The sequence below is a fragment of the Microcoleus sp. PH2017_35_SFW_U_B genome, assembly GCF_020737865.1.
GTDB lineage: Bacteria > Cyanobacteriota > Cyanobacteriia > Cyanobacteriales > Microcoleaceae > Microcoleus.
In genome coordinates, this window is the sequence record NZ_JAEQDE010000121.1 from 1 (window position 1) to 46,294 (window position 46,294).

Annotated in this window: 41 protein-coding genes, 1 tRNA gene and 2 pseudogenes; 29 read left to right on the forward strand and 15 right to left on the reverse strand. The window is 44.9% G+C overall.

The window, feature by feature from the left end; all coding sequences use genetic code 11:
- Positions 1 to 236: 236 nt before the first annotated feature.
- The 3 genes from JGK36_RS28805 to JGK36_RS28815 all read left to right on the forward strand — a co-directional run bounded on the left by JGK36_RS28805 (position 237) and on the right by JGK36_RS28815 (position 2,652).
- Entirely contained in the window at positions 237 to 881 is a 645-nt protein-coding gene (locus JGK36_RS28805) for a cell division protein SepF (protein ID WP_293187004.1), read from the forward strand.
- A 326-nt stretch (positions 882 to 1,207) separates the two neighbouring features.
- Positions 1,208 to 2,053 (forward strand): pyrroline-5-carboxylate reductase, encoded by an 846-nt coding sequence (gene proC / locus JGK36_RS28810; RefSeq protein ID WP_293187006.1) that lies wholly within the window; start codon positions 1,208 to 1,210, stop codon positions 2,051 to 2,053.
- 11 nt (positions 2,054 to 2,064) lie between these two features.
- The gene (locus JGK36_RS28815; RefSeq protein ID WP_293187003.1) at positions 2,065 to 2,652 is read left to right on the forward strand and encodes a Uma2 family endonuclease; all 588 of its coding nucleotides are present in this window, start codon (positions 2,065 to 2,067) and stop codon (positions 2,650 to 2,652) included.
- A gap of 281 nt (positions 2,653 to 2,933) precedes the next feature.
- On the opposite strand, the gene plsY is transcribed toward JGK36_RS28815, so the two are convergent.
- From plsY to JGK36_RS28835, 4 genes are all read right to left on the reverse strand, one after another.
- Positions 2,934 to 3,614 (reverse strand): glycerol-3-phosphate 1-O-acyltransferase PlsY, encoded by a 681-nt coding sequence (gene plsY / locus JGK36_RS28820; protein ID WP_293187002.1) that lies wholly within the window; start codon positions 3,612 to 3,614, stop codon positions 2,934 to 2,936.
- Positions 3,615 to 3,804: 190 nt separating this feature from the next.
- Complete coding sequence (locus JGK36_RS28825; protein WP_293198803.1) at positions 3,805 to 5,124, reverse strand: DUF3086 domain-containing protein; 1,320 nt, start codon at positions 5,122 to 5,124, stop codon at positions 3,805 to 3,807.
- Between the two features lie 59 nt (positions 5,125 to 5,183).
- Positions 5,184 to 5,576, reverse strand: coding sequence for a DUF3119 family protein (locus JGK36_RS28830; RefSeq protein ID WP_293198805.1), 393 nt, complete (start codon positions 5,574 to 5,576; stop codon positions 5,184 to 5,186).
- 64 nt (positions 5,577 to 5,640) lie between these two features.
- Positions 5,641 to 6,435 carry an MlaE family lipid ABC transporter permease subunit gene (locus tag JGK36_RS28835; protein ID WP_293186999.1) on the reverse strand — a complete coding sequence of 265 codons (795 nt, stop codon included), beginning with the start codon at positions 6,433 to 6,435 and terminating at the stop codon, positions 5,641 to 5,643.
- A 184-nt stretch (positions 6,436 to 6,619) separates the two neighbouring features.
- On the opposite strand from JGK36_RS28835, the gene JGK36_RS28840 reads away from it, so the two are divergent.
- From JGK36_RS28840 to JGK36_RS28875, 8 genes and pseudogenes are all read left to right on the forward strand, one after another.
- On the forward strand, positions 6,620 to 6,907 hold the full coding sequence (locus JGK36_RS28840) for a hypothetical protein (protein WP_293186998.1): 288 nt from the start codon (positions 6,620 to 6,622) through the stop codon (positions 6,905 to 6,907).
- A gap of 477 nt (positions 6,908 to 7,384) precedes the next feature.
- Positions 7,385 to 7,525 (forward strand): annotated as a pseudogene (locus JGK36_RS28845) (Hsp20/alpha crystallin family protein); the annotation flags it as partial.
- Between the two features lie 155 nt (positions 7,526 to 7,680).
- A pseudogene (locus JGK36_RS28850) lies at positions 7,681 to 7,824 on the forward strand (Hsp20/alpha crystallin family protein); the annotation flags it as partial.
- Positions 7,825 to 7,870: 46 nt separating this feature from the next.
- The gene (locus JGK36_RS28855; RefSeq protein ID WP_293186997.1) at positions 7,871 to 8,152 is read left to right on the forward strand and encodes a hypothetical protein; all 282 of its coding nucleotides are present in this window, start codon (positions 7,871 to 7,873) and stop codon (positions 8,150 to 8,152) included.
- Positions 8,145 to 8,540 (forward strand): hypothetical protein, encoded by a 396-nt coding sequence (locus tag JGK36_RS28860; RefSeq protein ID WP_293186996.1) that lies wholly within the window; start codon positions 8,145 to 8,147, stop codon positions 8,538 to 8,540. Before JGK36_RS28855 ends, JGK36_RS28860 begins: the two co-directional genes overlap by 8 nt.
- 226 nt (positions 8,541 to 8,766) lie before the next feature.
- The gene (locus JGK36_RS28865; protein ID WP_194011615.1) at positions 8,767 to 9,168 is read left to right on the forward strand and encodes a fasciclin domain-containing protein; all 402 of its coding nucleotides are present in this window, start codon (positions 8,767 to 8,769) and stop codon (positions 9,166 to 9,168) included.
- Between the two features lie 204 nt (positions 9,169 to 9,372).
- Complete coding sequence (locus JGK36_RS28870; protein WP_293187005.1) at positions 9,373 to 14,490, forward strand: PAS domain S-box protein; 5,118 nt, start codon at positions 9,373 to 9,375, stop codon at positions 14,488 to 14,490.
- A gap of 520 nt (positions 14,491 to 15,010) precedes the next feature.
- The gene (locus tag JGK36_RS28875; protein ID WP_293148799.1) at positions 15,011 to 15,238 is read left to right on the forward strand and encodes a hypothetical protein; all 228 of its coding nucleotides are present in this window, start codon (positions 15,011 to 15,013) and stop codon (positions 15,236 to 15,238) included.
- A gap of 119 nt (positions 15,239 to 15,357) precedes the next feature.
- On the opposite strand, the gene JGK36_RS28880 is transcribed toward JGK36_RS28875, so the two are convergent.
- Entirely contained in the window at positions 15,358 to 15,504 is a 147-nt protein-coding gene (locus JGK36_RS28880; RefSeq protein WP_293201250.1) for a hypothetical protein, read from the reverse strand.
- Between JGK36_RS28880 and JGK36_RS28885 the strand changes: the two genes are divergently transcribed.
- The 9 genes from JGK36_RS28885 to JGK36_RS28925 all read left to right on the forward strand — a co-directional run bounded on the left by JGK36_RS28885 (position 15,456) and on the right by JGK36_RS28925 (position 25,371).
- The gene (locus JGK36_RS28885) at positions 15,456 to 16,538 is read left to right on the forward strand and encodes an amino acid ABC transporter substrate-binding protein (RefSeq protein ID WP_293186995.1); all 1,083 of its coding nucleotides are present in this window, start codon (positions 15,456 to 15,458) and stop codon (positions 16,536 to 16,538) included. The genes JGK36_RS28880 and JGK36_RS28885 overlap by 49 nt on opposite strands.
- A 363-nt stretch (positions 16,539 to 16,901) precedes the next feature.
- Positions 16,902 to 18,116 carry an ABC transporter permease subunit gene (locus tag JGK36_RS28890; protein ID WP_293198807.1) on the forward strand — a complete coding sequence of 405 codons (1,215 nt, stop codon included), beginning with the start codon at positions 16,902 to 16,904 and terminating at the stop codon, positions 18,114 to 18,116.
- Between the two features lie 87 nt (positions 18,117 to 18,203).
- A complete protein-coding gene (locus tag JGK36_RS28895) occupies positions 18,204 to 18,812 on the forward strand; it encodes a hypothetical protein (RefSeq protein WP_293186316.1) in 609 nt (202 codons plus the stop codon).
- Positions 18,813 to 18,831: 19 nt separating this feature from the next.
- The gene (locus tag JGK36_RS28900) at positions 18,832 to 20,064 is read left to right on the forward strand and encodes an amino acid ABC transporter permease (RefSeq protein ID WP_293186315.1); all 1,233 of its coding nucleotides are present in this window, start codon (positions 18,832 to 18,834) and stop codon (positions 20,062 to 20,064) included.
- A 161-nt stretch (positions 20,065 to 20,225) separates the two neighbouring features.
- Entirely contained in the window at positions 20,226 to 20,978 is a 753-nt protein-coding gene (locus JGK36_RS28905; protein ID WP_293186314.1) for an amino acid ABC transporter ATP-binding protein, read from the forward strand.
- 365 nt (positions 20,979 to 21,343) lie between these two features.
- A complete protein-coding gene (gene uvrC, locus JGK36_RS28910) occupies positions 21,344 to 23,362 on the forward strand; it encodes an excinuclease ABC subunit UvrC (protein WP_293198809.1) in 2,019 nt (672 codons plus the stop codon).
- Positions 23,363 to 23,500: 138 nt separating this feature from the next.
- Positions 23,501 to 23,571: transfer RNA gene (locus tag JGK36_RS28915), tRNA-Gly, on the forward strand.
- Positions 23,572 to 23,956: 385 nt separating this feature from the next.
- Positions 23,957 to 24,634, forward strand: a complete 678-nt coding sequence (locus JGK36_RS28920; RefSeq protein WP_293198811.1) for an actin-binding WH2 domain-containing protein — start codon at positions 23,957 to 23,959, stop codon at positions 24,632 to 24,634.
- A gap of 29 nt (positions 24,635 to 24,663) precedes the next feature.
- Entirely contained in the window at positions 24,664 to 25,371 is a 708-nt protein-coding gene (locus tag JGK36_RS28925) for a hypothetical protein (protein WP_293198813.1), read from the forward strand.
- Positions 25,372 to 25,489: 118 nt separating this feature from the next.
- Here JGK36_RS28925 and mutS read toward each other — a convergent pair whose 3' ends face one another.
- Complete coding sequence (gene mutS / locus JGK36_RS28930; protein ID WP_293198835.1) at positions 25,490 to 28,117, reverse strand: DNA mismatch repair protein MutS; 2,628 nt, start codon at positions 28,115 to 28,117, stop codon at positions 25,490 to 25,492.
- Positions 28,118 to 28,831: 714 nt separating this feature from the next.
- Between mutS and JGK36_RS28935 the strand changes: the two genes are divergently transcribed.
- Together JGK36_RS28935 and JGK36_RS28940 are read left to right on the forward strand one after the other, a co-directional pair.
- Positions 28,832 to 29,020, forward strand: a complete 189-nt coding sequence (locus JGK36_RS28935) for a hypothetical protein (RefSeq protein WP_363319140.1) — start codon at positions 28,832 to 28,834, stop codon at positions 29,018 to 29,020.
- Positions 29,021 to 29,047: 27 nt separating this feature from the next.
- Complete coding sequence (locus JGK36_RS28940) at positions 29,048 to 29,263, forward strand: acetyltransferase (RefSeq protein WP_293186305.1); 216 nt, start codon at positions 29,048 to 29,050, stop codon at positions 29,261 to 29,263.
- Positions 29,264 to 29,793: 530 nt separating this feature from the next.
- Here the strand turns inward: JGK36_RS28940 and JGK36_RS28945 are convergent.
- The gene (locus tag JGK36_RS28945; protein WP_293198815.1) at positions 29,794 to 30,963 is read right to left on the reverse strand and encodes an AAA family ATPase; all 1,170 of its coding nucleotides are present in this window, start codon (positions 30,961 to 30,963) and stop codon (positions 29,794 to 29,796) included.
- 82 nt (positions 30,964 to 31,045) lie between these two features.
- A complete protein-coding gene (locus tag JGK36_RS28950) occupies positions 31,046 to 31,834 on the reverse strand; it encodes an RNA ligase family protein (RefSeq protein ID WP_293198817.1) in 789 nt (262 codons plus the stop codon).
- Between the two features lie 144 nt (positions 31,835 to 31,978).
- Between JGK36_RS28950 and JGK36_RS28955 the strand changes: the two genes are divergently transcribed.
- Both JGK36_RS28955 and JGK36_RS28960 read left to right on the forward strand, forming a co-directional pair.
- Positions 31,979 to 32,848, forward strand: coding sequence for a prohibitin family protein (locus JGK36_RS28955; RefSeq protein ID WP_293198819.1), 870 nt, complete (start codon positions 31,979 to 31,981; stop codon positions 32,846 to 32,848).
- Positions 32,849 to 33,084: 236 nt separating this feature from the next.
- Positions 33,085 to 33,504 carry a peptidylprolyl isomerase gene (locus JGK36_RS28960; RefSeq protein WP_293198821.1) on the forward strand — a complete coding sequence of 140 codons (420 nt, stop codon included), beginning with the start codon at positions 33,085 to 33,087 and terminating at the stop codon, positions 33,502 to 33,504.
- A 71-nt stretch (positions 33,505 to 33,575) separates the two neighbouring features.
- Here JGK36_RS28960 and JGK36_RS28965 read toward each other — a convergent pair whose 3' ends face one another.
- The 3 genes from JGK36_RS28965 to JGK36_RS28975 all read right to left on the reverse strand — a co-directional run bounded on the left by JGK36_RS28965 (position 33,576) and on the right by JGK36_RS28975 (position 36,767).
- Positions 33,576 to 34,721, reverse strand: a complete 1,146-nt coding sequence (locus JGK36_RS28965; protein ID WP_293198823.1) for a restriction endonuclease — start codon at positions 34,719 to 34,721, stop codon at positions 33,576 to 33,578.
- Between the two features lie 4 nt (positions 34,722 to 34,725).
- Entirely contained in the window at positions 34,726 to 35,577 is an 852-nt protein-coding gene (yhdJ, locus tag JGK36_RS28970) for an adenine-specific DNA-methyltransferase (protein ID WP_293186295.1), read from the reverse strand.
- Positions 35,578 to 35,642: 65 nt separating this feature from the next.
- Positions 35,643 to 36,767, reverse strand: coding sequence for a THUMP domain-containing protein (locus tag JGK36_RS28975; protein WP_293186293.1), 1,125 nt, complete (start codon positions 36,765 to 36,767; stop codon positions 35,643 to 35,645).
- 649 nt (positions 36,768 to 37,416) lie between these two features.
- Here JGK36_RS28975 and JGK36_RS28980 point away from each other — a divergent pair.
- The 3 genes from JGK36_RS28980 (at position 37,417) to JGK36_RS28990 (ending at position 40,012) form a co-directional block, all read left to right on the forward strand.
- A complete protein-coding gene (locus JGK36_RS28980; protein WP_293186292.1) occupies positions 37,417 to 37,569 on the forward strand; it encodes a hypothetical protein in 153 nt (50 codons plus the stop codon).
- Between the two features lie 159 nt (positions 37,570 to 37,728).
- Positions 37,729 to 38,877, forward strand: coding sequence for a cupin domain-containing protein (locus JGK36_RS28985; protein ID WP_293198825.1), 1,149 nt, complete (start codon positions 37,729 to 37,731; stop codon positions 38,875 to 38,877).
- Between the two features lie 73 nt (positions 38,878 to 38,950).
- Positions 38,951 to 40,012, forward strand: a complete 1,062-nt coding sequence (locus JGK36_RS28990; protein WP_293198827.1) for a sucrase ferredoxin — start codon at positions 38,951 to 38,953, stop codon at positions 40,010 to 40,012.
- 29 nt (positions 40,013 to 40,041) lie between these two features.
- On the opposite strand, the gene JGK36_RS28995 is transcribed toward JGK36_RS28990, so the two are convergent.
- Positions 40,042 to 40,521: a GNAT family N-acetyltransferase gene (locus tag JGK36_RS28995; RefSeq protein WP_293186288.1), complete on the reverse strand. Its 480-nt coding sequence runs from the start codon at positions 40,519 to 40,521 to the stop codon at positions 40,042 to 40,044.
- 124 nt (positions 40,522 to 40,645) lie between these two features.
- The gene (locus JGK36_RS29000; RefSeq protein WP_293198829.1) at positions 40,646 to 41,992 is read right to left on the reverse strand and encodes a TldD/PmbA family protein; all 1,347 of its coding nucleotides are present in this window, start codon (positions 41,990 to 41,992) and stop codon (positions 40,646 to 40,648) included.
- Between the two features lie 48 nt (positions 41,993 to 42,040).
- On the opposite strand from JGK36_RS29000, the gene JGK36_RS29005 reads away from it, so the two are divergent.
- Positions 42,041 to 42,169, forward strand: a complete 129-nt coding sequence (locus JGK36_RS29005; protein ID WP_293192581.1) for a hypothetical protein — start codon at positions 42,041 to 42,043, stop codon at positions 42,167 to 42,169.
- On the opposite strand, the gene JGK36_RS29010 is transcribed toward JGK36_RS29005, so the two are convergent.
- Both JGK36_RS29010 and JGK36_RS29015 read right to left on the reverse strand, forming a co-directional pair.
- On the reverse strand, positions 42,147 to 43,625 hold the full coding sequence (locus tag JGK36_RS29010; RefSeq protein ID WP_293198831.1) for a TldD/PmbA family protein: 1,479 nt from the start codon (positions 43,623 to 43,625) through the stop codon (positions 42,147 to 42,149). The two genes, JGK36_RS29005 and JGK36_RS29010, sit on opposite strands and share 23 nt — an antisense overlap.
- Before the next feature lie 44 nt (positions 43,626 to 43,669).
- Positions 43,670 to 45,148, reverse strand: a complete 1,479-nt coding sequence (locus tag JGK36_RS29015) for a hypothetical protein (RefSeq protein ID WP_293198833.1) — start codon at positions 45,146 to 45,148, stop codon at positions 43,670 to 43,672.
- A 461-nt stretch (positions 45,149 to 45,609) separates the two neighbouring features.
- Here JGK36_RS29015 and tnpA point away from each other — a divergent pair, with 461 nt between their 5' ends.
- Positions 45,610 to 46,053 (forward strand): IS200/IS605 family transposase, encoded by a 444-nt coding sequence (tnpA, locus tag JGK36_RS29020; protein ID WP_293186278.1) that lies wholly within the window; start codon positions 45,610 to 45,612, stop codon positions 46,051 to 46,053.
- Positions 46,054 to 46,294: the final 241 nt, after the last annotated feature.

Genomic DNA, 46,294 nt, shown 5'->3' on the forward strand with positions numbered 1-46,294 from the left:
GCGACCGCTAGAATTGTTTTTTGGATTAGGATGGGCTACATCCGAATTTACGCCTGTGGACAAGTTGCGAGCCGACTCCCTTGGGTGAAGCAGGAAGCAAACCCTTCAAGAGCAATCTTGATTGAATAGTGAGACTTGAGAAAGTTTAGCTAAGTTTTGTGTAGCAGTAGTTAACGACCCGCGGCTAACCCGCAACGCGAGTATAGTCGGGGCAGCACAGTCGTGAAGGAGCTTAAATGGTGAACATTTTTTCTAAGCTACGAGATTTTGTAGGCTTCAACAATGAGCCTGAATACGATTACGAGTACGACGAAACCGAAAGCGAGCGCTTTGCGAACGCCTACCAACAGCCTGAACCAAACTCCGCCACTTCCACTTCTGCTGCTGCTGTCGCCGCAGCAGAAGAAGAACGCCGCCAAAATCGCAGAATGCGGGAGCGGTCAGTAGTAGGATCGACAGGTACAGATGTTGTTGCACCAACCGGGGGAGTAGGATCAGTAATGAATAACGTGATTGGAATGCCTGGATCTATGAACGGGATTTCGGAAGTAGTAGTAATGGAGCCGCGCACTTTTGAAGAGATGCCGGCAGCAATTCGAGCTCTTAAAGAACGCAAATCTGTTGTTTTGAACCTAACGGTGATGGATCCAGACCAAGCGCAAAGAGCTGTGGACTTTGTGGCGGGCGGTACTTATGCCCTTGACGGTCATCAAGAGCGTATTGGCGAAAGCATTTTCTTGTTTACGCCTAGCTGCGTGCAAGTAAGAACTCAGTCTGGTGTGGTTCACGAAGTGCCCCCAGCTCAAGGCCGCCCGCGCCCTGCTGCGGCTGCTCCCGCACCGACAGTCTGGCCGGCTGAACAAGCTCAAATGGCTCAGTAGTCAGTTGACAGTTGACAGTTGACAGTTGATTCCGAAAGCTGTTGGCTGTTGACAGTTGACTCCAAAAGTTGTTGACAGAAATTCATTCAAAAAACCAGTATAGTAAGGTGCGTCGCTACCAGATGAGAAATGGAAGTTTTAGATAGTCGAAAGTGACGCATCCTACAAACAACGCACTGTTAACTAATAACTAATAACTAATAACTAATAACTAATAACTAATAACTAATAACCAATAACCAATAACTAATAACTAATAACTAATAACTAATAACCAATAACCAATAACCAATAACCAATAACCAATAACCAATAACTAATAACCAATAACTATGATAAAATTTGGTACGATCGGCGGCGGAGTAATGGGAGAAGCTCTCTTATCCCGCTTAATAGCACAAAAAGTTTATTTACCATCAGAAATATTGGTGAGCGATCCGCAACCGCAACGGCGCGAATTTTTGACGGCAACCTACGGAATTGGAACAACAGCCAGCAATCTAGAAGTTGCTACCGCTACAGAAGTGCTGTTTTTGGCGATTAAACCGCAAATTTTTGAGAAAGTAGCTTTGGAATTGGCCGTGGGGATCGATCGCCAACAAGCAAATAATGGAGAAACAGCTAATTCTCAGCCAGAAGCTGCGATCGTGTCGATTTTGGCAGGAGTTCCCCTGAGCAAGCTCGAAGCAGCGTTTCCGGGGCGAGTAGTGCTGCGGGTGATGCCAAATACTCCGGCAACGGTAGGCGCGGGAATGAGTGCGATCGCCCCAGGAAAACTTGTGCAACCAGCCGATTTAGAATTGGTAAAGCGGATCTTTGAGGCTGTGGGAGAAGTGGTCGAAGTGCCCGAAAGTATGCTGGATGCGGTGACAGGGCTTTCGGGTTCCGGCCCTGGTTATGTGGCGATTTTTATCGAAGCCTTGACAGATGGCGGAGTTTGTGCTGGACTGCCGCGGGCGATCGCCTCCCAATTAGCCATCCAAACAGTATTCGGTACAGCGAAGCTATTGCAAGAAACGGGGATGCACCCAGCAGAATTGAAAGATCGGGTGACAAGTCCCGGCGGCACAACTATTGCCGGAATTGCTAAATTAGAGAGCAGTGGCTTTCGTTCTGCCGCGATCGAAGCAGTGAAAGCAGCTTGTTTGCGCTCTCAAGAATTAGGGAAATAGGTGTTAATGCCATGATGACTTTAAAATTAGATTTAAGTCCGTGGATCGAGTTAACAGACGATCAGTTTTACGAACTGTGCCAACATCACCGCGATTATAAATTTGAACGAAATGCCAAAGGAGAACTGCTGATGGTTCCACCGACGGGAGGAGAAACGGGAAATCGCAATATGGATTTATCCTATCAACTGCAATCCTGGAGTCGCCGAAATCCAAATTTAGGAATTGCTTTTGATTCTTCTACTTGCTTTAAACTGCCAAATGGTGGTAATCGCTCTCCCGATGCTTCTTGGGTAAAACGCGAAAGGTGGGAAGCTTTAACTGCTGAGGAAAGAAGAAAATTTCCCCCACTGTGTCCTGATTTTGTTGTGGAATTGCGCTCTCCTACTGATTCTATCAAAGAAACGCGAGAAAAAATGCAGGAATATCGGGAAAATGGCGCTTGTTTGGGGTGGTTGATTGACCCGCAAACCCGGAGTGTGGAGATTTATAGGAGCGATCGAGAAATAGAAATATTGCAGTCTCCTGTTACGCTCTCAGGGGAAGATATTTTGCCCGGATTTGTGCTGGAATTGCGGTCTGTTATGGGGACTAATTGATATCTAATCCGCTAACTAGGGAATTATACCACAGTGCGATTCTCCTCGCTCGCGAGGATGACAGCCGCGAGATATAGCCTTTCTAAGTAACAGTGCGGTGCTCATAGGGTATGGGCATTGACCAAATAGGGCGAAGCGGAGGGATTGGGCGAAGCGAAGCGGAGGGATTGGGCATACCTCATTTATTTGAGAAAGGCTATATTAAGCTCACACTGCATTCGGAATGATATTATTCCTATGACAGCAGAAACGATATAAAAAGCGATCGCACTCTGGTCTAATTACTCGCTAGCTGCTGTTTCCAATTTCTGTCCAATTTTCGGTTCAGTACCGTTCAACAGACGCTGAATATTGCTGCGGTGCCGCACGATTACAAATACGCCGCCCGCCAGTCCAAACAATACATAAGCTAGCGGCTGATTTAACACAAACATCAATCCAGCTACGCTAATTGATCCGACAATCGAACTCAAAGAAACAATTCGCGACACCGCAAAAACTATTCCAAAAATTCCGAAAGTTCCCAACCCAACTGGCCAGTACAAACCGAGCAAAACTCCCAAACTTGTAGCGACAGATTTGCCGCCGGTAAACCCCAGCCAGATTGATTTGCTGTGGCCCAAAACTGCAAATAAACCCGCTAAAGTTGCCATCCAAGGAATGACTGTTGCTGTATTTTCTAAATGGGCGCCGATCGCGAGCTGACTGGTAAACTCTAGAGAGTAGATGTAGCGGATCAGAGCGATCGCACTTACGCCCTTCAACACATCAACCAGCAACACCGCCAACCCCGGCCCCTTCCCCAAAGTCCTGAGTACATTAGTCGCCCCCGTCGAACCAGAACCTACTTCCCGAATATCAATCCCCAGCATCCATTTACCCAAAGCGTACCCAGTTGGAATCGAACCCAGCAAGTAAGCTGCGATTAACAATGCTGCATTTAAACTCAACCACACACCCATAATAAATTCCCTCTTTCATTACTTTTGAGGACTAAAGTCCTCACTACAAACTTAACGATTATTCTTTAATCTCCCGCCCTCTGACATCTCCCTAAATTAATTTTTAGTTATTGGATAGCAAGAAATTAAAACTAATTTCTGAAGATGTCTTTTCTTCCTTCTTCCTTCTTCCTTCTTCCTTCTTCCTTCTTTAAAAATCCTTAGAAGTCGTTAAAGTTTGCGGATCGGAAGCAAAGGCCAACCACAGCGGAAATTGCAGCATCGACAAACTGATTAAATCTTCTGTTTCGTCTATCACAATTAAAGGCAACTTACCATCTCTCACGAGTCGATCGGCTTTTTGGGCCAAAGCCTCCGCAGACTCAAACATAATAATGCCACCTTCCGGGCCAAAATCGGTGCGAGTAATCCCCAAACAATCCTGCAAACCCCGGCGCCACTCACCCAAACGTTCGGGACTGTTCGCGAGCACCAATGTCCGCACCCGTGGGCCGTAGACGCTTCTGAGTACAGAAATAATCGTCGAACTAATCAAGATATTTTGCAACCGCGAACCCATAGTTCGCAATGCACCTCTTCCTCCTTGGGTGAAAAACCAGTTAGAAACTCGTTCGGCGTGGATGGGTTCAAAAGTGCGCCGGAGTTGCCAAGGCGGGCCGTAATAGTCGGGGAGAGTGCGATATTGGTCTAGGGTGCGGCGAATTTGTTTGGCTTGTTCTTGAAATCCTTGTTCAGCAAATCTGGGATTTACCGGGGAAGAGGATTGAGACTCCTCAACAGAGATTTGCTTGGAAGTTTCTTGCACCGGCGGCGTCATATCTAAGAGTTCGGCGGTAGCTGCTAAATCCTGCAAACTGCCGACTAGATAGTCTTTGAAACCTTGAACTCTGATTGCTAAATCTTGGGAAACTCCGGCGAAAGTAGTTCGCATTTCCTTTTGAATTCGATCGCGCCTGCGTTCGAGTTTTTCTACTTCAATTTGCAGCGCTTGTTTGCGATGATCTAGCTGTATCAAGCCGTCTTGTACCAAACGCCCGATCGATGCTTGAGCCTCGCCCAATGCTTCTAACGCCTTAGCTTTGTCAGCTTCCAAGCTGGCAATTCTGGCGGTCAAATCTTCTTCTTGCTGTTGCAATGCTTTGACTCTATTTGCCAAACTTTCGGTAACATTTTCTGGTACGGGCGTTACCGTTTCTGCGGTTGCTGTTGGCTGGGAGTCTGTTTCGGGTTCGATTCGATCGATCGCACTTTCAGATTCGCTATCCTCAGTTTCTGGCGAACTTTGGGCGATCGCGCCCGCTGCGTCCACCACAGGGGTGATTTGGGGGTTTTCCTCGTCCCAGGGGTCTATTTCGGGAGGAATTTGCGATGTGAGATCGTTTTGGGCGATCGACAATTTCCGTATTTGAGATGGCAATTGGTTTTCCGTCTCATTCACGGGCAAATTTGGTTCGCCATCAGCGGCTGGTTGCGATTGCGGTTTTTGGGTGGGAGATTCGTCTGAATTCATAGGAAATTTGTTCGGCGTGGGGCACAGAAGAAGTTAAAAATTTAAAATTAACAACTTGTTTAGTCTTGACGGGGACAGCGCTGTTCTAAGCAGGTCTGTAGCATTTTACGATCGAACAGAACCGGCAGAAAGTGAATGCTGTTAATTTCTTTGAAATAGAACAAAATCGGCACAGCAGGCCAAAATATCCGCCAATTTTGCCATTGTCGGTAAGGAAATTGGCGGATTAAGTTTTGCGATCGATAAATGTCCAAATCAGTTAGGGTAAACTGTAGCCGGATAGTGGCGGCTTGGTACATCAGAAACAAGCCGAACAGCGCCAGGGGCAAACTTACCCACTTCTGCACAAACAGCAGCGGTACAGAGGCCAGTACCAGGACTAGGGGAATCGCATAACTCGGTGCAAGTTCGATCGTATCTGTGGGCGCAGTCCCAGAGGTAGTTGTAGTCACGGGTTTAAATCAGGGGGTAGTAAAGTAATGTTGCCAATTATTTATATTTTATCCATTTCCTAGCTTACAAGCCTTTGAGTACGCTAGAGCCAGTACCCTGAAACATCAGCCAAGTCAGGAAAAAGTTAACAATAAAAATAGCCAGCAAAGCCGTCACCACCGCTGTGGTAGTCGATTGGCCGACGCCTTTGGCGCCGCCGGTGGTGGTCAAACCCCAGCTAGTGCCGATGACAGCAATCAAACCACCGAACACAAAAGCCTTAATACCAGCGCTGCAAATGTCCCACAGACTCAGGAAATGGCGGACTGATTCTAAAAACACATTTTGAGAGATGCCGTACATTGTCGTCGCAATCAGCATCCCGCCGGCGATGCCCGTGACGAGGGACAATATTGTCAGAATTGGCAGCATCAAGCAGCAAGCTAAAACGCGGGGAATTACTAAATAGTCGATCGGGTCTGTTCTGAGCATCAGCATGGCATCTATCTGCTCTGTGACTTGCATCGTGCCAATTTCCGCAGCAAAAGCCGAACCAACCCGTCCCGTAACGATTACGGCTGTTAACACCGGGCCGAGTTCGCGAGTCAAAGACAAAGCCAAAACGCCACCGACGACATTACCGGCACCGAGGTTAATAAACTCCCTGGCTACCTGAACCGTAAATACCATGCCGACAAAACCCGCAGTCAGCAAAGAAATCAGCAGCGATTCCGGGCCAACTGCTGCCATTTGGTCAAGGGTGTTGCGACGGTTAATTTTGCGAGTTAGCAAGTGCAGCATGACTTGGCCGCCCAATAAAATGGCTGCCAGTAACCGCTGACTCCACAAACTGAGGCTTGATGGTGTAGTTGTGCTCAAGGGACTTTGACTGTAGAACAACTGCAAAAATGAAATCTATCTACAAATCTTAAACAAGTTTCTTCTCTAAGATTTAAGATTTCTGACAGAATTGGCCACTGAGGGCGATCGCTGCCTATCGTAGAAAAGGACAAGTTTATTTTACTTGCACCTTTCGGCAGTTTAGCTGAATTTACTGACTCTTATGAGCATATTTCCTAATTTTCTTCGCTCTTTACTGCTGACGGGCCTCTTGAGCTTTGTCGCTCCCTTATTGTTAATCGGCGCGGGATTGACTAGCTTTTCGTTGATCGGTCTTGTGCCTGCTTTGCAAGCAGTCGGTCGTTCTGGAGAAGACCAGATTTTGCAGTTTTTAGCCACTTTCGGCAGCGGCTGTCCCCTCCAGGGATTTTTGGTGATTGGTCTAGCTTTTAGTTTAGTGGGTGCTTTGTTTGATACCTACGCTTCTTATCAGCATTCACGGTGGGGTTAATGGTGTTTCTATTTGAAATCTGGGATTTGAGATTTTAGGTGGGGAATTCTCGATCGCGCATCTAAAATCTCAAATTGTTGGGTTGCGCTGCGCTTGAATCGCGCCGCCTGCTGCGAAACATTCTCGATCGAAGTTCCTCGTCCTTTGATTCAGCAGTGGAGTCAAATCTTAAATCGACTGACTTCGCCTAAAAACGGATACTTGCTTTCCCACAGGAGTCGTGGAGAGCCAAAATGAGAGAGTTCAGTTCCAGCTACCAGATTCATCAGTCGAGTCACTGCTAAAATCTAAAATCTAAAATCTAAAATCTAAAATTGTTGGGCTGGCTCAGCATTAACCATCGCAAATGTTCGGAAATGCGATCGGCAAATTCCAGAAAACCGCATCCCACAGTTTCTGGATCTTAAATATATTAGATACAGGTTGAATCAAGTGTTTCTCAACCTTTAGAAACTTAAGAGATTTGAGGTATCAATTATGGCACTTATTCGTTGGGAACCTTTGCGGGAAATGGACTCCTTGCAGCGAGAAATGAATCGGTTGTTTGATAGCTTAACTCCGGCAACCGATCGCGCATCTAACGGTGTGGCTTTTGTACCGGCCGCCGAACTCGATGACCAAGAATTTCACAGGTGGTATCCGCCACGTGATTTATCCGTGGAATCAATCCCAAATCGAAAATCTAAAATCCTCTCTTCCCCCGAATTTATCCGTGGGGTCGCCTCTAAAATCTAAAATTCCACCTTAAGTTAGAAATTCCGGGCATGGAAGCTTACGGTTCCTTCCGCCGGGTGATTCCCCTACCTGCACGAGTTCAAAATGACAGCGTACAAGCTGAGTACAAAAATGGGGTTTTAAACCTGACTTTGCCTAAAGCGGAAGCGGAAAAGAACCGCGTAGTCAAAGTTGAACTAGGGAGTTGGATGAAATGGAACTGCATCGGAATTTGGAGACTTAACCGGAATGACTCGCCAAGAAGTCGATGACTTTTTGCGTGGACTGGGTGCAGAAATCAGAACTACTAGAGATGGCTATGTTGCATATAAATTTCTGGATAAGTCAACACTCGCGATCCGTCCTAACGGTGAAGTGATTAGAACGCCAGCACCGAAATATGCCTCAGACGGCAGAAATATCAACAAAGGTTTCCGTCTCGATCGAGATGGTCATTTATTGCGAACGCGAGACGAATTTGGCAATTTCATTCCAGGTACTCACAATACGGGAGAAAAATTAAATGAATGATTGGAAGGATGACTATAACTTACTTGGTTTGGGTGGTTTTACATCTTTAATTACCAATGTCAAGGTCTCTTCGTGGGGAAACGAGGTATCGATCGAATGCGTCTACAATCCAGAAGAAAGATTGCCTTATGTTCTGGCATTTAAGGACTGTCGCGATATCGGGTGGACTGTACACGATGAAGAGGAAGTTGGCGAACTTGAAGCAGAATTTTTAGGAATTTCTTTGGGCGAACCGGAACACCGCAAGCCTGCTGTAATTACTACAGACATTTTTGAAATTTCAATTTTGTACGGCAGTTTCAGCATTTACAAGGAAGAAAACCTAAATTCTGAAATAGCAGATTTAGCAACAGAGATCTTGGTATCCCAACCGCAAGCAGTCTTGTAGCAATTTCAAAGTATCGCGCCGTTAAAGTGCAAATTGGTTAGTAATTTTATGTGTAAAATAACCATTATTAGGTTCGTAGTGAGGACTTCAGTCCGCAAAAAAAGAGAGGACTGAAGTCCGAACGATCAAACGAATTACAAAATTTTCAACAAATACAGTAGGTATTGTTGCACGCATCAGTTTACGATACTTAATAGAACTTTTTTGCCAAACGAGGTAGAACCAAATGCCTGATATTGTTGATATTGCCGTAGGTGCGGGTTCGTTCCAAACCCTGGTAACGGCGGTGCAAGTAGCTAATTTAGTAGATGCGCTCAAAAGTCCGGGCCCTTTCACTGTCTTTGCACCTACTGACGATGCTTTTGCGAAATTGCCACCGGGAACTATCACAACCCTAGTGCAGAATGTCCCCCAACTGAGCAGGATTTTGATGTTTCACGTCGTCTCCGGCAAGTTTATGAAGGCAGATTTGGCAAAACTCGGTTTTGTTACTTCCTTAGAAGGTTCGCCGATTAAAATTGATTGTTCAGACGGTTTTGAGGTGAAGAATGCTACTGTTGTCGCGGCCGATATCGAAGCTGACAACGGTGTCATTCACGTGATCGATAACGTGATTTTAATGGGATAATTTCGCCTTTAAACCTCGCTGCTGGAGCGAAGCAGGTGCCTTGCGGTGTCGCTTCGCTCCCGATCGCGCTTTTGGTTTTTTAGCAATTAAAAGTTATATAAATATAAAAAAGTTGTCTTTTTGCCGGATGTATTTTAAGATGATTGTTTAAAAAACTTTGAAGATGAATAATTATAATATAAGGAAACCAGTGTGGTGAGCACTATGCAAATCCTAGCCGCCAGCCTCAAGGCCAAAGTCCGCCAGCGTACCTTGGAACTGCAAGTTCTCAACGAACTTACGGAGAATGTACAACTTGCTGCGGTTGCTGATGAAATTTGGTCTGCTTGTCTGGCACATCTCGGGCGCCTGATTCCTGCTGAGACGATCACACTTTTAACTCTACCGGACGATCGCATCTACCTGCAACACTTACACCCGTTAACTGAATCGGTCAAATCTGAAATAGCAGCCTGCTTGCAAGCTACTCGCACCCAATGGCTGGCCGGAAGTCGAGACTGGGCGTACAACATCGCTGGCGGGCCAATTGCTCAGTTTAAGTCGGTGTTGATGGCACCGGCTAACCCGGAGGACAGTGAAGAATTGTTGGGAGTATTTTTCATCGGTGCAGAGCAGGGAACTGCTTTTAATTTTGAACACCTTTGTTTGCTCCACACTGTCGCTCAAATTTGTGTTAAATCGTTAACTAATTTAGCAGCTAAACAGACGGATGTCAAGGGAACTGTTCAAAATAATTTTGCTCTAGATGGGTCAAGCCAAGAGCTATTGTTGCGGGCTTTAATGGACGGTGCGCCGGATAGAGTTTTTGCGAAAGATCGAAATTTTAGATACATTTTTGTCAATCAAAGTTTTGCTGCATATTTGGGGAAAAAGGTTGAAGAAATTATTGGCAAAGATGATATCGAATTAGGTTTTTCAGAACCAGCAGTATTTGGCGATCGCCACGGCTCAATTAGAGGCATTCGCGAGGACGATCGAGCTGTGCTGGGGGGGGAGACGGTTCGCAATCCCTACCAGGCGATCGCCTGTGCAGGTGGCAAACAGCAGGTCTTTGACACGCAAAAACTGCCCCTGCGCGATGCGGATGGCAGTATATTTGGGATTTTGGGTATTTCTCGGGAGATTGCTCAATTGCAGGCGACAGATGAAGCCCGGAATCAAAGCCAAGCCAAACTGCAAAAAATTACTGCTAGCGTACCCGGTACGGTATATCAAGTTGACTTGCATCTAGATGGCTCGATAGCCTTCTCGTTTGTGAGCGCGGGCTGCCGAGAATTGTATGAAATAGAACCGGAGGTGGCTCAGCAGGATATTCGTGCAATTGTTGACATGATTCATCCCGAAGATAGAGATGATTTTCGGAACTCGGTAAGGCTGGCTGCGGAAAATTTGCAGCCTTGGCGGTGGGAAGGCAGAATTATCACTCCCTCTGGAAAACTTAAATGGATTCAAGGGGCTGCACAACCGGAAATGCAAGGATCGGGAGAGATAGTTTATTATGGCTTGTTCACGGATATTAGCGATCGCAAACAAGCTGAGTTAAAACTGCAACTTTATCAAGAAATATTTTTAAAGTCTAACGATGCGATCGCCATTTTAGACCCGCAAGGCTATTATTTGGAAACAAATCAAGCTCACACGGCTTTGCTGGGTTACAGTGAATCAAAATTGTGGGGTAAAACTCCTGCAATTCATACGGGAGAAGAGACATTTGCATCGGTGCTGCAAATCTTGGTCGCAACAGGGAGTTACCGAGGCGAAATGACCTGTGTTAAGGATTTGCAAGGGGGAATAGTTGAGGTGGAACTTTCGGCTTTTGCGGTTCTCAATGATGCTGGGGAAGTAGTTTGTTATGTCAGCGTCAAAAGGGACATCACCGAACGCAAGCTAGCTGAGGAAAAACTCAAACTTTACCGAGAAATATTTTTAAACTCCAACGATGCGATGGTGATTATCGATGCTGATGGGTTTTTCCTGGAACAAAATCGCGCTCACCAATCGCTATTAGAATATACAGACGCCGAATTAGAAATAGAAACGCCGCCGCTGGTGGCGGGGGAACGCTTTTCTGCGATTTCCAAAAGTTTAGCGAAAACTGGAACTTTTCGGGGCGAAATTACTAACTTTACTAAAAAAGGTCGCACGCTGGCGATCGAGGTGGCGGCATACTCTGTGATTAACAACAGCGGCGATATAATTTGTCACGTCTGCGTTAAGCGCGATATTACTGAACGCAAAAAAGGTGAAGAAGAACGACAAAAATTTGTGTCGCTGATTGAAAATAGCAGCGATTTTATTGGTATGGCTACTCTCGAAGGGCAAACGCTGTTTGTTAATGAAGCCGGACGAAAACTGGTGGGAATAGAGAATATTTCGGAATTGCTTTATACGGAAATATGGGATTATATCGGCGAAACTTTTAAACAGGAATTTAGTCAAGAGATTTTGCCAAAAATTATCAGTCAGGGCCAGTGGCAAGGAGAAGGTAAAATGCAGCACTTGCGTACTGGAAAACACATTGATGTTGTGATGAATGCTTTTCTGGTCAAGCACCCTCAAACCAGCGAACCGCTGTGCTTTGCTGCGGTAATTCGCGATGTCACAGAACGCAAGCAAGCTGAAAGAATGCTGCTGGAACAGGCAGAACAGGAACGGCTAGTTTCGGCGATCGCCCAGCGAGTGCGACAGTCTCTCAACCTCACTCAAACTCTGAGCACGGCTGTACAAGAGGTACGGCAATTACTGGCAACCGATCGCACGGTAATTTATCGTTTTGATTCCGATGACACAGGGATTGTGGTTGTCGAATCTGTAGGATCTGATTGGATGCCTATGCTGGGCAGAAAACTTCAGGAAAAATCTTTTGGGGAAAGTTACAAAGCGATGTACCGGGCTGGCAAGATTCAAGCAGTTGAAGATATTTATAATGCTAATTTGAGCCAGATTCACCGAGATTTACTGGTGAAATTGCAGGTAAGGGCTAATTTAGTTGTACCAATTTTTATCGGCGACGAAAGTCAGGAATTAGCAATAGAATATTCGCCAGAAACTCCTAGAATTAAGTCGCAGATCGAGAGTTTGGACAAGCGTCAAAATCGGTTGTGGGGGTTGCTGGTTGCCCACCAGTGCAGTGCCCCGCGCGCTTGGACTGATTCTGAGGTGGATTTGCTGGGAAGGTTGAGCGTGCAGTTGGCGATCGCCATTCAGCAATCTACTCTGTTTGAGCAAGCGCAGCAAGCCCGAGAAGCCGCTTTGGAAGCGTCTCGAATGAAGTCACTATTTTTAGCAAATATGAGTCACGAAATCCGCACTCCGATGAATGGAGTGATGGGGATGACAGATTTGCTGCTGAAAACAAATCTTACTCCCGAACAGCTAGACTTTGTGCAGACGCTGAAACTCAGCGGTCAAAATTTGCTGTCCATCATTAACGATATTCTTGACCTTTCCAAACTGGAAGCTGGAGAAATGCGCTTAGAAACCATCGAATTTGACCTCAGTATCTGTCTGGATGAAGTGCTGGATTTGTTGGCAACTCCCGCACAAACTAAAGGTATAGAATTGGTGGCGCTGATTGATACCGACGTGCCGCTGCAAATTAAAGGGGATGCAGCACGATTGCGGCAAATCCTCACTAATTTAATTAACAATGCGATTAAGTTCACGGAAGCAGGAGAAATAGTAATTGAGGTTTCAACTGGCAGGATTCCTGGGATATTGGCAGCCAGCGACGACCAGAAAAAATTAGAGAATATCCAACCATTAAAACTAGGAATCAATCGCTCGCTATTCCTACTGTTCAAGGTCACAGATACAGGGATTGGGATTGCTGCCGAAGACCAAAAAAAGCTGTTTCAATCTTTTACTCAAGTTGATGCTTCTACTACGAGAAAGTACGGTGGAACAGGTTTGGGTCTGGCTATTTCTAAGCAGTTGGTGGAGCTGCTAGGGGGTAAAATTGGTGTGGAAAGTACCCCCGGTAAAGGCTCGACTTTTTGGTTTACTGTGCCGGCACTTAAGGAAAATTTAACTGGGGCTGGGACAGCGTGCTCAGTGAATTTGCAAACGGTGCTGGCGGGGCAGAAAATGTTAGTTGCTAGCGACAAGCCCACAGTGCGAAAAGTGCTGCTGAGAATGGCTGTTTTGTGGGGGATGGAAGTTGATGAGGTTGAGAATGGTTGGATGGCGATCGCATCTCTGTACAAAGCTGTCAGCATAAAATCCCCTTACGATATCATTTTGGTTGATATTCAGTTGCCGGAAATGGTGGCGGGAAGTCTGGAACGTTTGATGATTGCTGAGCCGGCAATGCAGCAGACGCATTGGGTGGTGCTGACTTCAATTACTCAGACATCGGAGGCTAAACGTTTGGTAGATATTGGTTTTAGCGGTTATTTAACTAAACCTGTGAAAGCTCACCGGCTGTTTGAGTGTTTGGTAAATGCGATCGCCCCGGGTGCAGTGGTTGACTCACGGCTGGCAAATCCAACGACAAATCCAGACTCCTCTATTGACAACCGGGAGTTAGCTAGCTTAAAGATTTTGTTAGTTGAAGATACTCCGATCAATCAAAAAGTTGGTCTGAATCAACTCAAGGTTTTGGGATGTGCGACGGATGTGGCAAATAACGGCGCTGAGGCGCTATCGATGCTGGCTATCAAAAAGTATGACATTGTGCTGATGGACTGTCAGATGCCGATTTTGGACGGTTACGAAGCTACGCTGGAATTGCGCCGCATGGAAGCGACAGGCACTGCTGCTGGTTCGAGGGAGCCCGATCGCAAGACGGTGGTGATTGCGATGACGGCAAATGCTTTGAAGGGCGATCGGGAAAAGTGTCTGGCGGCGGGTATGGATGATTATATTAGCAAACCTATTTCCATCGAAAAGTTAAAATCTGTACTAGAAAATTGGTCGGTACAGTTAAAAGTTGAAATTCCTCAGTTTAAGGGTGAGGAAGTCCAAAACTCTGCTTCGGATCTAGAATGCGTAGTTGATATGGCACGCTTGCACGAAATTGCCGGCACTGATTTAGATTTTGAGCGGGAAATACTGCAAGCTTTTGTGGTGGATACTGGCAGTTATTTAGAATCTGCTAAAAGTGCGATCGCCTCGGGAGACTTGGAGACACTGGCCCGCCGCGCGCATCAAATTAAAGGTGTCAGCGCTACGGCGGCGGTGCGGTTAATGCCCCAGATGGCTGCTCAGCTTCAAACTCTGGCCGAATCCAACGATTTGGAGGGCGCTACGAAAATCATCGCTGAATTAGAAATAATTCTAGCGGGGGTTAAAAAGTTGGCCGCTGCTGAATTATCTGCTTAATCGCTCAATTTTCTCAGGACGGCGGTTGGAAACCGCATCTACACAAACGATGTCCGCCTCCGCGGACGCCGCTGCTGAATTATCTGCTTAATCGCTCAATTTTCTCAGGACGGCGGTTGGAAACCGCATCTACACAAACGATGTCCGCCTCCGCGGACTAAGAAATATGGAATTTGAGAGAATGTGCGTGCGATGGATGGATCCCCGCTACGCTACGACTCTTCAACCCGCGTCGGCGGGTTTTGTTTGTGTAGACGCGGTTTCAACCGCCCGGTCTTTATGTAAAGATTCTTAAAAATTTATCAAGATATTTATCTCTATGTGACGAGATTGGAAATTCTTATAACATCTTGTGTGTTGTAGCTTTTGACACTACTATATTAAGTTATTGTGGTCAAATATAAAATAATCATTAAGCCGATGACAAGACGGCTACTTTTCGTCTATCGGCTTGAAACACTAAGACCAACCCATCGCCCAGCCAGCCCACTAAGTGCGTATTTACGCTCAACGAGGTTTTATGACTCCAGTCATGTTACGCCAACTCTGGTCTTTAATTGAAACTACCCAAGCGACTCTGTTAGTCAATTTGGACGATGCAACCCTGGTACAGTGGCTGCTGAAGCAATTGAAGATGAACTCTGCGCTCAATGGCAACGAAACAGATTTGTTGAACGAGTACATCGAGTCTCGGCTGTCGCTAATCCGCGATTTAGCCGAGCAGCGCCTAGCACCAGAGCGGTTCTGAGCGCATTAAATCAAAATTGGATAAATATTACAGGAAAGGTCGATCGCCCGCAGCGGGCAAAAAAATAATAGGCGGTTAGCCGGTGCGCTTTTCAGGGTGCGACACCGGGTTGAGAATGGTTAATTTGAAATGGTGAGGTTTTCTAGATTGCCGATCGCAACAGTTCTCGACACCGACAAGTTAGGATCGTCGAGAAAGTGTTCTACTGGTAAAATGTATGCGTAAATTGGGATTTCTGTTGCTGGCAAGTGTGTTGTTTGTGGCACCGCTGGCATCTTGTAGGGATCGATCGGCACAAGTAGGTCAAACACCAGCCACCACTGCTGAAGGCAAATCGCAACAAGGCCCGAGTCGCATAGATACAATTGTCAGCCGCGGCAAATTGATTTGCGGCGTTAGTGGCGAACTGCCGGGTTTTAGCTTTGTAGACGAAAAAGGCAAATACTCCGGCTTGGATGTAGATGTTTGCAGGGCGATCGCTGCGGCTATATTTGACGATCCCGAAAAAGTCGAATACCGAAAGCTCAACGCCAAAGATAGGTTTACAGTTTTGCAGGCTGGAGAAATCGATATTCTCAGCCGAAATACCACCTACACGGCGAGTCGCGACAGCACTACCGGCTTGGAATTTGCCCCGATAATCTTTTATGACTCTCAAAGCATCATGGTCAAAAAAGATAGCGGCATTAAAAGTTTAAAAGATTTTGCGGGCAAATCTATCTGCGTGCAGACAGGTACGAGTACCGAACAAAATTTGTCCGACCAAATGCGAAAATTAGGAGTTAAATACACTCCTGTGGTGTTTGAAGATGCGAATACTACCTTTGGCACTTATCAAGAAGGTCGCTGTCAAGGTGTTACAGCCGATCGATCGCAACTCGTGTCGAAGCGCACAACTCTACCGAATCCTGAGAATAATGTTGTTTTGCCGATCGTAATGTCAAAAGAACCGTTAGCCCCAGCGGTGAAAAGCGGCGATCCGAAATGGTCGGATGCGGTGAGATGGATTATTTTTGCGGCGATTGAAGCTGAAGATTTAGGAATTAATTCAGGAAATGTAGACCAAACTGTCGCCAGCACTACAGACCCAAACGTCAAACGTTTGCTAGGAAAAGAAGGAGATTTAGGTAAAGGTTTCGGACTCCCCAACGACTACGCTGTCCGCGTTGTGAAGAAAGTGGGGAATTACGGGGAAATGTACGATCGCAACCTCGGCCCGAAAAGTACACTTAAGTTAGACCGGGGTCAAAACAAACTCTGGAAAGATGGCGGTTTACTGTACTCGCCACCCTTCCGCTAATCAACAGGTTTGTAGTTGCGCTTGAGCCCTGTTGTCTGCGCCACTACAAACAGAAAAATCCACTTAAACAAAGGTACGTAGTTGCGCTTCAGCGCTCTTAGGTACGTAGTTGCGCTTCAGCGCTCTTAGGTAAGTAGTTGCGCTTCAGCGCTCTTAGGTAAGTAGTTGCGCTTCAGCGCTCTTAGGTACGTAGTTGCGCTTCAGCGCTCTTAGGTACGTAGTTGCGCTTCAGCGCTCTTAGGTACGTAGTTGCGCTTCAGTAGGTACGTAGTTGCGCTTCAGCGCTCTTAGGTACGTAGTTGCGCTTCAGCGCTCTTAGGTACACAACATACGCAGCAGATTGAATGAAATATAATTTAAGTTATGAACACAGAACCTCAACCGGGCAAATCCGAGAAATCATTCAAAATTAAAGATATATCAACACTGCTGCGGGACGATCGCTTCTGGAAAATAACCGGACAGGCGATCGCCCTAATTTTAGTAATAACAGTCATCGCTATTCTTTGGGACAACCTCACCGCCAATTACGCGCAACTAGGAATTGCATTTGGATTTGACTTTCTCAATTCCCAAGCATCCTTCGACATCGGCGAAAGCGTAATTCCCTACAGTCCCGAAAACAGTTACAGACAAGCTTATTTGGTCGGATTAATCAACACGCTGCGGGTAATGGGCCTGGGGATTGTTTTCGCAACAATTGCGGGTTTGACTGTAGGAATTGCCCGCCTTTCCGACAATTGGATCTTGCGTAATTTAGCAGCTTTGTACGTGGAGATTTTGAGGAATACACCGTTATTGCTGCAATTATTTTTCTGGTATTTTGCAGTATTCATTTCCATGCCAAAACTGGAAGACAATCAACAGATGCGCGGCCCGATTTACTTGACAAATCGCGGGATTGCTGTACCTTGGCCTGCGCCTTTGCCAGGTTTTGAGATTTGGTTGATTTTGTTAACTGTGGGAGTTTTGGCTGCGGCGGGGCTGTGGATGTGGCGGGCGCGGGTGATGGTGGAAGAAGCGAAGCCGGGAAGACAGTTGTTTTGGGCTGCTGGTGCGATCGGCATAAGTGCAATCTTAGCTTTGATTATCACCCAAAATCTGCCTTTCCGACTAGATTTTCCCCGCCTGACACCAGCATTGCAACTCGAAGGAGGATTAAAATTAACTCCAGAATTTGCAGCCCTAGTGACAGGACTCAGCTTGTATACTGGCAGTTACATTGCAGAAATTGTCCGCGGCGGAATTCAGTCAGTCTCGCGAGGCCAATGGGAAGCGGGAAAGTCTTTGGGACTTAAATCTGGAACCCTGATGCGGATGGTAATTGTGCCGCAAGCTTTGCGGGTAATTGTGCCGCCGTTAACCAGTCAGTATCTGAATTTAGCGAAGAATTCGAGTTTAGCCGTGGCGGTGGCTTATCCCGACGTTTACTTTGTGGTGGGTTCTCCGACGTTGAATCAGACCGGAAGGGCGATCGAAACAATGCTAATTATCATGGTAACATACCTAACAATTAGTTTGATAGTTTCTCTGTTTATGAATTGGTACAATCACACGGTACAAATTAAGGAAAGGTAAATAACAGTTGACAGTTGACAGTTGACAGTTGACAGTGGATAGCGAAGTCAAAAGTTAAGTTTATTATAATCTGGAACTAAAGTTGAAATGACTTACAGAGATTTTAACTTAAAAACAGTAACAAAAAAATTCGGTTTGACGATTAGCGATCGCATCAATATGTTCTCTCCTGTGCCAGAATTAGAACCAAGTCCCTTACTTGTAGAAATTCTCAAAGAGAACGCAGGCATTGCCTTAAGCAGCAATACTGACAAGTCTCGCTCGTCCATGATAACCGCACCGATTTTAATCGAACTTAGAAAACTGTTTAACCATCAAATTGGTCTTTTTTGTGGAATAGATTTTACAGTTGATGCCGAAAAAGGATTAGCTGGAAATTGCGATTTTTTGATTAGTCGTTCTTCATACTTATTAATGCTTACCGAACCAGTAATTGCGATCGTAGAAGCACAAAACGAAGATATTAATGCAAGCTTGGGGCCATGTGTAGCCCAAATGTTAGCAGCTAGAATATTTAACGAATGCGAAGGCAACACAAATGCAACAATAAATTATGGGGCTGTTACTAGCGGCCAAACCTGGAGATTCTTAAGACTCAAAGAACAAGTAATTGAAATTGACTTGACAGAATATTACGTAACAGATGTCAAGAAAATATTAGGAATATTAGCAAGTGCAATTCAGCAAGCAATCTAAAATCTAACATCTAAAATACATGGAAACAACCCCCGTACTGCCGCCTCCCGCCACCGAATCGCCCACCCCTTGGAATTGGGCGCGCAAAAACCTATTTAGTACCTGGTACAACAGCATTCTGACAATAGTTTGCTTAATTGTCGCCTTCCAAACAGTTAAAGGAATTATCGTTTGGGCCACAACAAAAGCTAAATGGCGCGTGTTAGAAGCAAACTTGCCACTATTTTTTGTGGGCAGATTTCCCAGCGAATCCTACTGGCGGCTGTGGATAGTAGCCGGAATAATTGCCTTATTGGGAGGTTTAACTTGGGGAAATATTCAGCGAGATGAACGTCTTTGGAATCCGCCTACACTGATTTTACTCGGTGCTGCCGTTGTTGGTGCGGTCATTACGCCGATCGACCTTACCTCTCGCTTCTACCTCTTAGGAATTATTATCGCAACCGCCGCCAGCTATGTCGCCGCGAGACAAATTAATCCCAACCCCCCCCAACCCCCCCTTGGTAAGGGGGGGCGAGGGGGGGTTAGCTGGATACCCGGAATTTGGGCTCTTTCCTTCCCGCTGATTCTGTGGCTAATTAAAGGCGGATTAGGTTTGACAGAAGTCTCGACAAATGACTGGGGCGGTTTAGTGCTGACGCTGTTTTTAGCAATTATTAGCATTGTGCTTTCATTTCCCCTGGGAGTATTGCTTGCCCTCGGGAGACAAAGTTCTTTGCCAGTCGTCAAACTGCTGTCAACATTGTACATTGAAATAGTGCGCGGCTTGCCTTTAATTGGCATTTTGTTTTTAGGTCAAGTCATGCTGCAATTATTCTTACCGCCGGAATATCCCAAATTGGATAGAGTGATTCGAGCGATCGCCGGATTAACATTATTCAGTGCGGCATACTTGGCTGAAAACGTGCGCGGCGGTTTGCAGGCTGTGCCCAGAGGACAAATAGAAGCAGCAAGGTCGATCGGGCTAAACACACCACTATTGACCATTCTGATTGTACTACCTCAAGCACTGCGAACAGTCATTCCGGCGATCGGCGGTCAATTCATCGGATTATTCATGGATACATCCCTGCTATCGCTATTTGGAATGTTAGAATTAATCGGCATATCCCGCGCCGTTTTAGCAAATCCATCCTACATCGGCAGGTACGCCGAAGTTTACATATTCGTCGGCATCATCTATTGGGTATTTTGCTACTCAATGTCACTGGCCAGCCGCAAAATAGAGAAAAGTTTAGAAAAAAGTCATTAGTCCACAGTCTGTAGGGGCGGGTTCACCAACAAAATAGAACTCCCAACCCAAATATATATAAACCCGCCCTCCCAACCCAAATATATATAAACCCCCCCTCCACTGAAGTAGTCAACAGTCATCAGGCAATAATTATTCGTCATTATTTAAAGGAGAAAATTATGCAAGATACACTAACAGTTCCCGAAACAGTAATCGTCGCAGAAAACGTCCACAAATGGTACGGACAATTTCACGTACTGCGCGGCGTCAGCATGAACGTGAACCGAGGCGAAGTCGTCGTCGTGATGGGCCCTTCAGGTTCCGGCAAATCCACGTTTATCCGCACTTTTAACGCTTTAGAAGCCTATCAGCAAGGCAAAATTACGATCGACGGAATCGAACTTTCCCACGACTTGCGAAACATCGAAAAAATTCGCCAGGAAGTAGGAATGGTGTTTCAGCAATTCAACCTATTTCCCCACCTATCAGTCCTGCAAAACGTCATGCTAGCGCCCGTATGGGTGCGCCGCTGGCCGAAGAAAAAAGCAGAAGAAGTAGCAATGCAACTGTTAGAAAGAGTCGGGATTTTGTCCCAAGCCCAAAAATATCCCGGACAATTATCTGGCGGACAGCAGCAGCGGGTTGCTATTGCACGTTCCCTAGCAATGCAGCCGAAAATCATGCTATTTGACGAACCGACATCAGCATTAGACCCGGAAATGGTGCGGGAAGTTTTAGATGTCATGCGAAATTTAGCGCAAACAGGAATTACAATGGTAGTGGTGACTCACGAAGTCGGATTTGCGCGCGAAGTTGCCGATCGCATTGTGTTGATGGACGGCGGCGTTTTAGTGGAAGAAGCGAAGCCAGAAGAGTTTTTTCAGAACCCGAAGGAAGAACGCACACGCAAGTTTCTATCTCAGATATTGTAAACAGAACTTACGTCATTATAGGTTAGTAGTGAGGACTTTAGTCCGCATCCCATCAGAAAACTAAACTCATCATTAAAAACCAGAGAGTGAGGTTCGTAGTGAGGACTTTAGTCCGCATCCAATCAGAAGACTAAACTCATCATTAAAAACATTAATAGGTTCGTAGTGAGGACTTTAGTCCGCATAAGATCAGAGGACTAAACTCATAATTAAAAACCAGAGAGTGAGGTTCGTAGTGAGGACTTCAGTCCGCATAAGATCAGAGGACTAAAGTCCTCACTACGAACCGTTATTTGTGATTCATTCCCTTGACTTGGATAACAGCGTTAGAATAGTAGATATAAGTCATAAAATCTCAAATTTATATGCCGTCCACAAAAACGCTGCCACTAATTAAAGATGCAGAACGCCTAGAAAGCCGCCTCAAAGAAATTCCGGCAGTTCCTGGTGTATACTTAATGCGCGACGAGAGCGATCGCATCCTGTACATCGGCAAATCCAAAAAACTCCGAAACCGAGTCCGTTCCTACTTCCGCGAAAGCCAAAACCTCAGTCCCCGCATCGCGATGATGGTACAGCAAGTGCGCGAAATCGAATTCATCGCCACCGACACAGAAGCCGAAGCTTTGGCCTTAGAAGCAAACCTCGTAAAACAGCACCAACCTCACTTTAATGTCCTCCTCAAAGATGATAAAAAATATCCTTATTTGTGCATAACTTGGTCGGAAAAATACCCGCGCATTTTCATCACCCGCAAACGCCGCGCGGGTAGTGCGAAAGACCGCTACTACGGCCCCTACGTCGATACAGGGGCGCTGCGGAGTACGCTGCATTTGATTAAGCGGATTTTCCCCTTGCGACAGCGCCCTCAACCGCTATTTAAAGACCGTCCCTGTCTGAACTACGATATCGGCCGCTGCGTCGGTGTTTGTCAAGGGTTAATGTCTGCGGAAGATTACCAAAAAATCATCCAAAAGGTAGCCATGATTTTCCAGGGAAGGACTCAGGAATTGCTGGATATTCTGGAACCACAAATGGAACAAGCAGCCGAAGATTTGAACTTTGAAACTGCGGCCAGGATTCGCGACCAAATTAAGGGTTTGCAATCTTTGAGCGCGGGTCAAAAAGTGTCTTTACCAGATGATACCGTTTCCAGGGATGCGATCGCCCTGGCAGCAGACACGCAGCACGCCTGCATTCAATTATTCCAGATTCGTGCAGGTCAATTAGTCGGCAGACTGGGCTTTATGGCGGAGATACCCAGGGCGGGCACGGGGGCACCGCCCCTACATTCCTGGGAAGAAGAATTATCTCAACCTTCTCTTACCTCCCCCCCAAGGCTTGGGGGAGTAGAGGCCGGGGCGATTTTGCAGCGAGTTTTGGAGGAACATTATCAAAATGTCGAAGCCGTAGAAATTCCCAGCGAAATTTCTGTGCAGTACGACTTACCAGAAGGCGAAATATTAGCAGATTGGTTGAGCAACCGCAAGGGGCGAAAAGTGACGATTTTGACTCCGCAGCGCCAAACTAAGGCGGAGTTAATTGAGATGGTGGAACGCAATGCTGAGTATGAATTGGCGAGAATGCAACGATTGAGCGATCGCAATTCTCAAGCAATGCAAGATTTAGCCGAAATTCTCGATTTACCAGAAATGCCGCACCGCATAGAAGGTTACGATATTTCTCACATTCAAGGTTCGGATACGGTAGCTTCCCGTGTCGTATTTATCGACGGTTTACCAGCCAATCAACACTACCGCCACTACAAAATTAAAAATCCTGAAATAAAATCCGGTCATTCTGACGACTTTGCTAGTTTAGCAGAAGTTATCGGCAGACGATTTAGGATCAAAGAAGCAGAAGGAAACAGCAAGAAGCAAGATGAATTTAGCGAGTTAGCAGAAGCGGAAGCAGTCAGTAATTTGTCTTCAGTTTCTCCTAATATTGCTGACAAACCGGATTTGATTATGATAGACGGCGGCAAAGGTCAACTGTCAGCAGTTGTGGCTGTTTTGCGGGAGATGAATTTGCTAGATGAGTTGCGAGTTGTGAGTTTGGCGAAGCAGCGAGAAGAGATTTTTTTGCCGGGGGAATCTTTGCCGCTGCCAACTAATTCTGAGCAACCGGGTGTACAATTACTGCGGCGGGTGCGGGATGAGGCGCACAGGTTTGCTGTGAGTTTTCACCGAGATCAAAGAAGTCAGAGAATGAAGCGATCGCGCTTAGATGAGATTCCGGGGTTGGGACACCACCGACAAAAACTATTGTTAGCGCATTTTCGGTCGATCGACTACCTGCGTTTAGCAACTCCCGAACAGTTGGCGGAAGTTTCTGGGATTGGCCCGCGTCTGGCGCAGCAAATCTACGCTTATTTCCATCCGTAAAGCCTTTAGTAGCGTGGAAGAGGGGATTTGGGAGGCTACGAGTCCCTATTCAACCACTTTCAAGGAGAACTTGAGAAATTTTGCACGGGCCTATTGCAATTCTCAGAAGCTTGTGGTATGTTTAGGTTCTGTGTGAATGCGGGTGTAGTTTAGTGGTAAAACTTTAGCCTTCCAAGCTAACTATGCGGGTTCGATTCCCGCCACCCGCTTATTAAACAAAAAGCCTCAAACCAACGAGAAATCAACGGTTTGGGGTTTTTTATTGCCGATTTTTTGGCTGGGTGGGGCGTCAAAAAGACTAGAAATTGGATACAAATTGACGACAAAACGACCAAACTGAGTATCAAGTGACTGCCCGATCGCCCTTTTTGAACACAATTTGACTAGAATTTGAATACAATTTGACTAGAAATATCCAGCCGAGAGTCAATAGCGGTGTGGCGTGCATGGAACCCTAGATAATGGGAGTTGTCTGAGTCCCGTATCTGGAAGAATAATCGGTTAACATAGAGTGCCTCCAGTTGGCAAGATTGTCGATCGCACTCAGCTTGAGTTATGACTGATTCGGAGTCGCATCAGTCACAAGGAGAACCCGTGAAATATTTTTCAGTAGTAATGTATTTGCTGCGGGAACGGCAACAATTTCTCGAAGAAATTCGCGACGGTGTTAAGCTCAAATCTAAAATTTTTGGTTTGTTAATTTCCAGTACCATATTTTTTGGGATTTACGGAGCGATATTAGGCGCATCTAGTACGTGGATGCAATGTCTGGTTTCAGCAATCAAGCTGCCAGCGCTTTACTTACTGACGCTGATTATCTGCTTTCCTACACTGTACTTTTTTAATGTCATGTTTGGTTCAAAACGAACTTTTGAACAGTATTTGACATTGTTGATGACAGCAATGGCGATGATTAGCGTTTTGCTGTTTGGATTTGCACCTGTCAGCCTATTTTTTCTGATCAGCAGTACCAATTACAATTTTTATCTGCTGCTAAATGTTGCTATCATGGCAATCACAGGATTTTTGGGGGTCAGCTTCATTTATCAAGGAATGCACTTTCTGTCCGAACAAGATGCGGAAGGAAAAGACATCAGGCTAAATATTTTGCGGTTTTGGTTGGGACTGTATGCGTTTGTGGGCAGTCAGTTGGGATGGACGCTGAGACCGTTTTTTGGCGCACCGGGACAAGCTTTTCAACTGTTCCGAAGCCGAGACAGCAATTTTTATATGAGTCTGTGGGATTCAATTAGGTCTCTGGGAGGATTTTAATTAATGCTAATTTAAGGAGATTTGCCCTAGTGATACAAGCGGATTTGGATGAGTTGATAATTCCTGAAAAGGAGTTGGAAGATTTGAGCGGAATAGCTTTGAGCGACGGTTTTTCAGGGAATTTTTATCGCCCTGCTACACTCCGGGACGGCAAAAATCTGTTTGCTCTTTTGTTGCACGAGTTGCTGATATTTTGCGTGACGCTTGTTGTCTCGCTCCCGGTTGCTTTGCTGGCCAATAGAAATCAAGTTGGTTTTAGCGATGCTGAGATATTTGTCCGGGTTTTACAAATAACTTTGGGTTTGTCCCTGGCGATTACTGTTGTTTGGAATGTCTATAAATGGGTAAAAGCAAAGCCTTTAGCAACCCTGGCGGGTCTCTTGGATGAAGTTGAGAAGTATCATGAGGTGATTAAGGCTTTAGATATTATCGATCGCCTAACGGCTGCTGGCAATTTACAAGCCAATTTAATTAATCGACAAGATGCAATTGAGGCCTTAAAAATTACTAGAGAAAGTTTAGTCTGTGCTTTGAAAACAGAGAGAATTATCAGGGAAAATCAGAAATTTATTGGTCGCCGTTACGAGTTATTTGCTAATATTGAAAGTAATTTAGCTGCTTTGATGGCGCTGGATGTGAGCGATCGCGCGAGCGAATACGGCCGGTTGCTAAATGAGGCTCTGGAAATTGGGATGAGCGTGCACAAAGAGGTAAGAAAGTTGCAAAATGGCAAATAATTTGAAGTATGTTGTTGCGCTTTAGCGCTCTTTCATGTATATACAGAAAGAGCGCTGAAGCGCAACAACGTACCTTTATTGAATCTGTAGGAACTACGAACCTTTTTTGGGGACAATTTTAATCGTCAAATATATCCAACTGTTGTCCCTCCGACTCTTTTTTACCATCTTTCTTAACACCCTTCCGCAGCCCGATCGCAATTTTGCTATGTTTCTCAATCTGCTTCATCACCTGTCTCGCCCTGTCAATCACCGACGGCGGTAAACCAGCCAATCTCCCCGCTTCAATGCCGTAGGACTTATCAGCACCGCCGGGGTGAACTTCGTGCAAAAATACGATTTGATCCGGCAATTCCTTTACAGTCACCTGATAATTGGCCACATTATCCAAAATAGAAGCTAACTCATTTAACTCGTGATAGTGAGTCGCAAAAATCGTCCGCGCGCGAATCTCGCTGGCTAAATATTCTGCCACAGACCAAGCAATCGAAAGCCCGTCAAACGTTGCCGTTCCCCTACCAATTTCATCCAACAAAACCAATGATTTCGGCGTCGCGTGATTGAGAATATTGGCAGTTTCGTTCATTTCTACCATAAACGTAGACTGACCGGTTGCTAAATCGTCCACGGCGCCGACACGGGTAAAAATGCGATCGCAAATTCCCAAAGTCGCAGCCTTCGCCGGGACAAAACTGCCCATCTGCGCCATTAACTGGATCAAACCAACCTGGCGCAAATAACAACTCTTGCCGCTAGCATTCGGCCCAGTTAAAATAATTAAATCTGGGCGACTTAGCGCTGCTTCCCGACCCAAAAAAGCCGAATTCGGGACAAAAAATCCCGGCGGTAAAGACTTTTCCACCACCGGATGACAACCTTCAATAATTTTAATTTCCCGACTTTCTGTCATCATCGGGCGACAGTAATCTTGATAAACCGCTACTTCCGCCAAACCGCACAAAATATCCGCCGCCGCCACCGCGCGGGAAACGTTGCGAATAATTTCGGCGTGTTCTCCTACCTCCGATCGCAATTTCGCAAAAATATCGTACTCCAAGTGATTTAAATCTTCCCGCGCCGTCAGAATTCGCACTTCCCTTTCTTTTAATTCTTCTGTGCTGTAGCGTTCTTCATTGGTGAGAGTTTGCTTGCGGGTGTAGTCGTTCGGTACTTGGTCAACTTTCGATTTGGTAATGCTGATGTAATAGCCGAAAGCTTTATTGTAGCCGACTTTTAAATTAGAAATTCCGGTGCGTTGCCGTTCGTTAGCCTCTAAACGGGCAATCCATTCTTGATCGGCTGATGCAGTGTGGCGCATCTTATCAAGCATGGGATTAATGCCCGATCGAATCAAACCTCCTTCTTTTAAATGAATCGGCGGTTCCTCAACTAAATAAGCGTGAATTTGAGTTGCTAACTCTTCTAAAATGGGCGGGACATTTTGCAGCGCTTTTAAATAGGGCGAGATTCCTTCAGTTGCGATCGCCGCCAGTTGGGGTAATTTTGAGAGAGAATCGGCTAAAGCGACCAAATCCCGAGCGCTAGCGGTTCCAGAACCCGCGCGCCCCGTGAGTCTTTCGATGTCGTAAATTTGGCGCAGCAACTGCTGCAAATCTTGGCGCAGCGGATTGTTTTCTACTAATTCTTGAATCGTATCGTGGCGGGCGCAAATACCTTTAATGCTGAGCAAAGGTTGCAGCACCCAGCGGCGCAAAGCGCGGCCTCCCATGGCGGTGCTGGTTTTGTCTATAGCCCACAGCAGCGAACCGTGAAACACGCCATCTCTGACTGTTTGAGTAATTTCGAGATTGCGGCGGGTTTGATAGTCCAGTGTCAGAAAATCGGTGAGTGTGTAAGTGTGCAATCTTTGCAAAGCAACTGCTTTTTCTTTTTGAGTTTCTTCGAGATATTGCAGCAAACCGCCGGCGGCGCGCACTGCGAGGGAAAGGTGCGCGCATCCGAGGCCTTCGAGCGATCGCACTTTGAACTTTTGCAGGATTCGCTGTTTTGCTTCGGACAAAGTAAACGGGATTTGCGATCGCAAAGAATAGCAAAACGAATTCGGCAAACAATCGGGTAAATGCTCGGATTTCTCTCCGGGTCTCAACATCGTCACCAAATCCGGCGCATTAGTCGGAACCAGGACTTCCGAAGGCTGCAAACGGAGCAATTCTAATGTTAATTGTTCTAAACTGTCGGCTTGGGTAGTGACGAATTCTCCCGTAGAAATATCAGTATAAGCCAATCCCCAATGTTCCCCAGCGATGACGACTGCTGCTAAAAAGTTATTTTGTCGGGGTTTGAGCATTCCATCATCCGTCAAAGTTCCTGGAGTGAGAATGCGGGTGATTTCGCGCTTGACTTGGCGGCCTTCGCGGGCGGCGATCGAGGCATCTTCAACTTGGTCGCAAACTACTACAGCATAGCCTTTTTCTACTAACACAGAAGTATAGCGATCGAGGGCGTGATGCGGCACTCCTGTCATCGGCACTCGACCGATTTCTTTGCCGCTTTCTTTGCTAGTGCAAACAAGTTCTAATTCCCGCGAAATCGTCACTGCATCTTGAAAAAAACACTCAAAAAAATCTCCGACTCGAAACAATAAAAGTGCGTGGGGATACTGTTCTTTCACTTCCACATACCGCTGCATCATCGGCGTCAGCTTAGTGAATTCTAATAGGCGGTGGTCGGCATTGGGGATGTTGGCTTGACTGGGGTCTGTTGGGGTAGATGCAGTGTAAGGCATAAAAGGCGATCGATAAATTTTGATCTTTAACAACTTTAGCGCAAGCTCGGCTTTTAGCTATAGCTAATGATACAATTTTTGACGATTAATCCTCCTCCAGCAGGGTGCGCGATTCTCAAGATGCGAGCCCAGTTATATGGTTCGTAGTGCCGTTCGTAGTGCCGTTCGTAGTGCGGACTTCAGTCCGCTCTTATCCTGCGGACTGAAGTCCGCACTACAAACCGCGCGTGCGGTTAATCGAGCGGACACGATATGAGAGAGCAGCGACTGGCGATCGCCAAAAACAACCTCAGCCATCCCTGTTAGCTGTTAAAACAATAATGCTAAATTTATTGCAATTTACTCTGGGATAAACTCTACCTTTTTTACAACTTAAAACAGCCGAAAGATAGATTTATAAATTATACCTCGGATAGAGAGATGCCACATCTTATATGCTTAAAATTAAAGCATCCAGCCAAGTGATTTAGCTGCGGAGTAAATTTAAGATTTAGAATCAAAAATCTGGGAGTTAAGTAGAGGAGAACACAATAATGAAAGCTCTTTGCTGGCACGGAGCAAATGACGTGCGAGTTGATAATAGACATCTTGCAAAAATAGGGAGTTGCTGATTCACGGTATGAAAGGCTAATATGCCAGTCAGAGAAACCAGTATCGACAAAGCTTGGGGATTTTCAACTGATTTTTTTCATACCCTGATTAAGCAACGCCGGCTTGACCATCAAAATGGGACAGACGCACGTTCACCGCTATTTGCGCCCTTTGCTCGATCGCGTTCAAAAAGGCGAAATTGACCCAACTTTCGTGATTACGCACCGTATGAAATTGGATCGATCGCCCGACGCTTACGAGATTTTCAAACACAAAAAAGACAAGTGCATCAAAGTTGTTCTCAAACCATAATTCACCATTAATTCACAAGGAGAAACTATGCTTTTACAAGAAAAAGAATCCGGCGACTTGATAGAAATCATCGATATCGCGACTTTAGTCAGCCCTACAAAAACAGAGGTGGGCGGCAAAAGTCAAGCAGGTGAAGAGGAGCAAGAGCCGACTACTTTTGAGAAGAATAAATTGGTTTTTCCCTCCGGTGAAGTCCTGCCGCGCTGCTGGACAGAGGAAAATTATAAAACTCAAGGTTCGTAGTAGGGACTTCAGCCCTCGATTGACTCATTAAGTCTTGGACGCAACTGTCACCTTAATAAAGGTACGTAGTTGCGCTTCAGCGCTCTTTGCTTATATCTATGAAAGAGCGCTGAAGCGCAACTACGTACCTAAGAAAGATTTGAGTCCCTGATTTGTTAATTATTTAAGGACTTAAGTCCTTACTACAAACGAGATTTTTGCAATAATTATTGTCATCACTAACAGCCAATAAGTTATGGAATTGCAAGCAGTAATTCTCGATGTTGACAAGCGAATTTCACAGGTGGTACTCGCCACGTGATTTATCCGTGGAATCAATCCCAAATCGAAAATCGAAAATCCTCTCTTCCCCCGAATTTATCCGTGGGGTCGCCTCTAAAATCTAAAATCGCACTCTCATACTCAGCAAAGATGCTCACGCTCAAGCTTGGGTAGAGGCGTTTGCTGCTTACGGATACGAGGTGCCTTTTGAGAAAGTTCGCCCGCTAATTGGGATGGGAGGCGACCAACTTATACCTACTAACATTTGATTAAAAGGACTTTTGCAAGAAGTCTACAATCCACTCTACCTGATGCGCTTCCGTGCGATCGGGAATGTCGAGGCGATTAGCCAATCGTTGAATGGCTGCTTCTGGGACTGCTGCTGTGCGCGATCGATTCCGCCGCAATACTTCTTGTAGGGGAACTTCCAGGTAAACAATCCGAATACGCGCTTGATAACCAGCAAAGAAATTAATTAATTGCTGGCGCATTTGTTTAGTCGTATTGGTGGCATTCCACACAAAAGAACGTCCCGATTTCATGTATTTCCGCGCACGATTTTTAGCTTCTACGATGACATTTCCGGGAGTTCGATCGGGATGAACGTTCATCTCTTTTCGCAGCGCATCCAAGGAAATAACAGGCCAATTGGGTAGATTTTCTTTAATCCAATAATCTTTACCGCTTCCGGGTAATCCCGACATCAAAACAACTTCGCATCGAGTATCATCAAATGCTTCATAATCGGGGTTTCCGTTGTCTTTGCGGAAGTAGATAAATCGGCTGTGGTCTGAGGCGAATTGTCGCGGAGAATCCAAACAATTATTTTCTTGACAAAACTCCCGAAATAGCTGTATTTTATCCAGAATTTCTTGTCTGTCGCTACACTCGCGGCCGCGCACGTCTGCTTCTGCTAAAAGTGCGAGGAAATCGCAGCGGACAACTTGACTGGCCTTAATTACAGACTGCTGCGGGTTGGGTTTGTCTAGCAGCCAGATGGGTAAACTGCCGAATTGGACGATCGCGCAAACAGTCTCCCGAATGATAAACTGCACCGGCGGGTCAAATTGAGCTAAAATTTGTCTGACCATCCTCGCACCTTGACGGGCGTGACCTTTCGAGCTAATTCTGCCATTTTCTTCTATCTTTGTAAAAGCAGGTTTTGCGACATCGTGCAGCAAAGCCGCAGCAAAAACCATTGAACGTTCTGGCGCAGAAAGCTGTCGCCACTTGGGGGAGGATATTAAGGCTTCGCAGACCATTTTGGTATGAATTAAGACATCACCTTCAGCGTGATAAATCGGATCTTGCTGGCATCCTTCTAAGTTTTGAATCCAATCGAAATGATTGTAAATGCTTTCCCAATCTAGGAACCAATCGGGCGGTTCTGGACAAAAGGGAAAAGTCCAAGTTGCAGAGTGTGATAATAAAGCAGTCATAGTTTCACCTATTTATTAATAACGCAATTTCTTCGTCCGCGGAGGCGGACATTGTTTGTGTAGCAGTTTCAACCGCCGACTCTTAGCTAAAATTAAATAAATCAGCACCCGGACGCAAAATATTCGGTACAATCGGGCGATTCAACCAATGTCCCTCCGCATTTTTAATCGCAGTCAAAAAGCTAGCGCGCACGTACTTATAACGCGCCTTGACAATTCCATCTGCTTCGACTTTAATATACAGACCCTCCATAACATCACTATTATCAGTCTCCTTCCAACAGCGCTCTTCATCCAATCCCAATTCCCGGCATTGCAAGCGCAACCGCTCCAAATGTCCCGGTTGAATAAAATTAGATTTGTCCATAAACTGCATCATGTGCTTGGGCGATTTTACCACTCCTGAAAAAAGAACAGGAACTGACACTAACGGCACTCCGCTTAACAACTGACGGCGGGCTTCTGTACTCAAAAACTGACTGGTTTCCAAGTCCAGCACGTCGTATTCCATAAAATAGTGTGGCAGAAAATCATAAAAAACTGTGTGTTTGGCATAAAGCCATTCGCCGTACAAAATATAACGATTTCCCAGCACTTCTCCCAGGACTCCGCTGAGACTGAAAGCCCACTGTTTGAATAAGTTAAAATGCTTTTCTCGCGGGCCGCCGGTGAGATAGTGGCCGCGACTTTGCAGCAGCATTTGCCCGTCTGGCGCGAAGCTGATGCCTGTATTGGCGCCGTCTACCTTTTCTTCGATAATTAAAGGGCGATCGGCAATAGCGCTAAAAGGCACGCTGTCGAGGTCTTCATCTCCCGGCTGGAAACGCGAACCTTCGATGTGATAAGTTCTAGGATATTTGACAATTTCCATAACCGATTTTATATTTGAGATTTTAGAGGCCAGCCAATTCATTAGACTAGATTGTAAAAGTCTTTTGAATCAAATTTTCGGACAATGATTTTCACAATAGGTATATTACCATTATAATAGATGTATCACAAAGGAGCGTATATTTTGAAAAGTCAAAGTTTCCAGAGCGTAACGTCAGCGATCGCTGGAATTCTATTAGTAGTCGCGCTACTCCTGGGCTTCAACTCTTTTGTTGTCATCAATCCAGGTGAAGCAGGGGTGGTTAGCATTTTAGGAAAAGCGACTGATGGAGCGTTGTTAGAGGGATTTCACTTCAGACCCCCGCTGATATCTAAGGTAGATGTCTACGATGTCACAGTGCAAAAATTTGAAGTTCCCGCCCAGAGTGCTACTAAAGACCTTCAGGATTTAAATGCTAGTTTTGCGATCAATTTTCGCCTCGATCCTGCCAAAGTAGTAGATGTCAGAAGGACTCAAGGAACTTTAGAGAATATAGTTTCTAAAATTATTGCTCCTCAGACGCAAGAAGCATTTAAAACAGCCGCTGCGCTGAGAACCGCCGAACAATCTATTACTCAAAGAAGCGAACTGAAACGAGACTTTGATAGTGCACTTAAGGAAAGGTTATCAAAGTATGATGTAATCGTGCTTGATACTAGCGTTGTTAACATTAGATTCTCCACAGATTTTGCGAAGGCGGTTGAGGAGAAACAGGTTGCTGAACAGCGGGCGCAAAGGGCTGTTTATGTTGCTCAAGAAGCTGAACAGCAGGCTCAAGCTGATATTAACCGCGCTCAAGGTAGGGCTGAAGCTCAAAGACTTTTGGCGGAAACTCTGAAGGCTCAAGGCGGCGATTTGGTTCTGCAAAAAGAGGCGATCGAAGCTTGGAGAAGCGGCGGCGCTCAGATGCCAAAGGTATTGGTTATGGGTAGCAATTCGAGTCGGGTTCCTTTCATTTTTAATATGAACGATATGCAGGAAGAACCCGATCGCCCAAAAGCGATCGACAATTAAAATAGCACTTACCCTCTGAAACCTTGTTTCTGGGAAAATGTTGGCTTTGCTAACCACAAATCTCGCCCGAAACCGGGTTTGCTCAGAAAGCCTGCCGAAGTCCTATGAGATTTGCCGGAGTATGCTACACTTCTGAAAGTCAAAATATAGCGACAGCTTAAAACCTTTCGCTATTAAACCAAAGTCCGCAATTAAAACGCAGACAGCACACTCATTTTAGGAAGCAAGGAGAAATTATGACCCGCGCTATTATGGAAACCGACAAAGGTACAATCAATTTAGAACTGTTCGATGCGGATGCGCCGAATACAGTGAAAAATTTTGTTGACTTGGCGGAAAAAGGTTTTTACGACGGACTATTGTTTCACCGAGTCATTCCTAACTTTATGGTTCAAGGCGGCTGTCCCAAAGGCACTGGAATAGGCGGGCCCGGCTACAAAATCAAGTGTGAAATCAACTCAAACAAACATTTGGCAGGCACTTTATCGATGGCTCACGCAGGCCGCGATACGGGTGGGAGCCAATTCTTTATTTGCCATTCTCCCCAGTCTCATTTAGATGGAGTTCACACAACTTTTGGCAAAACTGAGGATATGTCTGTCGTGAATGCGATCCGCCAAGGCGACAAGATTATTTCGCTCAAAATCGAGCATTAATTTTCAGTAATTAGTGATGTTTGTAGTAAGGACTTTAGTCCTTATTGCAAACAATATTAGTTGAAATTGAATCATTCATCTTCGAGGGAAGTGTCTAACAGTTCAATTTCTAAATTTTCTTCATCATCCTCATAATTAAATTCCAATTTGCTCTGCTTGATAATTTCATTTAATATATTATTTAAATACCCTTTGGCAACAGCTTCTTCAAATCTGTCTATCAGAATAGCAACATTGATTATTTCTTCTATACATTCCATATAACGCGAGACGATCGCATTTATTGAATACTGTTTTCGAGCCTGCGCTTCAATTTTACGTCTAATCTCAATATCGGAATCTGAAGATTTAACTACAAATGTTATCGGATACCTTTCAATTTTATCAATGTCTAGGAAATATTTATTCATGTCTACAGTTTCTGTTACCTGAAAAAAACGTCCTAGAGGCTTCATTACAAAATCAATTCCGCCATCATTTGCATTTGTCCGACCTGTTTTAAACAGTTGTAAATTTTCTTGCTGGAGCCTATCAAGCTCATAACCCCAATAGATACATATGTCACTATAGTAGTATTTTAAGATACTGTAGCTGACTATCTCGAATATTCTAGCATCTACAGTTGGTGCAACTATTTGTTTGATAAATTGTATTACTTGCTTCTGGGTCAATGCTTGAGCCTCTTTACAAAGTTGAAGAAATTTTTCAAAGCTATCTCTCTTAGCTTCAACGTAGGCATCAATGATTTGAATTACTGTTTCTGCTATGTTATGTACATTTTCCTGAATTTTAACTTTTAATAAATTTTCGTTAAACCAATACCTGTTAGTTTTGGGATTTCTCAGAACTGGGATAAAGTCACAAGTAGGAAAATATCTTTTAAATTCTTCATTAAGCCTGTGGTTCAAAGCATGGTTTTGAAGCTTTTGTCCAAACGGTAATTCGCGCTGTCTCTTAAAAATATTTGTATAAACTGCACCTGCATAATCTGAATACATATCGCTTTGATGAAAACCTCTTAAAAAATAGTCTTCAACTAAAACATAGATAGCATATAAATTCGCAAAACTCCCTCTTGATTTTGAGCCTCTATTTGCAGATTTAGTTTTGATATTCAAATATTGAATTAGCTCGCTTCCAGTAAATATTTGCTCGCCAGACGCGCCCAAATTTTCTGCTAAAATTTGCTTGATTGTTTTAGTAAACTCGTGTTCCATTGAATCAAAGTTGTAAGTTAAGTGTTAACTGTGTGGGTGAAGTTTCACCAGGATTTATTTCCGATGTTTGCTGCTCTTTTTTGTCATTATAAGTAGCTTGTAACCTATTTAATCCTATTTCTACATACTTGTTTTGTAATTCTATTCCGATTGACTTTCTCTTAAGCTGTTTGGCAACAAATGATGTGGTAAAAGTCCCAGAAAATACGTCTAATACAACGTCTCCCTCATTACTACTTGCTTTGACAATTCGTTCTAACAAAGATGTTGGTTTTTGGGTAGGGTGATCTTCGTACTCAGGCATACGATATCTGACTCTCGGAAACTCCCATACATTACCTGGAACTTTTTGAGAATTATATACTGATGGTGTAGACTTGCGGTAATCAATTAGTTTTCTGACTGAGCCGGTTTTTGCCTCTACCAGAATATCGGAGGAATTAAATGTATAATTTCGTTTGTCTTTGACACAATATAAAATAGGTTCGTACAGAGAACCGTAGTATTTTTTTGCTTGGACTCCCGAACTGTCATAGTACCACACTATTCGTGAAAGAATTGTCAAACGATCGCGCAAATATAAATCGAAGTAAGGCATACATTGAGTTGAAGCCATCAGATACAAGCTGCCGTTGTGCTTGAGCTTATCAATACATAAATTCAACCAGGTATAACTCCATTCTAAATAATCGCTCTCTGATTCCCACTTGTCTTTAAAACCATTGAAGTCTTTGCCAATATTATAGGGAGGATCGGCAAAAATCAAATCGACTGAGTTGTCTTTAATTTCATGAGAAAGGACTTCTAACACATCTCCCAATATGAGCTTGTGTCTGTCTACTTCAAAGATTTTCATTTTGCCTAATCTTTTCCAATCAATACGTCATTTTGTCAGCTAGAGTTGATATTTACTAGAACTCCTCAATACAGTTCATATTTGAGCAAAGTACAGGGAATCGAGCCATTGAAAACCGGAATTCGCTTCGATGTTCTGAGTCCAACCTGTTTACCCAACTCCTTATTTCCAGTCAAAATAAACGCATTCCAACCTTTAAAACGCTGCTTGAAAATATCGCCCAACATCTTGTACAAATCTCCCAATTCGCTAGCATCTCCCAGGCGCTCTCCGTAGGGAGGATTGCAAATCAGAACGCCTCTATCTGTCGGTGCTTCCAACTCGGATAACTCGGTACGAGCAAACTTGATTTTACCTGAAATACCTGCTTGCTGGGCGTTGGTGCGAGCTTGATCTAACATATCAGAATCGCGATCGCACCCGGCGATTATTTCTTTAAGTTCGGGCAATTCGCTGTTTTCAGCTTCAGCCCACAATTTATCCCACAAAGGTTCGTCAAAATCGCGCCACGTCATAAATCCAAACTTGTCGCGAAACAATCCAGGCGCAATGTTCAAGGCCTTTAAAGTCGCTTCCAAAGGCAAAGTTCCGGAACCGCACATCGGGTCTAAAAATGGTAAATCTGCCGTCCATTCTGCCATCTCTAACAAAGCCGCAGCCAGGGTTTCTTTGAGCGGAGCCAGCCCCATTGCGGGGCGATATCCCCGCCTGTGCAAACTGCCGCCGGAACTGTCTAAGCTCAAGATAGCGCGGTCTCGATGGATGTGAAGGTTAATTAGTAAGTCGGGATTTTCGACATCAACATTGGAACGTTTGTTAAATTGCAGGCGCTGTTGGTCGGCGATCGCATTTTTGACCTGCAAAGCTGTAAAGTGGGTGTGATTTAAATTTTCGTTGCCACCGGTACAGTTGACTGCTAATGTATTGTGAGGCTCTAGGTATTCGTCCCAAGGAATTTTCTGGACTTCGCGGTAGAGCATATTTGAGTCGTAACACCGGAATTCGGCGATCGGCATTAGCACTCGAAAAATAGTTCTCGACCACAGATTGACGCGGTACAATAAAGCGCGATCGCCCGCGAAGTAAACTCCTGTAAAATCGGGCTTGACATCTTGCGCCCCTAAACTTTCTAATTCTTGGGCGGCAATGGTTTCTAAACCGCGCGCAACTGTAGCAAAATATTGATTCATTGATGATTACGAAGGAAGTTCGGCAGCGAGCAATGTACGGGATGTAACGGATGTAACGGATGTAACGGATGTTAACGGATGTTAACGGATGTAGGAGGGAAGAAATAGCTATAGCCTTTCTCAAAAAGATGAGGTATGACTGACAGCTTATTATCACCCTTAAGCTAAGAGGGCTAAAGCCCAACAACATACCTCATCTTTCTGATAACCGCTATAGGTGGTTGGGGATTGGGAATGGGTTTTTCTCGATCGCCCAAATTAGATAGTAGCTCGTTTTAATCGTAAGTCTCACAAACAACACTCTACCTTAAGGTAGATGCCTCTGTTTCAAAAGACTGATATTTTTACTACTTATTGTCAAGAGTGGATTGCCGGTTTAGCAGTATGTGCGTAAGGGCGATCGGGCTAGCCCGCGACTACTGAATGTCCAGAATCAATAGCTAGAGAGGATTTGTGCTTAATTGTCAACTGGGTTAGCAAGGGGTCTGAAGTACCCTTGCAGCCCGCTTGTTGAAAAGTATTCTTAACTACTTGCACATTTTATTGACTTCATGTTAGGCTTCTAGTCAAAGTTGAGAATTCAAGCCCTAACGTCACAGTCAGGGAAAATTTCAGCTAAATGGGTGTCATACAACAATTGGAGACCATTATGTCAAAGGCAATCAACGGATCTGCTCTCAAACTGTCCCGCGCTAGCAAAATCCAAGTAGAAGTCAAGGAAATTGCCAAGCACGCCACAGCTAAAAATATCTCTTCTGCGCTTAATGTTGATGCCGATGGCAGCGATGTTACCAACGAGTAATAGCAGGTTTTTCAGTTAGACTTCGCATCCCCAAGCAACAAGTAGTAGATTTTACTGTTGTCTGTCGGGAAATGTGGAGTAATTGAGGGCAAGCGTAAAGCATTGTCCTCAATTATTCAATTGTTCAAAATTTATTGAGAAGTTTTATCAATAGAATTTATGCGATCGATCGCGAATCTACTCAAACCATACAATCTCGAAGATTTTCTAAATAACAACTGGACAAACAAAGCAGTTGTCATTCCCAGCGAAGGGAAAAAAGACTTTGCACATTTATTTTCCTGGGAAAAACTCAACTACCTGCTCAACTTTCACGAATTAAAATATCCCGACATTCGCTTAGCAGTAGCAGGAAAAGTTCTCGACGCCAGCGAAAACGTCAATCTCATAAAACTGTGCCAATCGGGAGCAACTTTAATCGTCAATCAAGTTCACAAACTCATCCCAGAAATAGCTGAATTTGCAGCAGAAATAAAAGCAGACTTAGGTTATCCAAACCAAGTAAATGCCTATTGTTCTTGGCCGGAAAAACAGGGGTTTTCTTCCCACTACGATACCCACGAAGTTTTCATCTTGCAAACAGACGGGATTAAGCAGTGGTATGTATTTGCCGACACAATTAAATACCCGCTGATCGACCAAAAATCCTCCGCATTTTCGCCACCAGAAACTCCACCATATTTAACCTGCACTTTGCACCCAGGAGATGTGCTTTACATACCGCGCGGACATTGGCATTATGCAGTTGCTTCAGATGAACCATCGCTGCATTTAACATTAGGAATTCACTGCAAAACTGGAATTGACGTTTTAGAATGGTTGGTGGGCGAATTGCGACAACAAGAAGAGTGGCGTCAAAGTTTACCGCTGCGAATAAATCCAGATTCCATTGATGTAAGTGTAAATAATTTAATTACTGAATTGCACCGCTACGCAAACAGTAAAAATCTTGGAGAAGAGTACAGCAGCTACCTTGACAGTTTAGCAAAACCAGTGGCGAAATACTCTCTCCCTTATCAAGCAGGGTTCAACATTTTTCCCTACGGGATTCAAACTAAGTTTAGGATTCCCAAGTTTCTGCGGGTGAGAATTCGCGAATTGCCTGACGGGTGTGGATACAAAGTTGTTGTTGGAGGTAAAGAAGTATCTCTGAAAGGAGTAACGGAGAAATTTATGGACAATCTATTCAGTACAGAATTTTTTACAGGAGAAGATGTGATGGATTGGTTGCCAGATTATGATTGGGAAATAGATGTAGTGCCACTTTTGTCTAAGTTAGTAGTTGACGGAGTGATTTTTGTTGGTTAAAACTAGAGAAGGGTACTAGCTGTAATGAATGGGTTGTTAAAAGAGTAATTTATGACACATAACGAGGTAAAAAATGCCGGACACTTTTTTTTGCGCTGATGCTTCTAAATGCGTTCAAGAGGATATTATTGGTACTGGTACGAATTACCAAACCTATATATTGATTGAGTGCTGTTTGCCTTGGGAATCAGAAGCTTTTGATTCCAAACAAGTGCCCCAGAATCTCAGGGATTTGGTGGAGGAAGTAGAGCATTCAAAGCAAAAAATTAGATTTTTGTTGATAAATAGCGACCAAACTAAATGTGCCGATCAGCGCAAAGTGTTGATTTATGATAACAAAAGTCAAGCACTTTTTGAGGGCTACGAAAAATACGAATTTAACGCGAGTAATATTGAGCAAGTAGCGGCAATTGTCAAAAGCTATTTAGCTGGAGAAGTCCCGGATTGCGAAGTTGAAAATAACCCAAGTAGAGATATTTTGGTTTGCACTCACGGGAGTCATGATAGATGTTGCGCGAGATATGGCAATCCTTTTTATGCCCAAGCAACGGCTTTGGTTTCGGAGTTAGAATTGAGTGATGTTCGTGTTTGGAAATCTAGTCATTTTGGCGGACACCGCATGGCGCCGACTGCGATTGATTTGCGTGACGGCAGATATTACGGAAATCTCGATCGCATTTCGTTCAAATCTATTCTAACGCGATCGGGCGATATTGAATGTTTGAATCAGGTTTATCGGGGTTGGGGGATTTTGCCGAACCAAATTCAGGTTTTGGAACGAGAATTCATCATCCGCTACGGGTGGGATTGGTTCAACTACAAAGTCTCAGGCTGTATTGTAGATAAAAATCCTGAAAATGATGATTTGGTGGCTGAATTAACTTTTGAAAACGTAGATGGCACTTATATCTATCGGGCTGAGTTGGTTAAAGATGAAGCTAAAACAGTCAGGTTGAAAGGTTCCTGCGGCGCTAAGCAAGAGTCAGAGTTTGTCAAATATTTGGTAAAATATTCTTACTTTTACTCGAAGAAAGAGGAGTCAAGGTTTGTGATTTATCCTTTTCGGGATTTTCGTAGAGATAAGACGGCGGTTGAAACCGCGTCTACACAAACGATGTCCGCCTCCGCGGACTAAATAAAATAACCTAATTTCAACCGTTGTGTTCAACCCGCGGAGGCGGGTTTTGTCTGTATAGACGCGGTTTCAACCGCCGTCTTCAACTCCATGAATATGTGCGGGATTCCCAGGTAGTCAAAGGGATTGTCTTTTTCTATAAATCCGAGGTTTTTGTAAAATTTAACGGCGTTAATGCGAGACATTAATCTAACAGTTTTGAAATTCTTTTCCTTAGCTTCCGCGATCAGTCTTTCCATCAGTTTAGTGCCGATTCCCTGGTTTTGAAATTCAGGAAGTACAGCAATATAAGAGATGCTTCCCAATTCAGGGGATAATTCTCGGAGTCTGCCCGATCCGATAATTGTACGATCGCCCTTTGCTATGATATGACAAGCACCGTTTTCGCGATCGTCCCTTTCGCTACCTCTTTCCATGCCCAGGGGCGATCGCAAAACCAACCACCGCTGATCGAACATTTCTGCTAATTCTTGTTGGTTGTTGACTTCACGGATGTCTAGTTGCAGCATTTTTCGATCGGATTGAAGAGGTAGATTATAATTTGTCGTTGGGCGGGGGCGGGTTTACGAGATTGTGGGTTTTGGGCAATTATTGTTGGTGAACCCGCCCCTACAAATTATGGGAAATATGGAGTTACAAACTGTCAGTAATACTGGTGAAATTAAAAGCTTTCACGCGCACTCCGGGCACGACATTACCGCCGTAACGTTTCGCCTCGGTAACTGCATCGACATCGCGCAACATATCAGGTAAAACTTGATTGAAACGGAAATTTTTAATCGGATAAACAATCTTACCATTTTCAATCCAGAAAGTACCGTCGCGAGTCATGCCGGTTACTTCCGATGTCTTGGGATTGACATAGTTGACATACCATGCCCGACTAACTAAAATTCCTCGCTCGGTTTGAGCAATCAAATGTGCTAAACTTTGGTCGGAACCTGTCATCGCGATCGGGTAATAAGCACCTTTTGATTCTTTGCCTTTTTGTGCCGCCCAGTAGCGGGAATAAGATAAACTTTGAGGAACGCCATTTTTGATGATTTCCAAATAGCTATTACTCAATCCATCGCCGAAAAAATTATTCGATCGCAACAAAGGATGACTCGGATCGCGCTGTACCTGCACTAACGGGCTGAAAAGTTGTTCACCAGCGCGGTTTCCAGCGGGTTTCCCGGCTGCATCTGCGATCGACATAAACGATCGCCCTTCATCCGCCGCCCGCGCATCCATACCCCAAATAATCCACGGTAACAAATCCGCAAACGCAGCGCCATCAAAGATTACAGGATACACGCCCGGAGTGATGGGGCGGGGGTTGCGGGATGCTTTCGCGCGATCGACAACTTGCGCTGCTAATGCCGCTACTGGTAGTTGATTGATACCCCAAGCCGTGCTTTCCGTCCAGCTAGAACCGTCTCCGATGCGGGCTGTAAAGCCGAAATTCGCCTCTGTAGACTGGTTGCAGGCGCGGAGTCCGGTTGACGAGGCGATCGCGTACAACGAAGTTTCAGCGCTCAAAGTACCGGAAGCATCAGCGCCTTCCTGAGATGCGATCGCACAAGCTTGTCGTACCATTTCTGCGCGGGCTAGAGGCGATACAGCGGCCGTTGCTTCATCAAACGCCGGCCGTGGTAAATCGTAGGTTTGAGGGGGTAACAGCGGCATCCATTCGGGGTCTGCGGGGGCAATTTTGGCTAATTCCTGCGATCGTTTGACCGTTTGGGCGATCGTATCTTCATCAAAATCTGTCACAGATGCAGAAGCGCTTTTATTGCCGAAATAGCTAGTAATGTTGAGCCTAAATACAGTCTTGCTGATATTTTGACTGATTTGATTTTCCGAAAATCTGGAGAGAGATTCTTCGCCAGTATAGAGACTGACAAATACTTCCTCTGCTTCCGATTGTTTGACCACCTTTTCTACTAAAGATAAGGCTTGGTCTTCACTTAAAATTGCGGAAGATGTTGTTAAAATCATGATGGAATGGGGAATAGGTAATGGGGAATGGGGAATGGGGAATAGGTAATGGGGAATTCGGAATTAGAAATTGATAATTGGGGATTGATAATTTTGAATTGGTTATTTGTTACTTCCAATTACCAATTACCAATTACCAATTACCAATTACCAATTACCCAATTTGAATATCCCTAACCCGCACCGGCACACAAGCGTGAGTCATTTGAGCCACCTGCATCGGTTCACCTTTTCCGCACATATTCGTACCGCACTGAACACGTTCGGAAGCAGGCCCGATCGCATCTACTTGATTCCAGAAATCAGTGCTCATCGAATGATAAGTTACATCCTTCAACATTCCGACAACTTTACCCTTTTCCACCTTCCAGAAAGCATTGCCGCCGAATTGGAAATTGCGCCGTTGTTGGTCAATCGAAAAACTGCCAATACCGTCAATTAAAATCCCATCTTCCGTATCAGCAATCATCTGATCCAAAGTAGCAGTATGACTGCCGCCATCCGGGCCTGGTTCCAATCCCAAATTCGGAATTCTCACCATCGGTACACTCGACCAACTGTCAGCGCAAGCAGAACCGTTGCTGCTACCGCGTCCGAGGCGATAAGCTGTTTCTCTATCAGTGAGATAATCAACTAAAATTCCATCCTTGACAACGTACCAATCCTGTGATTTTACGCCCTCATCGTCGTAACCCATTGTACCGCGGCCGGCCGGTTGAGTGCGATCGCACTTAAAGTTCACCCAAGGTGCAGCGTATTGCAGCTTATTCAATTTATCAGTAGTAGCAAAACTCGTGCCAGCAAAATTTGACTCGTAGCCGTAAACTCGGTCTAATTCCGTGGGATGCCCGACTGATTCGTGGATTGTCAGAAACAAATTTGTAGGTTTGAGAATCAGGGATTTGCAAATACCAGCCGGAACTTTCGGCGCAGCGACTTTCTCAATCGCTTCGGCTGCAACTCTGTCTATTTGACTAAGCAAATCATCGGGATTAATGTGTTCGTAACCGATGTTTAGGGGCGGGCGTTCGTAACTGCGACTTTGGGCATCGCCGCCCGCAATTGCGGTACAGCCCAAACCCGGATAGCTGCGGTAGATTGTTTGTTCGATTAGCGAGCCTTCTGTGGAAGCAAAAACCTTGTCTTCGCGGTTTGCCTGCAAAAAAGAATAAGCTTTTTTGATGCCTTGTGAATCGTGGGCTAGCAGTCGCTCGTTGATGGTTAATAAAAGTTCGGCTTTGTCAGCAACGGGTACAGAAAATGGGTCAATTGCGATCGGAGTAATGTAAGTATCGACATATTTTTCGACGGGTACTAAGCGCACCGGTTCCTTTTGAGTCAAGCGGCTGCCTTTAGCGATTTCAACAGCCAAAGCGACTATTCTGGCAACCTCTGCGGGTGTTTTGCTGTGACTGGCGGCAAAGCCCCAAGCGCCGTCTAGCAGCACTCGCACGCCAAAACCGGAACTTACATTATCGGAGATATTGCTTAAAGAGCGATCGCGCGCGTAGAGACTCTGCCTTCGATAACTACAAAAACGCACATCACCGTATTCGCAACCTGTTTTCCGAATCAAACTTACGGCTAAATTTGCTAACTCCTTAGCAGAGACTTTTGCGGTTAATTGTACCATAGTTATTAGTCATTTGTTATGAGTTATCAATCATTATAGCGCTACTATCGAAATATTTTCCGAATCAACGGGGCGACGATACCCAGCATTAACCCGCCAAATACTAAGCCAAATACGAGACTCCAGAGAATTGTCGCAGCAAAGGGATGCAGCGGGAGAGAGATATCGGGAAACCATTGAATCGGTGTCTCCTTCTTGATGAGAGGATAGGCTGCGGAGAAGATTTGGCCACCACCGATCGCAGTTCCGACAAAGAATATGATATTCTCAAGTTGGCGATCGCGCTTTTTCTCATTGTCTTCCTCGTCCCTGTATAATTCCATTTGTTCCCTGTCCGATTCCACCTGTTCTATTTCCACCATCCCGCGCACAGTGGATATCGACTGGTGGAACAAATCTTGACTAGCAATTAGGTAGTTTAAATCGATTTCAATTTGCCGCTGATATGTATCCTCAGCCAAATCTAGAAACCTCTGCAAAAAATCCAGATTATCACCGACGATGGACAAATTCCTAATTTTTGTCAATGTCTCACCATAATTTTCAGCATTAATATCAATGGTATTTCTATCTTCTTGCAAATACCGCACTTGCTGAGTACAATCAAACATTTTGGTGCGGATTTCAGCCAGCAATTCCTTTAACTTCCGCAGCTTAACTTGTCTATCTGCTTCCCTTTCAATTTCACCGAATTTAGGAAGCTTCTTTTCTAACTCGCCCACAATTTTCTGTGCATTGCGATATCTTTTCCGAGCTTCGCGATACACAAATACAATTTTAGCACGAGAACACAACAGATTCATCAAATAAGAATTAAACGTTGAGGTTGCGAATTGCAAAGTTTGGGGATTGTCTTGTAACCATACTAGAATGTGACATCGTTTAGACGCATCATCTTCGCGGCTGTTATACTCAAAAATCGGACTCCCAAATAATATCCCTGACGCGCGAAACTCTGGTAATGCTTGCTGTTGATTGTGAACAAAAGCTGTAACGGATTCGTCAGCTAGCTTGCGGTAAGTACCATAAACTGCTGGTGCGGCGTACAACAATAAAGTTTGTCCTAGGGACGGTTTAATTGCGTTTGGTAACAAACAACCTTGGGGATTTAATTGATTTAAGTCAGCTACTTTGATTGTCGCATTTCGATAGTAAAATGTCAAATCTGCGGTATAAGTATCGTGAATTCGCAGGGCATAAATTGAACCATCAAGTTTCTGGTTATCTGGCTGAGTAATTGGTTGTAAATCCAGAGTTTTGCCATCGGGAATCAGCAGTTCGCGATTATTGGGTTTTTCCTGTTCGCCTTGAGGATAATACTGTTTGTCTTTGTAACAAATTAGCTTTTCTCGGAGAGATTTTAGTTCGTTGCTGTTAAATTGTGTGCCGACATTATCTGCTAAATTTTCCCACAGGGATTGAGCATTTTTGGCTACTGCGTCATAGCCTTCATCGCTATCATCCCGCAAGTGGAAAGGATAGAGGGTAATGCTGGGATTTTTAATTTGCGGTGGTTCCTGCATAATCGAATCCGGGATGAAACGTGATATTAATTCAATCTTAGTCCGCGGAGGCGGACATTGTTTGTGTAGCCGCGGTTTCAACCGCCGGGGCCTAATCGCCGAATTCCTCAATCGCCAGATTCCTAATCTCCGAATACCCTCTTAGTCCGCGGAGGCGGACATTGTTTGTGTAGCCGCGATTTCCAATCGCCGGGGCCTCAATTAGAATATAATCATTATGATTTCATTGTGCCGTCAATCAATCCCGGAGGTTTCTAATCACCCGGCGGTTGAAACCGCGGCTACACAGACAAAACCCGGATGGTGCGCGGGTTGAAGATTTGACCCGGTGGTTTTCAATCACCCGGCGGTTGAAACCGCGGCTACACAGACAAAACCCGCCTCCGCGGGTTGAAGATTTCAATCGGTGATTTTTCATCTGGTATGCGGGTTGAAGATAAATTTCATATATTGTATGAAAAATGAGAGATAATTTCACGCAGTTGTATGTACACTATGTTTGGGCAACCTGGGATAGATTGCCTTTGATTACTCCCGATATTCAAGAAGCAATTTATGCGGTCATTATTGGAAAATGTAATAATTTAAAATGCACTGTAATTGCTGTTGGTGGTATAGAGGATCATGTGCATTTGCTAGTCGGTTTTCCATCAACTTTGACAATAGCTGAAATTATCAAGGAAGTTAAGGGCAGTTCTTCTCATTTAGTAACTCACGAACTTAAACCTGGTGTGTTTTTTAAATGGCAAGGTAGTTATGGGGCGTTTACGGTTAGCCGTGATGCGATCGACAATGTAGCCAACTATATCAGAAATCAGGCTGTTCACCACCGTCAAAAATCAATGATTCCTGAATGGGAATGGGTTTCCAATCATCCCATGATTTCCCATCCACCCGGCGGTTGAAACCGCGTCTACACAAACCAAACCCGCCTCCGCGGGTTGAAGATTCCAATCGGTGATTTCTAATTACCCGGCGGTTGAAACCGCGTCTACACAAACAAAACCCGCCTCCGCGGGTTGAAGATTCTAATCGGTGATTTCTAATTAGGGCTTGCTGAATAATTGATTGCCAACCAAGAGCAGGAGCGATCAATATATTCAAGCTTGGTTAAAGATAAGTTTTTTCTGTATCGAGTCGCCCCAA

Excerpts from the sequence above, each read along its gene's own strand:
- JGK36_RS28865 (WP_194011615.1), top strand. The coding sequence starts at position 8,767 with ATGCCTGATATTGTTGATATTGCCGTAGGTGCGGGTTCGTTCCAAACC.
- JGK36_RS28805 (WP_293187004.1), top strand. The coding sequence starts at position 237 with ATGGTGAACATTTTTTCTAAGCTACGAGATTTTGTAGGCTTCAACAAT.
- uvrC (WP_293198809.1), top strand. The coding sequence starts at position 21,344 with ATGCCGTCCACAAAAACGCTGCCACTAATTAAAGATGCAGAACGCCTA.
- tnpA (WP_293186278.1), top strand. The coding sequence starts at position 45,610 with ATGAGAGATAATTTCACGCAGTTGTATGTACACTATGTTTGGGCAACC.
- JGK36_RS29015 (WP_293198833.1), bottom strand. The coding sequence starts at position 45,148 with ATGCAGGAACCACCGCAAATTAAAAATCCCAGCATTACCCTCTATCCT.
- JGK36_RS28825 (WP_293198803.1), bottom strand. The coding sequence starts at position 5,124 with ATGAATTCAGACGAATCTCCCACCCAAAAACCGCAATCGCAACCAGCC.
- JGK36_RS28905 (WP_293186314.1), top strand. The coding sequence starts at position 20,226 with ATGCAAGATACACTAACAGTTCCCGAAACAGTAATCGTCGCAGAAAAC.
- plsY (WP_293187002.1), bottom strand. The coding sequence starts at position 3,614 with ATGGGTGTGTGGTTGAGTTTAAATGCAGCATTGTTAATCGCAGCTTAC.
- JGK36_RS28945 (WP_293198815.1), bottom strand. The coding sequence starts at position 30,963 with ATGACTGCTTTATTATCACACTCTGCAACTTGGACTTTTCCCTTTTGT.
- JGK36_RS28995 (WP_293186288.1), bottom strand. The coding sequence starts at position 40,521 with ATGCTGCAACTAGACATCCGTGAAGTCAACAACCAACAAGAATTAGCA.
- yhdJ (WP_293186295.1), bottom strand. The coding sequence starts at position 35,577 with ATGAAAATCTTTGAAGTAGACAGACACAAGCTCATATTGGGAGATGTG.
- JGK36_RS29005 (WP_293192581.1), top strand. The coding sequence starts at position 42,041 with ATGGGGAATTCGGAATTAGAAATTGATAATTGGGGATTGATAATTTTG.
- JGK36_RS28985 (WP_293198825.1), top strand. The coding sequence starts at position 37,729 with ATGCGATCGATCGCGAATCTACTCAAACCATACAATCTCGAAGATTTT.
- JGK36_RS28950 (WP_293198817.1), bottom strand. The coding sequence starts at position 31,834 with ATGGAAATTGTCAAATATCCTAGAACTTATCACATCGAAGGTTCGCGT.
- JGK36_RS28900 (WP_293186315.1), top strand. The coding sequence starts at position 18,832 with ATGGAAACAACCCCCGTACTGCCGCCTCCCGCCACCGAATCGCCCACC.
- JGK36_RS28860 (WP_293186996.1), top strand. The coding sequence starts at position 8,145 with ATGAATGATTGGAAGGATGACTATAACTTACTTGGTTTGGGTGGTTTT.
- JGK36_RS28885 (WP_293186995.1), top strand. The coding sequence starts at position 15,456 with ATGCGTAAATTGGGATTTCTGTTGCTGGCAAGTGTGTTGTTTGTGGCA.
- JGK36_RS28855 (WP_293186997.1), top strand. The coding sequence starts at position 7,871 with ATGACTCGCCAAGAAGTCGATGACTTTTTGCGTGGACTGGGTGCAGAA.
- JGK36_RS29010 (WP_293198831.1), bottom strand. The coding sequence starts at position 43,625 with ATGGTACAATTAACCGCAAAAGTCTCTGCTAAGGAGTTAGCAAATTTA.
- mutS (WP_293198835.1), bottom strand. The coding sequence starts at position 28,117 with ATGCCTTACACTGCATCTACCCCAACAGACCCCAGTCAAGCCAACATC.
- JGK36_RS28875 (WP_293148799.1), top strand. The coding sequence starts at position 15,011 with ATGACTCCAGTCATGTTACGCCAACTCTGGTCTTTAATTGAAACTACC.
- JGK36_RS28815 (WP_293187003.1), top strand. The coding sequence starts at position 2,065 with ATGATGACTTTAAAATTAGATTTAAGTCCGTGGATCGAGTTAACAGAC.
- JGK36_RS28840 (WP_293186998.1), top strand. The coding sequence starts at position 6,620 with ATGAGCATATTTCCTAATTTTCTTCGCTCTTTACTGCTGACGGGCCTC.
- JGK36_RS28965 (WP_293198823.1), bottom strand. The coding sequence starts at position 34,721 with ATGGAACACGAGTTTACTAAAACAATCAAGCAAATTTTAGCAGAAAAT.
- JGK36_RS28980 (WP_293186292.1), top strand. The coding sequence starts at position 37,417 with ATGTCAAAGGCAATCAACGGATCTGCTCTCAAACTGTCCCGCGCTAGC.
- JGK36_RS28890 (WP_293198807.1), top strand. The coding sequence starts at position 16,902 with ATGAACACAGAACCTCAACCGGGCAAATCCGAGAAATCATTCAAAATT.
- JGK36_RS28975 (WP_293186293.1), bottom strand. The coding sequence starts at position 36,767 with ATGAATCAATATTTTGCTACAGTTGCGCGCGGTTTAGAAACCATTGCC.
- JGK36_RS28870 (WP_293187005.1), top strand. The coding sequence starts at position 9,373 with ATGCAAATCCTAGCCGCCAGCCTCAAGGCCAAAGTCCGCCAGCGTACC.
- JGK36_RS28990 (WP_293198827.1), top strand. The coding sequence starts at position 38,951 with ATGCCGGACACTTTTTTTTGCGCTGATGCTTCTAAATGCGTTCAAGAG.
- JGK36_RS29000 (WP_293198829.1), bottom strand. The coding sequence starts at position 41,992 with ATGATTTTAACAACATCTTCCGCAATTTTAAGTGAAGACCAAGCCTTA.
- JGK36_RS28960 (WP_293198821.1), top strand. The coding sequence starts at position 33,085 with ATGACCCGCGCTATTATGGAAACCGACAAAGGTACAATCAATTTAGAA.
- JGK36_RS28940 (WP_293186305.1), top strand. The coding sequence starts at position 29,048 with ATGCTTTTACAAGAAAAAGAATCCGGCGACTTGATAGAAATCATCGAT.
- JGK36_RS28895 (WP_293186316.1), top strand. The coding sequence starts at position 18,204 with ATGACTTACAGAGATTTTAACTTAAAAACAGTAACAAAAAAATTCGGT.